General features: G+C 71.0%; 38 protein-coding genes and 2 tRNA genes. 27 read left to right on the forward strand and 13 right to left on the reverse strand.

Annotation, left to right across the window (positions count from 1 at the left end; translation table 11 throughout):
• Positions 1 to 31 precede the first annotated feature (31 nt).
• Both FE256_RS07420 and FE256_RS07425 read left to right on the forward strand, forming a co-directional pair.
• Positions 32 to 799 carry a fumarylacetoacetate hydrolase family protein gene (locus FE256_RS07420; protein WP_138174286.1) on the forward strand — a complete coding sequence of 256 codons (768 nt, stop codon included), beginning with the start codon at positions 32 to 34 and terminating at the stop codon, positions 797 to 799.
• Positions 792 to 2,033, forward strand: coding sequence for an MFS transporter (locus FE256_RS07425; RefSeq protein ID WP_138174288.1), 1,242 nt, complete (start codon positions 792 to 794; stop codon positions 2,031 to 2,033). Before FE256_RS07420 ends, FE256_RS07425 begins: the two co-directional genes overlap by 8 nt.
• Here FE256_RS07425 and FE256_RS07430 read toward each other — a convergent pair.
• Entirely contained in the window at positions 2,017 to 3,084 is a 1,068-nt protein-coding gene (locus tag FE256_RS07430; RefSeq protein WP_138174290.1) for an aminotransferase class V-fold PLP-dependent enzyme, read from the reverse strand. The genes FE256_RS07425 and FE256_RS07430 overlap by 17 nt on opposite strands.
• Before the next feature lie 81 nt (positions 3,085 to 3,165).
• Here FE256_RS07430 and FE256_RS07435 point away from each other — a divergent pair, with 81 nt between their 5' ends.
• From FE256_RS07435 to FE256_RS07445, 3 genes are all read left to right on the forward strand, one after another.
• On the forward strand, positions 3,166 to 4,146 hold the full coding sequence (locus tag FE256_RS07435; RefSeq protein ID WP_138174292.1) for a LysR family transcriptional regulator: 981 nt from the start codon (positions 3,166 to 3,168) through the stop codon (positions 4,144 to 4,146).
• A 10-nt stretch (positions 4,147 to 4,156) separates the two neighbouring features.
• On the forward strand, positions 4,157 to 5,671 hold the full coding sequence (gltX, locus tag FE256_RS07440; protein ID WP_138174294.1) for a glutamate--tRNA ligase: 1,515 nt from the start codon (positions 4,157 to 4,159) through the stop codon (positions 5,669 to 5,671).
• A gap of 169 nt (positions 5,672 to 5,840) precedes the next feature.
• A tRNA-Gln gene (locus tag FE256_RS07445) sits at positions 5,841 to 5,912 on the forward strand.
• Between the two features lie 171 nt (positions 5,913 to 6,083).
• Here FE256_RS07445 and FE256_RS07450 read toward each other — a convergent pair.
• A complete protein-coding gene (locus FE256_RS07450) occupies positions 6,084 to 6,662 on the reverse strand; it encodes a TetR/AcrR family transcriptional regulator (RefSeq protein ID WP_138174296.1) in 579 nt (192 codons plus the stop codon).
• A gap of 108 nt (positions 6,663 to 6,770) precedes the next feature.
• Here FE256_RS07450 and FE256_RS07455 point away from each other — a divergent pair, with 108 nt between their 5' ends.
• The 3 genes from FE256_RS07455 to FE256_RS07465 all read left to right on the forward strand — a co-directional run bounded on the left by FE256_RS07455 (position 6,771) and on the right by FE256_RS07465 (position 13,063).
• The gene (locus FE256_RS07455) at positions 6,771 to 9,287 is read left to right on the forward strand and encodes an MMPL family transporter (protein WP_138174298.1); all 2,517 of its coding nucleotides are present in this window, start codon (positions 6,771 to 6,773) and stop codon (positions 9,285 to 9,287) included.
• Positions 9,288 to 9,464: 177 nt separating this feature from the next.
• The gene (locus tag FE256_RS07460) at positions 9,465 to 12,572 is read left to right on the forward strand and encodes an alpha/beta hydrolase (RefSeq protein ID WP_138174299.1); all 3,108 of its coding nucleotides are present in this window, start codon (positions 9,465 to 9,467) and stop codon (positions 12,570 to 12,572) included.
• A 77-nt stretch (positions 12,573 to 12,649) separates the two neighbouring features.
• Positions 12,650 to 13,063 carry a hypothetical protein gene (locus FE256_RS07465; RefSeq protein ID WP_138174300.1) on the forward strand — a complete coding sequence of 138 codons (414 nt, stop codon included), beginning with the start codon at positions 12,650 to 12,652 and terminating at the stop codon, positions 13,061 to 13,063.
• A gap of 34 nt (positions 13,064 to 13,097) precedes the next feature.
• On the opposite strand, the gene FE256_RS07470 is transcribed toward FE256_RS07465, so the two are convergent.
• Genes FE256_RS07470 through FE256_RS07480 form a run of 3 tightly spaced genes read right to left on the reverse strand, consistent with a single transcriptional unit; the run spans position 13,098 to position 15,963 of the window.
• Positions 13,098 to 13,871, reverse strand: a complete 774-nt coding sequence (locus FE256_RS07470; protein ID WP_138174302.1) for an ABC transporter ATP-binding protein — start codon at positions 13,869 to 13,871, stop codon at positions 13,098 to 13,100.
• Positions 13,868 to 14,878 carry a FecCD family ABC transporter permease gene (locus FE256_RS07475; RefSeq protein ID WP_138174350.1) on the reverse strand — a complete coding sequence of 337 codons (1,011 nt, stop codon included), beginning with the start codon at positions 14,876 to 14,878 and terminating at the stop codon, positions 13,868 to 13,870. Before FE256_RS07475 ends, FE256_RS07470 begins: the two co-directional genes overlap by 4 nt.
• Positions 14,879 to 14,916: 38 nt before the next feature.
• Positions 14,917 to 15,963 carry an ABC transporter substrate-binding protein gene (locus FE256_RS07480; protein ID WP_138174304.1) on the reverse strand — a complete coding sequence of 349 codons (1,047 nt, stop codon included), beginning with the start codon at positions 15,961 to 15,963 and terminating at the stop codon, positions 14,917 to 14,919.
• 188 nt (positions 15,964 to 16,151) lie between these two features.
• Between FE256_RS07480 and FE256_RS07485 the strand changes: the two genes are divergently transcribed.
• From FE256_RS07485 to FE256_RS07500, 4 genes are read left to right on the forward strand one after another with little or no spacing between them, the layout of a single operon-like run.
• On the forward strand, positions 16,152 to 16,937 hold the full coding sequence (locus FE256_RS07485) for a DeoR/GlpR family DNA-binding transcription regulator (protein ID WP_171024250.1): 786 nt from the start codon (positions 16,152 to 16,154) through the stop codon (positions 16,935 to 16,937).
• Positions 16,934 to 17,899, forward strand: coding sequence for a 1-phosphofructokinase family hexose kinase (locus FE256_RS07490; protein WP_138174306.1), 966 nt, complete (start codon positions 16,934 to 16,936; stop codon positions 17,897 to 17,899). Before FE256_RS07485 ends, FE256_RS07490 begins: the two co-directional genes overlap by 4 nt.
• 20 nt (positions 17,900 to 17,919) lie before the next feature.
• Entirely contained in the window at positions 17,920 to 19,986 is a 2,067-nt protein-coding gene (locus FE256_RS07495) for a PTS fructose transporter subunit IIABC (protein ID WP_138174308.1), read from the forward strand.
• Between the two features lie 27 nt (positions 19,987 to 20,013).
• Positions 20,014 to 20,283 carry an HPr family phosphocarrier protein gene (locus tag FE256_RS07500; RefSeq protein WP_055954014.1) on the forward strand — a complete coding sequence of 90 codons (270 nt, stop codon included), beginning with the start codon at positions 20,014 to 20,016 and terminating at the stop codon, positions 20,281 to 20,283.
• A 145-nt stretch (positions 20,284 to 20,428) separates the two neighbouring features.
• Here the strand turns inward: FE256_RS07500 and FE256_RS07505 are convergent, their stop codons facing one another.
• Positions 20,429 to 21,067, reverse strand: a complete 639-nt coding sequence (locus tag FE256_RS07505) for an MBL fold metallo-hydrolase (RefSeq protein ID WP_138174310.1) — start codon at positions 21,065 to 21,067, stop codon at positions 20,429 to 20,431.
• 206 nt (positions 21,068 to 21,273) lie between these two features.
• On the opposite strand from FE256_RS07505, the gene FE256_RS07510 reads away from it, so the two are divergent.
• Positions 21,274 to 21,349, forward strand: a tRNA-Glu gene (locus tag FE256_RS07510).
• A gap of 118 nt (positions 21,350 to 21,467) precedes the next feature.
• Here the strand turns inward: FE256_RS07510 and FE256_RS07515 are convergent.
• Both FE256_RS07515 and FE256_RS07520 read right to left on the reverse strand, forming a co-directional pair.
• Positions 21,468 to 22,523 carry a DUF4349 domain-containing protein gene (locus FE256_RS07515; RefSeq protein WP_138174312.1) on the reverse strand — a complete coding sequence of 352 codons (1,056 nt, stop codon included), beginning with the start codon at positions 22,521 to 22,523 and terminating at the stop codon, positions 21,468 to 21,470.
• Positions 22,520 to 23,074, reverse strand: coding sequence for an RNA polymerase sigma factor (locus FE256_RS07520; RefSeq protein WP_138174314.1), 555 nt, complete (start codon positions 23,072 to 23,074; stop codon positions 22,520 to 22,522). Before FE256_RS07520 ends, FE256_RS07515 begins: the two co-directional genes overlap by 4 nt.
• A gap of 154 nt (positions 23,075 to 23,228) precedes the next feature.
• Between FE256_RS07520 and FE256_RS07525 the strand changes: the two genes are divergently transcribed.
• A complete protein-coding gene (locus FE256_RS07525; protein WP_138174316.1) occupies positions 23,229 to 24,293 on the forward strand; it encodes a TerC family protein in 1,065 nt (354 codons plus the stop codon).
• Positions 24,294 to 24,323: 30 nt separating this feature from the next.
• Here the strand turns inward: FE256_RS07525 and FE256_RS07530 are convergent, their stop codons facing one another.
• Positions 24,324 to 25,637, reverse strand: coding sequence for an LLM class flavin-dependent oxidoreductase (locus FE256_RS07530; protein ID WP_138174318.1), 1,314 nt, complete (start codon positions 25,635 to 25,637; stop codon positions 24,324 to 24,326).
• A complete protein-coding gene (locus tag FE256_RS07535; protein ID WP_138174320.1) occupies positions 25,634 to 26,959 on the reverse strand; it encodes an O-acetylhomoserine aminocarboxypropyltransferase/cysteine synthase family protein in 1,326 nt (441 codons plus the stop codon). Before FE256_RS07535 ends, FE256_RS07530 begins: the two co-directional genes overlap by 4 nt.
• A gap of 233 nt (positions 26,960 to 27,192) precedes the next feature.
• On the opposite strand from FE256_RS07535, the gene leuC reads away from it, so the two are divergent.
• The 6 genes from leuC (at position 27,193) to FE256_RS07565 (ending at position 33,564) form a co-directional block, all read left to right on the forward strand.
• Complete coding sequence (leuC, locus tag FE256_RS07540) at positions 27,193 to 28,674, forward strand: 3-isopropylmalate dehydratase large subunit (protein WP_138174322.1); 1,482 nt, start codon at positions 27,193 to 27,195, stop codon at positions 28,672 to 28,674.
• Position 28,675: 1 nt separating this feature from the next.
• Entirely contained in the window at positions 28,676 to 29,272 is a 597-nt protein-coding gene (leuD, locus tag FE256_RS07545) for a 3-isopropylmalate dehydratase small subunit (RefSeq protein WP_138174324.1), read from the forward strand.
• A gap of 63 nt (positions 29,273 to 29,335) precedes the next feature.
• The gene (murA, locus tag FE256_RS07550; protein WP_138174326.1) at positions 29,336 to 30,709 is read left to right on the forward strand and encodes a UDP-N-acetylglucosamine 1-carboxyvinyltransferase; all 1,374 of its coding nucleotides are present in this window, start codon (positions 29,336 to 29,338) and stop codon (positions 30,707 to 30,709) included.
• Between the two features lie 3 nt (positions 30,710 to 30,712).
• Positions 30,713 to 31,453, forward strand: coding sequence for a lysophospholipid acyltransferase family protein (locus FE256_RS07555; RefSeq protein WP_138174328.1), 741 nt, complete (start codon positions 30,713 to 30,715; stop codon positions 31,451 to 31,453).
• Positions 31,443 to 32,579 (forward strand): NAD(P)H-dependent glycerol-3-phosphate dehydrogenase, encoded by a 1,137-nt coding sequence (locus FE256_RS07560; protein WP_138174330.1) that lies wholly within the window; start codon positions 31,443 to 31,445, stop codon positions 32,577 to 32,579. The genes FE256_RS07555 and FE256_RS07560 overlap by 11 nt, the downstream gene beginning before the upstream one ends.
• Positions 32,479 to 33,564, forward strand: a complete 1,086-nt coding sequence (locus FE256_RS07565; protein ID WP_138174332.1) for a D-alanine--D-alanine ligase family protein — start codon at positions 32,479 to 32,481, stop codon at positions 33,562 to 33,564. The genes FE256_RS07560 and FE256_RS07565 overlap by 101 nt, the downstream gene beginning before the upstream one ends.
• Positions 33,565 to 33,579: 15 nt before the next feature.
• Here FE256_RS07565 and FE256_RS07570 read toward each other — a convergent pair whose 3' ends face one another.
• Entirely contained in the window at positions 33,580 to 34,086 is a 507-nt protein-coding gene (locus FE256_RS07570) for a DUF3515 family protein (RefSeq protein WP_138174334.1), read from the reverse strand.
• Between the two features lie 25 nt (positions 34,087 to 34,111).
• Here FE256_RS07570 and thiL point away from each other — a divergent pair, with 25 nt between their 5' ends.
• Positions 34,112 to 35,104, forward strand: a complete 993-nt coding sequence (thiL, locus tag FE256_RS07575; RefSeq protein WP_138174336.1) for a thiamine-phosphate kinase — start codon at positions 34,112 to 34,114, stop codon at positions 35,102 to 35,104.
• Positions 35,105 to 35,117: 13 nt separating this feature from the next.
• Here thiL and FE256_RS07580 read toward each other — a convergent pair whose 3' ends face one another.
• Entirely contained in the window at positions 35,118 to 35,681 is a 564-nt protein-coding gene (locus FE256_RS07580) for an RsmD family RNA methyltransferase (RefSeq protein ID WP_138174338.1), read from the reverse strand.
• Between the two features lie 49 nt (positions 35,682 to 35,730).
• On the opposite strand from FE256_RS07580, the gene FE256_RS07585 reads away from it, so the two are divergent.
• The 6 genes from FE256_RS07585 (at position 35,731) to mutM (ending at position 40,833) form a co-directional block, all read left to right on the forward strand.
• On the forward strand, positions 35,731 to 37,893 hold the full coding sequence (locus FE256_RS07585; protein ID WP_138174340.1) for an ATP-dependent DNA helicase RecG: 2,163 nt from the start codon (positions 35,731 to 35,733) through the stop codon (positions 37,891 to 37,893).
• A 16-nt stretch (positions 37,894 to 37,909) separates the two neighbouring features.
• Positions 37,910 to 38,407: a pantetheine-phosphate adenylyltransferase gene (coaD, locus tag FE256_RS07590; protein WP_138174342.1), complete on the forward strand. Its 498-nt coding sequence runs from the start codon at positions 37,910 to 37,912 to the stop codon at positions 38,405 to 38,407.
• Positions 38,408 to 38,552: 145 nt separating this feature from the next.
• A complete protein-coding gene (locus tag FE256_RS07595; RefSeq protein ID WP_138174354.1) occupies positions 38,553 to 39,047 on the forward strand; it encodes a YceD family protein in 495 nt (164 codons plus the stop codon).
• A 2-nt stretch (positions 39,048 to 39,049) separates the two neighbouring features.
• Positions 39,050 to 39,259 (forward strand): 50S ribosomal protein L32, encoded by a 210-nt coding sequence (gene rpmF, locus FE256_RS07600; protein WP_013586329.1) that lies wholly within the window; start codon positions 39,050 to 39,052, stop codon positions 39,257 to 39,259.
• A 10-nt stretch (positions 39,260 to 39,269) separates the two neighbouring features.
• Positions 39,270 to 39,950, forward strand: coding sequence for a ribonuclease III (gene rnc, locus FE256_RS07605; RefSeq protein ID WP_138174344.1), 681 nt, complete (start codon positions 39,270 to 39,272; stop codon positions 39,948 to 39,950).
• Positions 39,943 to 40,833 carry a bifunctional DNA-formamidopyrimidine glycosylase/DNA-(apurinic or apyrimidinic site) lyase gene (mutM, locus tag FE256_RS07610; RefSeq protein WP_138174346.1) on the forward strand — a complete coding sequence of 297 codons (891 nt, stop codon included), beginning with the start codon at positions 39,943 to 39,945 and terminating at the stop codon, positions 40,831 to 40,833. Before rnc ends, mutM begins: the two co-directional genes overlap by 8 nt.
• Positions 40,834 to 40,930: 97 nt before the next feature.
• Here the strand turns inward: mutM and FE256_RS07615 are convergent.
• Positions 40,931 to 42,053 (reverse strand): GNAT family N-acetyltransferase (locus tag FE256_RS07615; protein ID WP_252370937.1); only part of this gene is annotated, 1,123 nt, incomplete at its 5' end.

Raw genomic sequence — 42,053 nt, forward strand, 5'->3', positions numbered from 1 at the left:
CCATGGGGGAGGCCGCCGATAGGCTGACGGGGTGAAGATCGCTCGGTTCAGCCACCAGGAAACGCTCCGCTACGGGATCATCGACGACGGCGAACTGGTCGTCCTCGAGGGCGATCCGCTGTTCGCGGGTTTCGACACGACGGGGGAGCGGATCCCGCTGACCGAAGTGACGCTGCTCGCGCCCGTGATCCCGCGCTCGAAGGTCGTCTGCATCGGCAAGAACTATCACGACCACGCGGCCGAGATGGGCGGCGAGGCACCGGCCGAGCCGCTCATGTTCCTCAAGCCGAACACGTCGGTGATCGGTCCCGACGACGTGATCGTGCGGCCCACCGCCGTGAGCTCCCGCACCGACTATGAGGGCGAGGTCGCGGTCGTGATCGGGCGTATCGCCAAGAACGTCCCGGCCGAGCGCTCTCTCGACTACGTCTTCGGCTACACCGTCGCGAACGACGTGACCGCCCGCGACCTCCAGAGCCGCGACGGGCAGTGGACCCGCGCGAAGGGCTTCGACACGTTCTGCCCGGTCGGGCCGGTCATCGAGACCGATCTGGACACGGATGCCGCCGTCATCACGACGCGCGTCAACGGCGAGGTGCGGCAGAACGGGCCCATGTCCGACATGATCCATTCGGTGCCCGACCTGATCGCGTACGCCTCCGCGGTGTTCACGCTGCTGCCGGGCGATCTGATCCTCACCGGAACGCCCGCGGGCATCGGGCCGTTCGAGGCGGGCGACACCGTCGAGGTCGAGGTCAGCGGGATCGGAGTGCTGCGCAACACCGTGCGCGATGCCTGACACGAGCCCCGACGTGGATGCCGCGGTCGACATCGCGGCCGTCCAGCGTCGCACCGTGCGGGTACTGGCCTCGGGCCAGGTCCTCAGCGGGGTGGCGTTCGGGTCGACGCTGTCGCTCGGTGCGCTGCTCGCGGCGGACCTGTCGGGGCACGACGCCCTGTCGGGCTTCGCCACGGCGGCGGTCACGCTGGGGGCGGCGCTGACGGCGATCCCGTTGGCGCGTCTGGCCTCCGTCCGCGGCCGCCGCTTCGCGCTGAGCGCGGGGAACATCGCCGCGCTCGTCGGCATCGCGATCGTGGTGCTGGCCGCTTCGACGCGCCTGTTCCCGGTACTGCTCGTCGGCATCGCCCTCATCGGTGCGGGCAACGCCGGCACGCTGCAGGCGCGGTTCGCCGCGACCGACCTCGCGAGCACCCGTCGCCGGGGCCGAGACCTCGCAACGGTCGTGTGGGCGACGACGGTGGGCGGGGTCGTGGGGCCGCTGCTGCTCGCGCCGGGAGAAGTGCTCGGGGCGGGCATCGGGATGCCGCGGCTCACGGGGGCGTACCTCTTCTCGTTCGCAGCCCAGGCGTGCGCCCTGGCGCTGTACGTGCTCGTGCTGAGGCCGGACCCGCTGCTGCTGGCGCAGCGTCAGGCGCGCGACAGCTCGCGGTCGGTCGAGGATTCCGTCGTCGATCGGCCCCGGCTCGCGCGGTACGCGATGCTCGCGGTGGCGGCCTCGCACGTCACGATGGCGTCGGTGATGGCGATGACGCCCGTCCACCTCTCGCACATCGTCGCCCCGGATGCCGTGACCCTCGCGGTCGGGGTCACGATCGCGCTGCACGTGTTCGGCATGTACGGCCTGTCGCCGATCTTCGGCATCCTGGCCGACCGCGTGGGCCGCATTCCGATCGTGCTCCTCGGTCAGGTGCTGCTCGCGGCGGCTCTGGCGGTGGCGGCGACCCTGTCGTGGTCGCAGGCCGGCGTGCTCGTCGCTCTCGTGCTCCTCGGGCTCGGCTGGAGCGCGGCCACCGTCGCCGGGTCGGCGCTGCTGACCGAGGCGACCCCGGTGGCCGGACGGCCGCGTCGTCAGGGGCGCAGTGACACGCTGATGACCGCGTGCGCGGCGGTCGGCTCGGTCGCGGCCGGGCTCATCCTCGGGGTGGCAGGGTACGGCGGCCTGGCCCTGTGGGCGCTCGTGCCGGTCGCGGCGGTGTGTCTCGGGGCGGTGTGGGTCAGAGCGCGAGGCTGACCGGAGCGGTCCGCTCCACCCGGAGTGCGCGGAGTGCGCGGTCGACGTCGTCTTCGTCGTTGAAGACGTGGAACGCGACGCGGGCGCGTCCGGCCCGTCCGGAGGCGATGATCCCGGATGCCGTGAGTCGCGCGAGCGCGCAGCCCTCGGCATCCGGCCAGGTGACGATCGCGGAGGGGCGATCGGGGTCGGCGAGGTCGAGGCCCGCGCGGAACCGCGCGGCGAGCCCCGTGGCATGCGCGTGGACGGCGGCAGCGTCGGCGGTGGCGAACATCTCCAGCACGGGGGCGGCGCCGACGAACGCCTGCCACGCGGGCGACACGTCGAAGCGCCGGGCGTCGGGCGCCAGTCGCGCCTCCGCGCCGTAGCACGAGGCCCACGGGTCGTCGCCGGAGTACCACCCGGCCTGCACGGGCCTCAGCCCCGCCGCGAACGAGGGCGAGAGAGTGAGAAAGGCGACGCCGCGCGGCGCGCACAGCCACTTGTAGGCGTGACAGACGGTGGCGTCGAACAGGGTGGCATCCACGGGGAGCCATCCCGCGGCCTGAGTGAGGTCGCACAGCGTGCGGGTGCCCGTGCGCGCGGCGGCCGCGGCGATGGCCATCGCGTCGGCGACCTCGCCCGTCGCGGACTGCACGAGCGAGAACGCGACGAGCCACGTGTCCGCGGTGATCTCGTCGGCGAGACGGGCGAGCGGGACGGTGCGCAGGCGGATGCCGCGGATCGTGTGCGCGAACGGGGCGACGAGCGAGGCGAAGTCGCCCTCCGGGCACAGCACCTCGGCGCCCTCGGGCACCGACGCGGCGATGAGCGAGACGGCGACGGAGGTCTGCGCGGCGATCGCGACCTGCGACACCGGCGCGCGGACCAGCTGCGCGTAGGAGCGGCGCGCGTCTTCGACGGCGCGGGTGGCGGCTGCCACGTCGGGGCGACCGGATGCCGCGGCCGCGAGGTCGGACGAGAGAGCCGCCACGGTCGCGCGGGACGGGAGGCCGATGGTGCAGGCCGCGAGGTAGTCGCGACCGCCGGCGAAGTGCGGGGCGAGCGTCATGGATCCAGGATGCCGACCCTTCCACGCATTCCACTACGGCAGGTATTGCATGAGAAACATTCGATCTGGTTATGTGTTCGCATGACCGACGCGCCCATCGACGACGGCCTCGACGCCCACGCCCTGCGCGTGGTGAAAGCGATCGCCGACACCGGGTCCATCACCGCTGCCGCGCGCGCCCTGGGGTACAGCCAGCCCGCGGTGAGCCAGCAACTGCGGCGCCTCGAGCGTCGGGCCGGCCTGCCGATCGTCGAGCGCGTCGGCCGCGGCGTGCGGTTGACCGAGGCGGGGCGGATGCTCTCCCGACACGCGGCCACCGTGACGACGGCCCTGGATGCCGCGGCCGGCGACCTCGCGGAGCTCCGCGGTCTGCGCGCGGGGCGCGTACGGATCGCGGCCTTCCCTTCGGCGTCCTCCACGGTCGTGCCGCGGGTGATCGCGGCGGTCTCGGCGCGCCGACCGGGGGTGTCGATCAGCTTCGTCGAGGCGGAGCCGCCCGACGCCATCGCCGCCGTGCGCGAGGACCGCGCCGACATCGCGCTCACCTACAGCTACCCGGGCGACCGGGGCGAGCACTCGGACTCCGCGGCGAGCGGGCTCTCGGTGCGGACGGTGGGGGGCGACGACACCGTGCTGGTCGTGCCGATCGAGCACCCCGCCGCGGACGGCGGTCCGATCGACCTGTCGCAGCTGGCGGGGGAGCGGTGGATCGCCGGGTGCCCCCAGTGTCGTGGCCACCTGCTCGAGGCCTGCGGGCGCGCGGGGTTCCTCCCCGACATCGCGTTCGAGACCGACAACTACATCGCCGTCGAGAACCTCGTGGCCCAGGGGGTCGGCGTCGCGATCTTGCCGCGCATGGCCGTGGCATCCCTCCCGCTCGTCGCCGGGATAGCGGCGCCGCGCCTGCCTGCCGCCGAGGCTCGCACGCTGCACGTCGTGACCGCGCGCGGTGCGGAACGCGTGCCCGCCGTCGGGGCCGCGCTGCAGGTCATGGACGAGATGCTCGCCGAGTACCGGCATCCGGTCGCTCGCACCCCCGGATCGGCGCGCGCCCGCGAGTAGGATCGAGGGGATGTCTGCCACGCCCGATCCCCGCACCACGACCGCCACCGGCGCCGACGTTCGCGTCCGGTTCTGCCCCTCACCGACAGGGCTGCCGCACGTCGGTCTGATCCGCACGGTGCTGTTCAACTGGGCGTACGCCCGGCACAACGGTGGCAAGCTCGTCTTCCGCATCGAAGACACCGACGCCGCGCGCGACAGCGAAGAGAGCTACCAGCAGCTCCTCGAGGCGCTGCGCTGGATGAACATCGACTGGGACGAGGGTGTCGAGGTCGGCGGACCGCACGCGCCGTACCGGCAGTCGCAGCGTCACGAGATCTACCGCGAGGTGCTCGACAAGCTCGTCGCCGCCGGCGCCGTGTACGAGAGCTACTCGACCGCCGAAGAGATCGACGCGCGCAACGAGGCCAACGGCCGCGCCAAGCAGCTCGGCTACGACAACTTCGACCGCGACCTGACCGACGAGCAGAAGGCCGCCTTCCGCGCCGAGGGTCGCGAGCCCGCGTGGCGCGTGCGCGTGCCCGACGAAGATCTGACGTTCGTCGACCTCATCCGCGGCGAGGTCACCTTCCCGGCGGGGTCGTTCCCCGACTTCGTGATCGTGCGGGCCGGCGGCATCCCGCTCTACACGTTCGTGAACCCCGTCGACGACGCCCTCATGGGCATCACCCACGTCATCCGCGGCGAGGACCTCATGCCGTCGACGGCGCGTCAGCTCGCGCTGTACCGCGCCCTGCTGGATGCCGGTGTGACGACGTACATCCCGCGCTTCGGCCACATGCCGCTCGTGCTCGGCGAGACCGGCAACAAGAAGCTTTCCAAGCGCGACCCGCAGGCCGACCTGTTCCTGCAGCGCGAGAAGGGCTTCATCCACGAGGGGCTGCTCAACTACCTCTCGCTGCTCGGCTGGTCGCTCTCGCACGACCGCGACGTGTTCTCGCTCGACGAGATGATCGCGGCGTTCGACATCGCCGACGTGAACCCCAACCCGGCCCGCTTCGACCAGAAGAAGGCCGAGGCGATCAACGGCGACCACATTCGAATGCTGGACGCCGACGACTTCGCGGCGCGGATCGTCCCGTACCTCGCCGGTGCCGGTCTGATCGCCGAAGAGCCGAGCGAGGAGCACCGGGCGATCATCGCCGCCGCGGCGCCTCTCGTGCAGGAGCGTGTGCAACTGCTGGGTGAGGTTCCCGGGATGCTCGGATTCCTCTTCGTCTCCGACGTGGAGTACGCCGAGGACGCGCTGAAGGGCCTGCCCGCCAACGCGGGCGAGGTGCTCGTCGCCTCCGTCGGCGCGCTCGAACTCGTGCCCGAGGGGGAGTTCACCGCCGCTGCCGTGCAGGAAGCGCTCTCGCGCGCTCTCGTCGAGGAGCTGGGGCTCAAGCCCCGCGTGGCCTACGGTCCGCCCCGCGTCGCCCTGACGGGTCGCCGGGTGTCGCCGCCGCTGTTCGAGTCGATGGAGCTCCTCGGCAAGGCCGAGACCCTCCGCCGCCTCGACGCCCTCGTGCAGCACCTGGGCTGAGGCTCTTCCTCAGCGACGCAAGCGCGCGGATGCCGGTGTCGGCATCCGCGCGTTCTCGTTCCGGATGCCGGGAAGCCGACGCCGCGACGCGCGCGGGGCGGCGTCGGTTTGGCGCACGGCCTCGCGTCACGTAAGCTTGATCCTCGGCACGAGCTTCGGTTCAGCGCCTTGGGGTATGGTGTAATTGGCAACACGGCGGTTTCTGGTTCCGTTGTTCTTGGTTCGAGTCCAGGTACCCCAGCAAGTAAGACCCTCGGTTCTCGAGGGTCTTTTTTGTTTGCGGTGCCCTGGTCGAGGAGGCCACCGCTCCGCGGGAGATCAGTGGGGTCGGCAGGCGCCACTGCGGCGGGGCGCAGGGGGATCCGACGCGCGGTCGGGTCACTCGCCTGAGGCACACTCGACCCCAGTCCGGTCAGGACTGCGGGCCGAGAACGGCGTCGAGCAGCCGCTCGGCGTCGCCGGGCTCGATGGGGGCGCGGCTCAGCGCCCGCAGCAGCACTGCGCCGATGAGCGCCTCCGTGATCTGCTCGACGGGCGCGCCCTCGGGCAGGTTGGGTGTCGTTCCGATCGCCCGCTCGAGACGCCCCGAGATCGATTCCGATCCCGCCAGGCTGTCGCGTAGCCGTCGTCCGATTTCGGCATGCTCCGCGGCCGCCGCGATCAGCGATCGCAGGATCATCTCGCCCTGAGGAGACTCGAGGAGCGCGAAGACCTCGGCGAGCCAGTCGGTCAGGTCGCGGCGGATGTCGCCGGTATCGGGGAGCACGAGTCGGCCGGCCAGCAGCTTGCCTTCCAGCAGGCACTCGGCGATGACGGCGCCCTTCGAGGGCCACCAGCGGTAGATGGTCTGCTTGCCGACACCGGCCCGGCCGGCGATGCCCTCCATCGTCAGATGGTCGTAACCGCGCTCGGCCAGCAGGCCGGCGGCGGCGTCGAGGATCGCGTGGCGCGCGGCTTCGCTACGGACGGGGCCGCTGCGGGGAAGCGTCATGAGGGCTCCTCAGAGTAGACGAGACGGTCCGTGTTATCTTAGCCGAGCCGATCGATGCGGAGGAGGCCCCATCGATGGGGCACGCCTCCGCGAATCCGAAGGAGAGTCGTGGCCGAACTGTTGCATCGCCTGGGGTCGTTTGCCGCTCGACGGGCGTGGACCGTGATCGTGAGCTGGGTCGCGATCCTCGGCATCGCTGTCGGCGGCTTCCTCGTGGGGTTTGCCGGTCTGAGTTCCAGCTTCGACATCCCCGGGACGGCCTCGGGCGACGTCATCGCCGAGCTCGAGGAACAGCTGCCCGACTTCAGTGGCGCCTCGGGCACCGTCGTCTTCCACACCGAGAACGGCGCCGCGTTCACCGAGGACCAGCGCAGCGACATCACCGAGCTCGCCGAATCTGCCCGCGACCTTCCCGATGTGTCCGGCGTGATCGATCCCTTCGCGACCGCCCAACAGCTGGCCGACCGCCGACAGCAGATCGAGGACGGACGGACGCAACTCGCGGATGCGCGGGCGCGGGCGGAGTCGGGAGCCGAACAGCTGGATGCCGGGCAGGCGCAGCTGGATGCCGGCCAGGCGCAGCTCGACGCGACGCGCTCCCAGCTCGAGGCGCAGGGACTGCCGGCCACGGCGCTCGACGCCCAGCAGAGCCAGCTCGATGCGCAGCAGGCGGTCATCGACGACCAGCGTCAACAGCTCGCGGAGGGCCTCGCCACGATCGAGGCTAACGAAGCCGAGCTCGAACAGGGGGCCGAACCGCTGTCGTTCGCGGACGGCATCCGCGTCGTCTCGGAGGATGGCGCTACCGCGATCGTCAACGTGCGGTTCTCCGAGCCGCGCCTGGAGCTCGCGCAAACGTCGAAGGACGCGGTGGTCGAGCACTTCGAGGCCGAGCCGATCGAGGGCGTCGAGGTCGCCTTCTCCACCGACATCTCGCAGGGCGTTCCCGAGATCCTCGGTGTCGGTGAGGCAGTCGGTGTGGCCGTGGCCGCCATCGTCCTCATCGTGGTGCTGGGCTCGATTCTCGCCGCCGCGTTCCCGATCGTGACCGCGCTGGTCGGTGTCGCGATCGGGGCCCTGGCGACGCTGTCGTTCTCGGGTGTCGTCCAGATGGCCTCGGTGACCCCGATCCTCGGCGTGATGCTCGGGCTCGCCGTCGGCATCGACTACTCGCTCTTCATCATCTATCGGCACCGGCGGCAGCTGCTCGACGGTGCCGATCTCCACGAGTCGATCGGACTGGCCAACGGCACCGCCGGCAACGCGGTCGTGTTCGCGGGCGCCACGGTCATCGTCGCGCTCCTGGCGCTCAACATCACGGGCGTTCCCTTCCTGGGAGTCATGGGAACGGCGGGCGCGGTCAGCGTCGCGGTCGCCGTGTTGATCGCCGTCTCGCTCACGCCCGCGCTGTTGGGGCTCGCGAAGCACCGCATTCTGAGCAAGCGCGCCATCGCGCGTGCCCGCGCCGCCGAACCGGATGCCGGGGCCCAGCGATCGCGCTCCGTCCGTCCGATGTCGACCCTGCGCGCCGTGCTCACCGTCGTCATCGCCACCGCCGCGCTGCTCGCTGTGGCGATCCCGTCGCTGTCGATGCGCCTCGGCTTGCCCGATGGTGGGTCGGAGGCCACCGACTCGTCCGGCTATCGGGCCTACACCCTGACGGCAGAGTCCTTCGGCGCCGGGGCGAACGGGCCGCTGCTCGTGACGGCGTCGCTGCCGGCCGGGCTCGACGACGATGCCGCACTCGATGCCCAGCTGAGCGTTGCGCGCGTGCTCGTCGCTCAGGAGGACGTCGTCGCGGTCGCGCCCGTGGCGCTCTCAGACGACAACCGGCTCACCGCGTTCCAGGTGATCCCCGCCGAGGGTCCGAGCAGCGCCTCGACAGAGGAACTCGTGCGCGACCTGCGTGATCTCCCGCCCGTCGACGGCGATATCGTCCTCGGCGTCGCCGGGCAGGCGGCCATCAACATCGATATCTCAGAGGGGCTCGCGGATGTGCTCCCGCTCTACCTCCTCGTCGTCGTCGGCCTGTCGTTCTTGATCATGGTCATGGTGTTCCGGTCGCTCCTGGTCCCGCTGATCGCGACCGCCGGATTCGTGCTCTCGCTCTTCGCCACGTACGGGGCGGTGACTGCCGTGTTCCAGTGGGGATGGTTCGGGGAACTCTTCGGCGTGCACAACCCGGGCCCGATCCTGAGCTTCCTGCCGGTCATCCTCGTCGGCATCCTGTTCGGCCTCGCGATGGACTACCAGCTCTTCCTCGCCTCCGGGATGCGTGAGGCCTGGGCGCACGGCGCGCCGGCTCGGCTCGCCGTCGTGCAGGGGTTCCGCGCCGGTCGCACGGTCGTGATCGCCGCGGCGCTCATCATGGTCGCGGTCTTCTCGGGCTTCATCACCTCCGAGTCGGTCATCATCAAGTCGATCGGCCTCGGACTCGCGCTCGGGGTGCTCTTCGATGCCTTCGTCGTGCGGATGCTGCTGATGCCCGCGCTCATGCACCTGCTCGGCCGCGCGGCGTGGTGGCTGCCGCGCTGGCTCGATCGCATCGTGCCGAACGTCGATGTGGAAGGCGCGGCGCTTGAGCGCCGGCATCCGGTCCATCACGTCGACGTCCGGGGGGAGTGAGCCCGCGAGGGTAGCGCGCGTAACCGGAGTCGTGGTGAGGGCGACCCCAGAGCGCCGGTGACGGTCGGAAATACTCGCGCTCCCTCGCTCCGGTCTGCTTGAATGCGGGGATCACGTGACCTGGGGGATCGTCGTGTCCCCGGGGTCGATCGCCCGACCGACCCCGGAGTCGCACCGATGCACATTCTTCCTCGGCGCCGGCACATCGCCGTCGCCTCGCTCCTCGCGCTGCTCATCACCGGGGCGGTAGCCGCCCCCGCCTCGGCCCAGAGCCCCGACGATGTCGTCGTCGCATCGGGGCCGGCGTGGACCGTCGAGCGCGCCGCCGGCGGGCACACCGTCACCCTTCGTCTGGAGGAGCCGCTCCCGATCGTGAGCGACGCGCCCACGATCATCGTCGACGGGGAACCGATCGGGATCGCGCGGACCGAGGACGGCGGACGCACCCTCACGGTGACGACGTTCGACGACCGCGTCGCCACGGCCCAAGAGGTCGAGAAGGGCTGGGCGTCGGGATCGGGCCCGAAGGCGGGAGAGGACGGGGCAGACGACTCCGGCCAGCGGCGCGCCCCCGACCCCGAGAACGACATGCTCAAGCGGCAGCTCGACGCGCTCGCTCCCGCCGACCCCGTCATCGATCCCGCGGAGCCCGGTCCGTACACGGTGACCGAGGCGGAGTACGACTTCGGTGACGCGGCGATCGACCTCGCGGGCTACCGCGACGCCCGTGGCGAGATGGTGGGCAAGATCTACCTGAGTTCCGCATCCGGCCCCCGGCCGGTCGTCGTGCTCGAACACGGCCGGCATGCCACGTGCGGTGACGCCGTGTCGGGTGAATCGACCGCGGACTGGCCCTGCCCGAGCGCCCAGATGCAGATCCGGTCCTACCTCGGATACGAGGGCACGGGCCGTGCCCTCGCCTCGCACGGTTATAACGTCGTGTCGATCTCGGCCAACGCCATCAACGCCACCGATTCGGAGTTCACCCTCGACCAGGGCGCGCAGGCGCGCGGCCGTCTGGTGCTGGACACTCTCGAGATGCTCGACCGACTCGCGCGTGGGGCGGAGGTCTCGTACGAGGATCGCCCGGAGGGTCAGGATGCCGTGACCCGCACGTTCGACGATGCCCTGGAGCGCGCCACCTCACGCGCCGATCAGCCGGCCCCGCCTTCGGGCGTGACCGCGGCCGATCTCGACGGCCGGTTCGATCTGGACCGCGTGGGCCTCATGGGCCACTCGCGGGGCGGCGAAGGCGTCGTTTCCGCCGCCCAGCTGAACGCCGCGGCCGATGACCGCTACGGCATCCTGGCCGTGCTCCCGTTGGCCCCGACCGATTTCGCCCGCCGCACCCTCTCCGACGTGACGACCCTGGCCGTGCTGCCGTACTGCGACGGCGACGTGTCCGACCAGCAGGGGCAGAAGTACATCGACGACTCCCGCCGCGCGTTCGGCGACGACGTCCTGCGGTCGGCGATGTGGGTCATGGGTGCCAACCACAATTTCTTCAGCTCGGTATGGACGCCGGGGGAGTATCCGGTGGGCGGAGCCGATGACTGGAACCCCGAGGACACGACCTCGAGCTGCGCGACCGTCGACAGCACGCGCCTCAGCGCCGCGGAGCAGTACCAGGTCGGGGTGTCGTACATGACGGGCTTCTTCCGCCTCACGCTCGGGGGCGAGGAGCGGTTCCGTCCCCTGTTCGACGGGTCCGTCGCTCCGTCGACCACCCTCACGCCCTTCGCCGACGTGCGGGTGATGGCCACCCAGCCGCGCTCGGACACCGACCTGATCACGGACTTCGCGGGCAAGGGCGCCCGTGTGTCCGTCGAAGGCGCAGCTGTGGCGACGCCCTGCGAAGGTTCCATGCCGACGGCATCCGAACCCTCCTGCTCCTCCCACTGGGGTGGTGCGGTGCCGCACTGGAACCCCGCTTTCCTCGCGCCGTTCGTGCCGCTGTTCCCCGCGACCCGCCTGGAGTGGACCGAGGCGTCCGGCGCGAGCCTGCACGTATCCCTCGCCGCCGAGCAGCGCGACGTGCGCGACCGCGTGCAGCTGACGCTGAAGGCCGCGCCAGGCGATGACGTCGCGATGGGGACGGAATTCTCCGTGAAGCTCGTCGACGGATCCGGTGCCGAATTCTCCGTCAGCGCCTCGTCGCTCAATCCGTACGCGGTCAATCGTCTGCCCGGCGGTGCCATCGGACTCGACAAGGTCGTGCTGCAGCAGATCACCCTCCCGCTCGACCGGGTCGTGGACATCGACCTCTCCGACGTGCGAGAGGTGGTGCTGGAGCCGGGAGTCGGCGCCGACGCGTCGGCATCCGGGTCCCTTCTGCTGTCAGACCTTGCTTTCGACTCCCCGTCGGCCGGCGACCCCGATCCCGTGGCGCGCCCGGCGGTCAGCGTCGCCGAGACCCGCGTGGAGGAGGGATCCGAGCCGCGTACCGCGGCCATTGCGGTGTGGCTGGACAGGGCCTGGGACGAGCCGGTGAGCGCGTTCGTCAGCACGAACCCGGGGTCGGGTGGCGAGGCGCCCCCGGCGGGTCTCGGGGGTGAGCGCTTCACCTTCGCACCGGGCCAGACGTGTCTCCCCGTCCCTGTGCTCATCGTCGGCAACACGGATCCCTCCGCAGCGGGGGTGTCGGTCGCGGGAACCGCGGCGACGACGGGCCGGGGAGCGGTGTCGGGGTCGGGGGACTTCGCTGACATCGTGGTGCGTGAGGACGACGGCGTTCAGGGTGACGACGCCGCCCCCGTGCCGGCCTTCGGCGTGCAGGGTGACGTGTGCGCCGAACTCGCCGCCGCCCGGACGCCCGGGACGCTGGAGGTCTCGGATGCCGAGCCCCGCCGTGGTGACACGCTTCGGCTGACCGCGACCGGCTTCCGCGTCGGGGAAGCGGTCCTCGCGCAGATCGCCGGGGCGGCACTGCCGTGGGTGATCGCGGACGCGGACGGTACCGCGGTCATCGAGACGACGATCGCCGCGGACGCCGCACTGGGCGCGACGTCGGTGCGCGCGGAGGGCGCCGGCTCGGCACGCGTGCAGCAGGCGAGCGTGCGCATCGGCGCGTCGGTGCCGACCCCGACCCCGACCCCGACCACTTCGCCGGCACCCAGCCCGTCCGTGACGACGCCCCCGGTCGTCGCTGACAGTCGGGCCGGTGGAACGCTCGCGCGGTCCGGCGTGGACGGGGCGCTGTGGCTCGCGGTGGCTCTGGGAGCGGCGCTGACGGCCGCCGCCGGCGGCGCCGTGACCGTCGAGGCACGCCGCCGACGCGGGCGCTGAGGGGGCGGCGTACCGGACGCCCCGCTCGTCGAGCGATAGCATCCGATCGAAGACATGCGTCTCGAGAAGCGGTCCTGATGAAGCGTTCGTCCGTGCTCGCCGTCCTCGCCGCCGTGGTGCTCCTTTCGGCCGGGTGCGCCCCGGCCGGGACGCCGTCCACCACCGGCGGCGGCTCGGCGCCCAGCTCGGCCACCGCGGGGGGCCTGCAGGCCCTGCCGCCGACGATCCTGTCGCCGGGAGAACTCGACGGCACCGATGTGTCTGTCGTCGTCGGCACCGCTCTGGTGATCGCGGTCGAGGACGGAACCGAGGATCAGTGGCGGGGCACCACCGCTGATCCCGCGATCGCGGAGTTCTCGGCCGGCGGATCCGACGAAGGGGCGACGTTCCGGCCCGGTTTCGAGGCTCGCGCCATCGGCTCCACCGAAGCGACGCTCACCGCCCCCGACGGCGGCGAGATCCAGTTCACCATCTCGGTCGTCGCTCCCTGATCCACCGCGGCGGCCACCGCTCGCGCCGCACGCTTCAGGATGCCAACGGCCCCTCGAACACGATCGTCGCACGCTCCGCGGCCTCGTCGCGCAGGACGCGTGCGCGCACACCGTAGACCTCGGCGATCAAATCCGGGGTGAGGACCTCATCCGGGTGCCCGCCGGCCACGACGGCACCGCGTTTGAGGACGACGATGTGGTCGCAGTAGGTCGCGGCGAGATTGAGATCGTGCAGCGCGATGATGCTCGTGACCGGGAGCGCGGCGACCAGCGCGAGGATGTCGAGCTGGTGCCGGATGTCGAGGTGGTTCGTCGGTTCGTCCAGGAGCAGCTCGCGGGGTTCCTGCGCGAGCGCTCGAGCGATCTGCGCACGCTGACGCTCACCGCCGGAAAGCGTGTGCCAGAGCCGGTCCGCTTTGTCGGCGAGCCCGACGCGCGCGAGGGCGCCGTCGATGGCGGCCTCGTCCTCCGGGCTCGACCCACCCCAGATCGGGCGGTGGGGTGTGCGCCCGAGGCGCACCACGTCGCGCACGACGATGTCGGTGTCGGTCTCGGCGTGCTGCGTGACGACCGCGACCGCCCGGGCGACCTCGCGGCGTCCGCGTGTGCGCAGCGGTGCTCCGTCGAGAAGCACGTCGCCCGTATCGGGACGCGCCGCGCCCTGCAGCAGGCGCAGCAGCGAGGACTTGCCCGACCCGTTCGGCCCGAGCAGTCCCACCGTGCTGCCGGGGGCGGGCCGGAGCGAGACCCCGTCCACGACGAGCGCCCCGCCGCGGGTCCAGTGCACGTTGCGCGTCTCGAGGGTCATGCGCGCTTCCTCCGGCGGACGAGGAGCGCCACGAACACGGGCACCCCGATGATGGCGGTGCCGACGCCGACCGGCAGGGGAGTGGGGGCGAAGAGGGTGCGGGTGGCGGCATCCACCCACACCATGAACACGGCGCCCACGACGAGGGACACCGGCAGCACGCGGACGTGCCGCTGTCCGACCAGCAGTCGCACCGCGTGCGGTACGACGAGCCCGACGAAGCCCACCGCGCCGACCACGCTGACCAGCGTCGCGGTCATGAGCGCGGTGACGACCAGGAGGCCGATGCGGGTGCGGGCGACGGGGATGCCGAGCGAGGACGCCACGTCGTCGCCGAAGGCGAAGGCGTCCAACGCTCGGGCGGCGAGGAGGCACACCACCGCACCGGCCGCGACGACCGCGGCGCACAGCGCGACGTTGTCCCACCGCATGCCCTCGAGCGATCCGAGGAGCCAGAACATCACGCCTCGCGTCTCGTCGGAGTCCGCGACCGCGAACACCACCAGCGACGTCAGCGCCGAGAAGAACTGGGTGCTGGCGACGCCCGCGAGCACGACGCCGGAGGTTCCGCCCGAGGTGAACCGGGCCAACAGGAGCACGAGCCCGAAAGCGAGAAGCGCTCCGACGAACGCGCCGCCGGACAGGCCCAGGATGCCGCCGCCCACCCCGAGCACACCGATCACGACCGCGCCGGTAGAGGCGCCGGAGGACACGCCCAGTACGAACGGCTCCGCGAGCGGGTTGCGCAGGAGCGACTGCATGACGACGCCGCACAGCGAAAGGCCCGCGCCCGTGCACGCGGCGACGAGCGCCCGGGGAAGCCGCTCCTCCCAGACGATCGCGTCCTTGGCCGCGCGCACGGGGATGTCCGCGAGACCGAGGTGGTTCAGCACCACGTCGCGGACGTTGACGAGCGAGACATCGGCGGGACCGAGCGTGATCGCGACGCCGAGCGAGAGCACGAGGGCGACCGCCCCGCCGAGGGTGAGGAGAAGACCCAGCGGCATCCGCGCGCGTGCGCGCACCGGAGCCGCGACCGCGGCGCTCAGAGCGTGCTCCGGTTCTCGTCCCACCACGCGCGGATCTTCTCGAGTCCGTCGACGAAGCGGATCGAGGGGTTCATCTCAGCGCCGTGCAGCGCCAGGAAGCGCTTCTCGCGGACGGCCGTCATGGTCGAGGTCAAGGGATCGCCCTCGAGGAAGGCGATCTTGTCGTCGAGGCGGTCGCCGGGGAACCGGTCGCGCTGCAGGTCGCCGAGCACCAGGACGTCGGGGTCGGCGGCGACGACGCTTTCCCAGCCCACCGCACGCCAGTCGTCGTTCTGATCCGAGAACACGCCGGTCATGTCGGCGCTCTTGGCCAGCAGCGCGGCGGAGCCGAGGCCGCCCGCCATGTAGGGCGTCTTGGTGTCGGCGAACCAGAAGGCCACCGATCGCCCGCCGAAGTCGACGCCGTCCGTCGCCGCCGCCGCGCGTTCCTTCAGCGAGGCGATGAGCTTCTCGCCGCGCGCCGACACGTCGAAGATCGCGGCGAGGTCGCGGATCTCGCCGTACAGGACGTCTTCGGTCAGGGCGATCGTGCGCGTGCCGCCGCCGTTGATGCTCACCGCGCCCTCGCAGTCGGTGGGGGAGAGGTAGCTCTGGACGCCGGTCTCTTCGAAGCGATCGCGTGTGGCGACGCCGCCCTGGGCGAAGTGGCGACCGAACGAGGCGGTGACGAAGTCGGGATCCACGCCGAGGACGACCTCGTACGAGGGGGCGTTGTCCGCCAGGCGGGGCACGCGCGCGTTGGCGTCGGAGAGGGAGTCCAGGACGGGATCCGTCCAGGATGCCGTGCCCACCATGCGGTCGGCGAGACCGAGCGAGAGCAGGATCTCGGTGGAGTTCTGGTCGAGCGAGACGACACGCTCGGGTGCGGCGTCGACCGTGATCTCGCGCCCGCAGTTCTCGAGCGTCAGCGGGTAGGTGGTCGTCCCGTCGCCGCCGGCGGCGGCGGTCGTCTCGGGAACCGGCTCGGACGCGCCGCAGCCGGTGAGGGCGACGACGGTCGCGAGCAGAGCAGCGGGCAGAGCAAAGGCGCGGGTGTGTGGCATCCGGAATCTCCGTGGGGGCGATGGGCCGGAGCGGCGCATCGATGTTGGTAAGGCTTACCTCACTGTTTCTGGTTCTCTGCCCGAAGGTCAAATCGAAACGCCGCGCGGGGGTGGCAGCTGAGCGACGAACCACTGTTGCTTCATGTGGTTTCGTGTTGTAACGTGTGGGAATCTTCGAAGGGGATCCCGTGTACGCAATGGAGCGCCAGCAGCTCATCGAGCGCGAACTGCGCGAGATCGGACGCGTCAGCGTCGTCGACCTCGCTCGTCGCTTCGACGTCACCACCGAGACCGTTCGTCGCGACCTCGACCGCCTCGAGCGGACGGGCGCTCTGCGGCGCGTCCACGGCGGCGCCGTCGGTGTCGACCGCGCCAGCACGACCGAGGCCTCCCTGTCCGAGCGCCGTCTGCGCCAGGGTGAGGCGAAGCGCGCGATCGGTGTCGAGGCCGCCCGGCTGCTCACCCCCGGGTTCCGTGGCTCGATCTTCATCGACGCGGGCACGACCCCGGCCGCCGTCGCTGCCGAACTGCCCCAGGTCCTCAGTGGGGGCGCCGGTGGCGTCGAGATCGTCACGCACTCGCTCGAAGCAGCGCACCTGCTCGCCGGCGACGATCGCGTCTCGCTCACGGTGATCGGCGGGAAGGTCCGCGGAGTCACCGCCGCAGCCGTCGGCGCGCACACGGTGCGCTCGATCGGCGAGCTCCGGCCGGACATCGCCTTCATCGGAACCAACGGCCTGAGCGCCGGCTTCGGACTCAGCACCCCGGACCCCGAGGAAGCCGCAGTCAAGACCGCGATCATCCACGCGGCCCGGCGCGTGGTCGTCGTGGCCGATACCGCCAAATTCGGAGAGGAACTGCTCGTGCGCTTCGCCCGCCTCGATGAGATCGACGTGCTCGTCACCGACGGCACCCCTCCCGACGTCCTCGCGCAGGCCCTGGCCGACGCCGACGCCGAGGTGCGTGTCGCATGATCGTCACCCTGACCGCCAACCCGTCGGCCGACCGGGCCGTGCTCCTGCCCGGCCCGCTCGTCCCGGGTGAGGTCCAGCGCGCCGACTCCTCCCGCGAGGATGCCGGGGGCAAGGGTGTCAACGTCGCCCGCGTCGTCTCCGCCGCGGGTGCGCCTGCGCGCGCCGTCGTTCCCGTCAACGACCACGACCCGTACCGACTGCTGCTCGACGACACCGGCGTGGCGCTCGACATCGTGCCCGTCGCGGGCCGCGCCCGCGCGAACCTGACGATCACCGACCCGCTCGGCGAGACGACGAAGCTCAACCTCCCCGGCGCCCAGCTGTCGGCGGACGAGGCGGCCGCGCTCACCGCCGGCGTCGTCTGCGCGGCCGAGGGCGCGACGTGGCTCGTGCTGGCCGGTTCGCTCCCGCCCGGTGTGCCCGAGACGTTCTACGCCGACCTCATCTCCGCGGTGCGCGCGCGCTGGGGCTCCGTCGCCCCGCGGATCGCCGTGGATGCGTCGGGCCCGGCCCTGGCCGCGGTCGTCGCCACCGCGCGCCCCGACCTCATCAAGCCGAACCACGAAGAGCTCGCCGAACTGGTCGGCGAGGACGCGGCGGTCGACGACGACGTGATCGGCGCGGCGACGCGCCGGGCGGCCGCTCTCGTCCCCGAGCGGGTGGCATCCGCTCTCGTCACACTCGGTGCCGATGGCGCGCTCCTCTTCGACGCCGATGGCGCGTGGCGGGGACGCGCCCCCAAGATCCAGGTCGCGAGCACGGTCGGCGCGGGCGACAGCTCGCTCGCCGGCTACCTGCTCGCCGACCTCGAAGGGGCGACCGCCCCCGACCGTCTCGCCCGCAGCATCGCGTACGGCGCAGCTGCGGCGACCCTGCCGGGGACGCAGGCCCCGACACCGGCGGATCTGCCCTCGGGCCCGATCGCCGTGACCGCTTTCTCCACCTCCACCGCAACATCCTGACCACGAAAGGTCACAAGACAATGTCCGAGATCATCACACCGGAGCTCGTCAGCCTCGACGCGCCCCTGGGGGCCGACAAGCAGTCGGTCATCCGTGCTCTGGCCGAGCGCGTCGTCGCGCAGGGCCGCGCGACCAGTGCGCAGGAGCTCTTCGACGACGCCTGGGCCCGCGAACAGAAGGACGAGACCGGACTCCCCGGCGGCATCGGCATCCCGCACGCGCGCAGCGCCTCGGTCACCGAGCCGACGCTCGCCTTCGCCCGTCTGACGCCCGGCGTCGACTTCGGTGCTCCCGACGGGCCCGCCGACATCGTGTTCCTCATCGCGGCGCCCGCCGGAGCCGACGAGGCGCACCTGGCGGTGCTGTCGCAGCTCGCCCGCAGCCTCATGAAGCCCGAGTTCACAGCGGGACTCCGCTCCGCCGTGAGCCCCGCCGACGCGGTGCGCATCATCACGGATGCCGTGACCCCCGCGCCCGCTCCGGCCGAGGCCCCCGCGCCCGCTCCCGCCGCGGCGACCCGCGCCGAGGCCCGCACGGCCACCGCGACGAAGACGACGAAGATCGTCGCCGTCACCGCGTGCGCCACCGGCATCGCGCACACGTTCATGGCCGCCGATGCGCTCACCGCCGCGGGCCTCGAGGCCGACGGCGTCGAGCTCGTCGTCGAGCCGCAGGGGTCGAGCGGCTACAAGGCCCTGCCGCAGAGCGTCATCGACGACGCCGACGCCGTGATCTTCGCCGTCGACGTCGACGTCCGCGAGCCCCAGCGCTTCGCGGGCAAGCCCGTCGTGCGCGCCGGTGTGAAGCGCGGCATCGAGCAGCCGAAGCAGCTCATCGCCGAGGCCGTCGCGGCGTCGCAGAACCCGAACGCCGCGCGCGTGCAGGGCGGTGCCGCCGGTGCCTCGGCGTCGGACGCCCCCGTCGCCCAGCAGTCCGTGGGTCGCCGCATCCAGCGCTGGCTCCTCACCGGTGTCAGCTACATGATCCCGTTCGTCGCCGGTGGCGGTCTGCTCATCGCCCTGGGCTTCCTGCTCGGCGGTTACCAGGTCACGCAGAACGCGGCCAACGTCATCATCCAGAACTCGCTGTGGGACCTCCCGACCGAGGGCATCACCTCGCCGCTCGGACCGGTGGGTCAGTACCTCGGTTCGGTCGCCTTCATGATCGGTGCGACGTCGATGGGCTTCATCGTCGCCGTGCTCGCGGGCTTCATCGCGTACGCGATCGCCGACCGTCCCGGTATCGCCCCCGGCTTCGTCGCCGGTGCCGTCGCCGTGCTCATGAACGCCGGCTTCATCGGCGGCATCATCGGCGGTCTTCTCGCCGGTTTCATCGCGTGGTGGCTCGGCCGCTTCGACGCACCCCGCTGGTTGCGCGGACTGATGCCCGTCGTCATCGTGCCGTTCCTCGGCTCGATCTTCGCCTCGGGCTTGATGATCCTCTTCCTCGGCCGCCCGATCGCCGCCCTCATGGCGGCGCTCACCGAGGGCCTCACCTCGCTCGCGGCGTCGAGCGCCGGTGCCATCGTGCTCGGTGTCATCCTCGGCCTCATGATGTGCTTCGACCTCGGTGGACCCGTCAACAAGGTCGCGTACGTCTTCGCGACGACGGGCCTGGCCGCGGCGACCCAGACCAACACCGCGCCGTACCTGATCATGGCCGCCGTCATGGCCGCGGGCATGGTGCCGCCGCTCGCGATGGCCCTGGCATCCACGGTCCTGGCCCGGGGCAAGTTCACGCCGGTCGAGCGCGAGAACGGTGCGGCCGCGTGGCTGCTCGGCGCCTCCTTCATCTCCGAGGGCGCGATCCCGTTCGCCGCGGCCGACCCGCTGCGCGTCATCCCCGCCTCGATGGTGGGCGGCGCGATCACGGGAGGCCTCAGCATGCTGTTCGCCGTGCAGTCGTACGCGCCGCACGGCGGGGTGTTCGTCTTCTTCGCGATCAACCCGTTCTGGGGTTTTGCCCTCGCAATCGCGGCGGGTACGGTCGTGACGGCGCTGCTCGTCGTCGCTCTCAAGCGCATCGGTCGCCGCACCCAGGACTCCGCCGTCACCGAGGCCGCTCCGGCCGCCTCCGTCGCCGCCTAAGCCCCCATCGGTTCGAAAGGAATCACCATGGCAGAACGTCAGGCCACCATCGCCAGCAGCTCCGGACTCCACGCCCGTCCCGCGAAGCTGTTCGTGCAGGCCGTGCAGGAGAAGAAGATCCCCGTCACCATCTCGGCCGACGGCGGCGCCGACCTCAACGCCGGCAGCATCCTCTCGCTCATGGGTCTCGGCGCCGGTCACGGCACCGTCGTGACGCTGAAGGCCGAGGGCGAGGGCGCCGAGCAGGCGCTCGACGAGCTCGTCGCCCTGCTGGAGACGGACCTCGACGCGCAGTAAGCCTCTCTGCACGAAACACCGGATGCCACGGCCCCAGGGGTCATGGCATCCGGTGTTTCCGTGTGCGGGCGGCACAACTCCTGCAGGAACCCGGCCGCGCGGGTGTCGTGGGCAGCAGACGCCGGTTCTGCCGGAGTTGTGCGGCTCAGACCTCGGTCGAGTCGCCGGGCTGCAGATCGACGAAGGTCCCGCCGTTCTGCTCGACGGCCCAGGTAAGGCGGGCGTTGCCCATCTGCTTTCCGGCGACGGAGAGGGTCATGTCGTGGGTGGCGAAGGCGCGCGCGGGCTTGACCGCGAGCACGAAGTCCATCGCCTCGGAGATCTTGAGCCACGGCGCGCCGACGGGAGCGGCGAGGAGCGCGACCTCGGTGTGCTTCGGAACGGCGTACGAATCGCCCGGGTAGTACAGCGCGTCGTTGACGAGCACGCCGACGTTGTCGACGACGGGGATCGACTCGTGGATGACCTCATGGCGGCCGCCGAAGAACTTCAGGTGGAACGGGGCGAGGTCCAGGGTGTCGCCGGGGTTCACCGCCGCGATCTCGAAGCCGGCGGCGGCCTTCTGCACGCCTTCCGGGCCGTAGATCGGCACGCCCGGGTGCGCCTTCTGCAGGCGGGTGAGGTGCTCGGGCGTCCAGTGGTCGGGGTGCTCGTGCGTGATGACGACGCCGACGAGGCCCGTGAGGTCCTCGAGCGGCGAAGTGAAGCTGCCGGGGTCGATGACGAGGGTGTGGCCCGCCTCGGCGACGACGAGGGCGGCGTGTTCGTGTTTGGTGACCTGCATGCCGTCGAGTCAACTCCGCGGCGGGGGAGGCTGCAACCGCTGGACGGGGAGCGATCCGGATGCCAGGGGATGAACGTCTTGCGTCCGCCCTTCCCTTCGGGCCGGTCCCGCGATACGGTGGGCCGGACACGCCCGGGCTGCGAGTCATTCGCGGCCCGATTTGTCGTGCGCCGCATCCGTAGTGCATACTTGAACGGTTGCGACGCGGCCCCATCGTATAGCGGCCTAGTACGCCGCCCTCTCACGGCGGTAACGCGGGTTCGAATCCCGCTGGGGTCACCAACATGAGAAAGAGCCTCGACCGAATGGTCGGGGCTCTTTCGTTGCGTCGGCACGCCCGCGCACGGGGCGCGAACGGAATCGGATGCCGTGAACGTGGCATCCGATCGCGTCGAGGCGATTACCCCTCGTTGCTCGCGCGTCGCCGGCGGATCAGCCGCCGCACGCCCCACACGATCACGAAAGCCACCGCGCCCACGGCGATCCACGGCAGCAGGAACCCGAGTCCGATCACGGTTCCGTTGAGTGTTGCGACGAGGCCGTTCCACCCGGCCACGAGCCCGTCGCCGAAGCCGGCGGGGTCGGCGGCCACCGTCTGCGAGCGCTCGGTCAGCTGAACGCTGAGCGACGACATCGCCACTTGCGATTCGATGGAGTTCAGCACCTGCCGGTCGGAGTCGAGCTGCGCCTGCCGCTCCGCGAGCGCGGATTCGGCGGCGATGAGGTCGGACACCGACCCGGCCTGCGCCATGAGCTCGGTGAGACGGGCGACGGATGCCTCGCCGGCGGCGACGCGAGCCCGGAGGTCGACCGTCTGCTCGGTGACGTCGGAGCGGTTCACGCTCGTCGCCGTCACATCGCCCACGGCGGAGAGGCCGTCCATCACCGAGGCGAGCGCATCGGCGGGGACCCGGACCGTGATCCACGCCGACGACGCGGTCGGCTGCGACATCCCGCCGTCGAGCGGGACGACGCCGATGCCCCCGCCCAGCTGCGACGACTCCACGTATCCACCGGCCGAGGTGGCGGCATCCGAGATCTTCGCGATCGCGGCGGTGACGTCGTCCACCGCGACCGTGCTCGATCCGGTGGCGACGATGTCGCGCGACGCCGATCCATCGACGCCGGATGCGGCCGACGCGTCGCCAGAGATCGCGGCACCGCTCATGTCGCGGAGGCCTTCCGCCGATTCGCCGGTGCTCAGACCGGGGACGGCCGCGCCTCCCGCTTCGCTCACGCCCACGACGGACGAGCCGCCGGTGCTCGTCGGCGACGTCAGGGCCGGGCCGACGACGGCGGCCACGACGACGACGGCCGCTGCGGCGCCGACGCCCGTCCACACGGCGCGGCGGCGGCGCCGACGTGCGGTCCGCTCGTCGGCGATCCGGGCGAAGACGGCGGTCTCGATGGCATCCACCCGGTCGTCGCGGAGCGGGGGGAGGGTGGGCGTGGTCATGGGGTCTCCGTCTCCATCGCGGTGGCGCGCACCCGGGAACGGATGCGGGAGAGGCGGTTGCGCACGGTGCCGTGGGACACCCCCAGGGACTCCGCCGCCGCTTGATAGCCGTAGCCTTCGGCGGCGCAGAGTCGGAAGATCTCCCGGTCGAGCTCGCCGAGACCTTCGACGGCGGCGAGGATCGCTCCGACCGTCTCGGCCTCGACGACCTGCTTCTCGACGTCGACGATCGCGGGGATGCTCTCGTCGAGCTCGGCGGTCGCTCCGTGTCGACGCCGCGACCGCAGCCGGTTCTGCGCCTGCAATCGGCACACCGTCGCGAGCCACGGCAGCAGGGACGCGCCCTCGAGTCGAAGCTGCGGGATCTTCCGCCAGGCGACGACGAACGTCTCCTGCACGACATCCTCCGCGTCGTTCTCGTCGTGGACGAGCCCGAAGGCGATCCAGTACACCGGCCGCGCGTAGGCGCGATAGAGCGCCCGGAACGCCACCTCCGACCCACCGGCGGCGCGCGCGACCAGCGCCCTGTCGTCGATCACGTCGTCGGTCATGGCATCCGTTCTTCCTGTCGGGCACCCGTGTGAGCACTCTCTCACTCAGAGGTGTCCGCGCGCGCCGGATCGTCTCACGCCGATCGTCGGCCGGGATGCCGGGCGCCCGGGCCGGCGGATAGACTTCAGCGTTTCCCCCGACGAAAGGCCCGCCATGGAGCTGCAGCTGGATCCGGTGTTCCAGACCGTCACCCTCGTGGTGCTGGTGTTGATCCTGGCCGCGGATCTGCTCATCATCCTCGCGCGACCCCACATCCCCTCGCCGAAGGAATCGACGCTCTGGGTGGTGTTCTACGTCGTGCTGGCGCTGGCCTTCGCGGGCGTCCTGGCGATCGCGGCCGGGGGAGAGGTCGCGGGTCAGTTCGTCGCGGGCTGGCTCACCGAATACAGCCTGTCGATCGACAACCTCTTCGTCTTCGTCCTGATCATGGGCCAGTTCGCGGTACCGCGCCGGTATCAGCAGGAAGTGCTGATGGTGGGCATCATCATCGCCCTGATCCTGCGCGGCGCGTTCATCCTCGTCGGGGCCACGATCATCGAGAACTTCAGCCCGATCTTCTATCTCTTCGGCGCGTTCCTTATCTACACGGCGATCCGGCAGGCGTTCCCCGGCGATGACCACGACGACGACACCCAGAAAGAGAACCTCGTCGTCCGGATGCTGCGCCGGGTGCTGCCGATCAGTGACACCTACGACGGCAAGAAGGTCCTCACGCGGGTGGGCGGCAAGCGCATCTTCACGCCGATGATCATCGTCTTCGCGGCGATCGGTGTCACCGACCTGTTGTTCGCCATCGACTCGATCCCGGCGATCTTCGGCATCACGCAGAGCCCGTTCATCGTGTTCACGGCAAACCTCTTCGCCCTCATGGGCCTGCGCCAGCTGTACTTCCTGCTCGGCGACCTGCTCGAGCGTCTGCGGTTCCTGCACTACGGCATCGCGTTCATCCTCGCGTTCATCGGCGTGAAGCTCGTGCTGCACGCGATGCACGTGAACGAGCTGCCGTTCCTCAACGGCGGCGAGCCGATCGAGTGGGCGCCCGAGATCTCGACGTGGGTCTCGCTCGCGGTGATCGTGCTGTCGATGGCGGTCGCCACGATCGCGAGCCTCGTCGTTTCGCGTCGCGAACCCGCCGCGGCCGGCCCGCGGGATGCGGCCGCGCGGGTCGCCGACGAGAAGGGCACGCCTCCGACGGTGGAGCAGCCGGACCGCGACTGAGGTTCTGTGCGCGGAGCGCGGCGTCGCCGGTCAGAACGCGTGCAGGTTGCCGCGCAGGCCGCCCTCGACGTATTCCTCGCGCAGGATGCCGCGGCGCCGCAGGATCGGCACGAGGTCGTCGAGCACTCGGTGCACGGTGACGGGGTGCAGATCGCCCCACAGCAGCACTCCGTCGTTGCCCCAGTCGCCGAGCTGCTCGATGCGGTCCGCGAACTCGTCGGCCGTGCCGACGAAACCGGACCCGTCGCTCAGTCGCCCCAGGCGGGCGTGCGCGGCGAGGATCGCGCGGAGCGGCGCGTCGGGCTCGTGCGCCCCGACCAGTCGTCGGATGCTGCCCTCGGACACGTGCTCGCCGAAGATCGCCCGGTCCAGCGGGGCGTCGAGGTCCAGCCCGGTGAGGTCGGTTTCGAGGTCGCTGGACTGCTTGCGGGCGATGGCCGACAGCGCGGCCTCGTCGGGGTGAGCGGATGCCGCGACGAGCCGGTCGGCTTCCTCCGCCGACGACACGAGCACCGGCTGGATGGCGAAGAGGATCTTGATGTCGTGGGGCGAACGTCCGGCGGCTTCGGCGGCGGCGTGGATGCGTCCGCGATAGGCGCGGATGCTCTGCTCGTCGAGGGGCGCGAGCGCCAACTGGACGTCGGAGTTCGCGCCGGCGAACGCCAGTCCGCGGCCGGAGCCACCGGGCGAGACGATCGCGGGCTCGCCGTCGGTGAACGGCACCGCGTTCAGCGGGCCGTCGAAGCCGAAGTACTCGCCGCGGTGCTGCGCCGCGGCGAGGCGCGTGCCGTCGGCGTACACGCCGGACTCCTCGTCCTCGACGAGCGCGCCCTCACCCCAGCTGCGCCAGAGCGTCCGCAGCCCGTCGAGCCATTCCTCGGCGCGGTCGTACGCGGCGTCGTGGCCGAGCTGCGGTGCCGTGGAGAAGTGTCGCGCGCTGCCGGTGTCGGTCACGACGTTGAGTCCGAGGCGGTGGCCGCTCAAGTGCTGGAGCGTGGCGAACTGCCGGGCGGCGGTGTACGGGAGGTACGCGGCCGGGTTGACCGTCGGCACGACGCCGAGGTGCCGGGTCGCCGCGAAGAGGTAGGGGGCCAGCAGAAGCGGATCGTGCTTGGGGCCACCGAAGGCGTGCCGGACGCGGAGATCGATCGTCTCGGCGCTGCCGAGCGACGGCGCGTCCTCGATGATGAGCAGGTCGAACCCGGCCTGCTCGAGCGTGCGCGCGGAGTCCTGGTACAGACCGGGTTCGGTCCAGCGGTGGTTCCACCGCAAGTACGGGTGCCCCCAGCCGTGCGGGCCGAATCCGCGAGCGAGGAACCACCCGAAGTGCTGCAGACGGCTCACAGGACCACGACCTCTCGCACGTCGCCGGCTCGGGTCGCCGAGACGATCCCGTCCAGGGCCTGCGCGAGGTCGGCGAGGATGTCGTCGATGTCCTCGATGCCGATCGAGAGGCGGATCGTCCCCGGGAAGACTCCGGCCCGCTCGCGTTCGGCCACGGTGCGGCCCGCGTGGCTGGTGCTCTGGGGGTGCAGGACGAGCGAGCGCACGTCGCCGAGGTGGGTCATGTGCGTGATCAGACGCACCGATTGCACGACGTGCCGCGCCGCCTCGAGCCCGCCGCGGAGGGTCACGGTGAACACCGAGCCGCTCCCGCGCGTGAGGTAGCGCCGCCCCAGCTCGTGATGCGGGTGGGAGGGGAGCCCGACGTAGTCGACGCGCTCGACCTCGGGACGCCCCTCGAGCCACCGGGCGACCGCGAGCGCGTTGGCGGACTGCCGCTCGACGCGCAGGCTCAGCGTCTCGACGCCCTGGCCGATGAGGAAGGCGTTCAGCGGCGACGGCGATGGGCCGAAGCGCGGGGCGACGCTCTCACGGAAGTACGCTCCGCGCGCCCGGGGCCCGTGCTTCTCGGCATAGCTCGCGCCGCCGAGGCGGTCGGCGCCGACGAGGTGGGGGAACACGTGCCCGGACGCCGCGGCGTCGAAGCGTCCGTCGTCGACGATGACGCCGCCGAGTACCGCGCCCTGCCCGGCGAGGAACTTGCTCGCCGAATGCACCACGACGGCCGCGCCGTGCTCGATCGGCCGCAGCAGGTACGGCGTCGTGAAGGTGCTGTCGACGACGAGCGGGATGCCGTGCTCCGCGCCGACCGCAGCGACGGCGGCGACGTCGAGGACGTGATTGCGGGCATTGGAGAGCGTCTCGGCGAACAGCGCCTTCGTGCGCGGGGTGATCGCGGCTCGCCACGCGTCGAGGTCGTCGGTGTCGACGAAGGTCGTCTCGATCCCCAGACGCGCGAGGTTGTCCAGGAGCAGTCCGCGCGTGCCTTCGTAGATGTGCTCCGAGACGACGAGGTGGTCGCCCGCTCCTGCGAGGCCGAGGAGCGCGACGGTGACGGCCGCCTGGCCGCTCGAGACGAGGATCGCCTGGTCTCCGCCTTCGAGCGAAGCGAGGCGTTCTTCGACGGCCTGCACGGTGGGGTTGCCCGTACGGGTGTACCCGAAGCCGCTGCCCGTGGAGAAGTGGGCTGCCGACTCGTCGAGATCCGAGAACGTGAAGCCCGCCGTGAGGTAGATGGGCGTGGCCCGGGGCGATGCGGGGGCGGCGGACGAGCCCACGTGCACCTGACGGGTCGAGAAACCGGTGTCTTCCTGTGCGCCCATGCGGGACTCTCCTTCCAACGGCGGTGGCGACAGGCTCGCACGGCGACCCGGCCGCCACCCAAACGTGCGGCGCCGTGTTACGCGGAGGGGCGTGCTCGGCCCGGTGGTATCGTGGCGACGTGCGGATCGCCGGCCTCCTCCTTAGCGGCCGCGACGAGACCTTGTTCTAGGCCTTTCTCGTCGCGGAGTTCGTCGCGGGCCTCACATCCCATCCGAGGAGAAACGCAAGTCTCATGAGCACGACATCGATCGACGGCATCCACATTCCCGATCGCCCGCGGACCCTGGCCGAGAAGGTCTGGGACGACCACCTGGTCGTCAAGGGCGAGGACGGTCAGCCCGATCTCATCTACATCGACCTCCACTTGGTCCACGAGGTGACGAGCCCGCAGGCGTTCGACGGCCTGCGCGCCGAGGGCCGCCCGGTCCGCCGCCTCGATCTCACGATCGCGACCGAGGACCACAACACCCCGACGCTCGACATCGACAAGCCGATCGCCGACCTCACCAGCCGGACGCAGATCGAGACGCTGCGCCGCAACGCCGCCGAGTTCGACGTCCGCATCCACTCGCTGGGCGACAAGGAGCAGGGGATCGTCCACGTCGTCGGCCCGCAGCTGGGGCTGACGATGCCCGGCATCACCGTCGTCTGCGGCGACAGCCACACCTCGACGCACGGCGCGTTCGGGGCCATGGCCTTCGGTATCGGCACGAGCGAGGTCGAGCACGTCCTGGCGACCCAGACGCTGCCCCTCAAGCCCTTCAAGACGATGGCGATCACCGTCGAGGGAGAGCTGAAGCCCGGCGTCACCGCGAAGGACATCATCCTCGCGATCATCGCCAAGATCGGCGCGAACGGCGGCCAGGGCTACGTCCTGGAGTTCCGCGGCAGCGCGATCCGCTCCCTCTCGATGGAGGGGCGCATGACGATGTGCAACATGTCGATCGAAGCCGGTGCTCGCGCCGGCATGATCGCCCCCGACGAGACGACCTTCGCCTACGTCAAGGACAAGCCGCACGCCCCGCAGGGTCAGGACTGGGAGGACGCCGTCGCCTACTGGCGCACGCTCCCCAGCGACGAGGGCGCCGTCTACGACGCCGAGGTGTTCCTGGATGCCGCCGAGCTCGAGCCCTTCGTCACGTGGGGCACGAACCCCGGTCAGGGCGTTTCGCTCTCGGACGTCGTGCCGACCCCCGCCGACATCATCGACGCGAACGAGCGTGCGGCGGCCGAGCGGGCGCTGGAGTACATGGACCTGCAGGCCGGGACCCCGATGAAGGACATCCCCGTGGATGCCGTCTTCATGGGCTCCTGCACGAACAGCCGCATCGAAGACCTGCGGGCGTTCGCGTCCGTCATCCAGGGCCGCACGAAGGCGGAGAACGTCCGTGTCATGGTCGTGCCCGGCTCGGCGCGCGTGCGCCTGGAAGCCGAGGCGGAGGGTCTGGACAAGGTGTTCACCGCGTTCGGGGCCGAGTGGCGCTTCGCGGGCTGCTCGATGTGCCTGGGCATGAACCCCGACCAGCTCGCACCGGGCGAGCGGTGCGCGTCGACGTCGAACCGCAACTTCGAGGGGCGCCAGGGCAAGGGCGGACGCACCCACCTGGTCTCGCCGCTCGTGGCAGCGGCGACCGCGGTGCGCGGGACCCTCTCGAGCCCCGCCGACCTCGATCCGCTGCCCGCGGAGACCGTTTCGACCGGGGCGGAGGCCTGACATGGAGAAGTTCCACACGCACACCGGGATCGTCGCGCCGCTGAAGCGGTCCGCCGTCGACACCGACCAGATCATCCCCGCCGTGTACCTCAAGCGCGTCACCAAGACCGGTTTCGAGGACGCGCTGTTCGCCAACTGGCGCCAGGATCCCGCGTTCGTGCTGAACCAGGACGCCTACCGCTCGGCATCCGTGCTCGTCGCCGGCCCCGACTTCGGCACCGGCTCCAGCCGCGAACACGCCGTGTGGGCCCTGCGCGACTACGGGTTCCGCGTCGTGCTGAGCCCGAAGTTCGCGGACATCTTCCGCGGCAACTCCGGCAAGCAGGGGCTCGTCACGGGCGTGATCTCGGAAGACGACGTCGAGCGGCTCTGGTCGGCGGCCGAGGCGCAGCCGGGCGTCGAGATGACGGTCGACCTCGAGGCCAAGACCGCCACGCTCGGCGACCTCCGAGTCTCGTTCGAGATCGACGATTACACTAGGTGGCGGCTTCTCGAAGGGCTCGACGACATCGGGCTCACTCTGCGTGACGAAGACAAGATCGCGCAGTTCGAGGCGCGCCGCGAGGCATGGCGGCCGCGGACCCTTCCGGTCCGCTAAGCCCGGCCGGTCCGATCGGGCCGTTCCGCCGCCCCTCGTCCACGAAGTGAGGTCCACCCCCCTATGAGCACACTCGTCACCGATTCCGGAGACCAGATCCCCGGACAGCCGGACTGGGAAGCGGCCGAGACCCTCGTGATCCGCGGCGGACGCCCGTTGCGCGGGACGGTCGAGGTCAAGGGGGCCAAGAACCTCGTCACGAAGGCGATGGTGGCGGCGCTCCTCGGCGACACCACCAGCACGCTGCGCGACGTCCCGATGATCAGCGACGTCAAGGTCGTGCGCTCGCTCCTCGAGGTGCACGGCGTCACCGTGACCGAAGGGGACGAAGAGGGAACGCTCCACCTCGACCCCTCGGGCGCGGTCGCCGCGCACTTCGAAGAGATCGACGCCCACGCCGGCGCGTCGCGCATCCCGATCCTCTTCTGCGGACCGCTCCTGCACCTCCTCGGTGAGGCGCTCATCCCCGACCTCGGCGGATGCCGCATCGGCGACCGTCCGATCAACTTCCACATGGATGCGCTCCGCGCGTTCGGTGCCGTCGTCGACAAGAGCTACGAGGGCATCCGCATCACCGCCCCGAACGGGCTGCACGGCGCCAACATCACGCTGCCGTACCCGAGCGTGGGCGCGACCGAGCAGGTCCTGCTCACCGCGGTGCGCGCGAAGGGCGTCACGGAGCTTCGCAACGCCGCGATCGAGCCCGAGATCATGGATCTCATCGCGGTGCTGCAGAAGATGGGCGCGATCATCTCGTACGAGCCCAACCGCGTCATCTTCATCGAGGGTGTCGACCGTCTCGACGGCTACGACCACCGCGCGATCTTCGACCGCAACGAGGCCGCTTCGTGGGCCTGTGCGGCCCTGGCCACCGACGGTGAGATCTTCGCCAAGGGCGCGCGCCAGCAGGACATGCTGACGTTCCTCAACGTCTTCCGCAAGGCCGGCGGCTGGTTCGACGTGCGCGAGGACGGCATCCTGTTCCGCCGTGGCGGCGACCTCAAGCCCGTCATGGTCGAGACCGACGTGCACCCCGGCTTCATGACCGACTGGCAGCAGCCGCTCATCGTCGCCCTGACGCAGGCCCACGGCGTCTCGACCGTGCACGAGACGGTGTACGAGAACCGCCTCGGCTTCACCCAGGCGCTCAACAAGATGGGGGCCGACATCGTCGTGCACCCGACGGGCCTGGACAGCGCCGACCGGCGCGTGCCGCGACGCGACCTCGAGCAGGCCGCCGTGATCACCGGCCCGACGCCCCTGCACGGCGCCGACGTCGAGGTGCCCGACCTGCGCGGAGGCTACAGCTACGTCATCGCGGCTCTGGCTGCCGAGGGCGAGTCGACGGTGCGCAACATCGGCATCATCCGCCGTGGATACGAGAAGTTCCTCGAGAAGCTGACCGCTCTCGACGCTGACTTCGACGTCGTGGGCTGACCCGTGGCGGTCTCTCCGGAGAAGAGCCGGCCGAGCGCCTTCTGGCCTCTCGCCGCGATCGTGGTGCCGCTGGTGGGCCTGTTCGCGCGGATCGAGATGCGCGGCGTCGAGAACCTTCCGCGCGACGGCGCGTACGTGCTCGCCCCCAACCACAATTCGGAGTTCGACCCGCTCGTGGTCGCGGTGGCCGTGTGGCGCGCCGGACGCGCGCCGCGCTTCCTCGCAAAAGAGAGTCTGTTCCGCGTGCCGGTGCTCGGGGCCGCGCTCCGCGCGACGGGCATGGTCCCGGTGCCCCGGGCCTCGACGAGCGCCAACCAGTCGATCACGGCCGCTCAAGAGATCGCCCGCGACGGCCGCGGCGTGATCGTCTACCCCGAGGGGACGCTCACCCGCGACCCGGAGCTGTGGCCCATGCGCGGCAAGACCGGTGCGGTCCGCCTCGCCCTCGGCGGCGACCTGCCGTTGATCCCGATGGCGCAGTGGGGCGTGCAGGAGATCCTTCCGCGCTACGGCAAGCTGCGCTTCCCGCGCCGCTCGCGCGTGATCGTCGAGTTCGGCCCGGCGATCGATCTGTCCGAGCATCTGGCCACTCCCTCGCAGCCGGCGACCCTGACGCGCGCCACCGATACGCTCATGGCGCGCATCGCCGAGATGCTGTCGGGACTGCGCGGTCTTCCCGCACCGGCTGAGCGCTGGAACCCGTCGCAGCACGGGCAGAACGAAACGGGGCGCCTTGAGTCGTAAGAGCGAGGCCCCCGGGCCCAAGGTCGCCGTCATCGGTGCGGGCAGCTGGGGCACGACCTTCGGCAAGATCCTCGCCGACGGCGGGGCGTCCGTCGTGATGTGGGCCCGTCGGCCCGAGTTGGCCGCCGAGATCACCGAGTCCAAGCGCAACAGCCGGTACCTGTCCGGGATCAACCTCCCGCGCACGATGACCGCGACCACGAGCCTCGCGGAAGCCCTCGACGGCGCGGAGCAGGTGTACCTGTCGATCCCGAGCCAGGCGCTGCGCGAGAACCTCGCTGCCGTGAAGCCGCTCGTCTCGCACACCGACGCGCCGATCGTGTCGTTGATGAAGGGCGTCGAGAAGTCGTCCGGGCTGCGGATGAGCCAGGTCATCGAACAGGTGCTCCTGTGCGACCCGAGCCGCGTCGCGGTGGCATCCGGCCCGAACCTCGCGCTCGAGATCGCGCGCGAGCAGCCGACGGCCGCCGTCATCAGCTCCTTGAGCCCCGAGACGGCCGAGGCCGTGGCCCGGCGCGCGCGCAACCGCTACTTCCGGTCCTTCGTGAACACCGACGTCATCGGTACCGAATTCGGCGGTGTGCTGAAGAACCTGATCGCGGTCGCGATCGGCATCGTCGACGGCGTCGGGTACGGCGAGAACACCAAGGCCTCGATCATCACGCGCGGACTGGTCGAGATGACGGACTTCGCGGTGGCACAGGGCGCCCAGCCCGAGACGCTGCAGGGGCTCGCGGGCCTCGGCGACCTCATCGCCACGTGCCAGTCGCCGCTCAGCCGCAACAACACCGCCGGGCGCCTGCTCGGCCAGGGCTACGGCTATCAGGACGTGGTCAAGCAGATGCAGCAGACCGCCGAGGGCTTGGCATCCGTCGCCCCGGTTCTGCAGCTCGCGCGCGAGGTCGGCGTCGACATGCCGATCGTGCGCCAGGTGAAGATGGTGCTCGACGGCACCATGGATCCGCGCGACATCGCGCCCCATCTCACGACCGACGACGACCAGCCGCAGGGCGAGAGGACGCAGAATGACCAGACCGGCGGTGGTGGTGCTCTTCGGCGGGCGCTCCAGCGAGCATTCGATCAGTTCCGCCACGGCGGGAGGGGTGCTGCGGGCGATCGATCGTGAGCGCTTCCGCGTGATCCCGGTCGGGATCACGCGTGACGGTGCGTTCGTCCTCGAAGACGACGACCCCGACAAGTTCGCGCTCATCCCCGACGCCCTCCCCGAGGTCGTCGACAACGGCAGCCGCGTGCGTCTGCCGGAGTCGGTGCTCTCACGCGAGTGGACCGTGACGGATGCCGCGGGCGAGCGCTCCCTCGGCGAGGTCGACGTCGTCCTGCCGATCCTGCATGGCCGCTTCGGCGAGGACGGCACGGTCCAGGGACTCCTCGAGCTCCTCGGCATCCCGTACGCCGGCGGCGGCGTGCTCATGTCGGCGATCGGCATGAACAAGCACGTGACCAAGCGCGTGCTGCGTTCGGCCGGCGTGCCGGTGGTGCCGTGGGTCGCCGTGACGCGCGCGGATCTCACGCGCGATCGCGACCTGTGGGAGCGGCGCATCCGCGCGCTCGACCTGCCGGTGTTCGTCAAGCCGAACGAAGCGGGCTCGAGCGTCGGCGTGACGAAGGTCTCTCGCTGGGAAGATCTGGATGCCGCCCTCGAGACGGCGTTCGCCGAGGACCGTCTGGTCCTGGTCGAGCAGGCCATCGTGGGCCGCGAGCTGGAGTGCGGCGTGCTGCCCGGCCGCGACGGCGGACCGGTGCGCGTGAGCGTGGCCGGCGAGATCGTCGTCACGGGTCGGGAGTTCTACGACTTCGAGGCGAAGTACCTCGACGCCCCCGGTGTCGACCTCGTGTGCCCCGCCGACCTGCGCGACGGTGAGCTCGCCGAGATGCAGCGGATCGCGGCGCAGGCGTTCGAGGCGCTCGGCGGCGAGGGACTCGCGCGGGTCGACTTCTTCTACACGGGGACGGAGTTCTACGTCAACGAGGTCAACACGATGCCGGGGTTCACCCCGATCTCGATGTTCCCCACGTGCTGGATCGCCTCGGGGCTGTCCTACCCCGATCTGATCAGCGACCTCCTCGACGCCGCCCTCGGTCGAGACTGACGCGCCCCGAGAGGCTTACGGTGCGGGCGTCGGCGTCGGCGTCTGCAGGTCGGATGCCGAACTGCACACCGATCCGGTCGCGGGCAGGTAGTCGCGGATGAGTGGCGCGAGGGCCTGAGCGATGTCGGCGCTGCTCGCCTCGGCGTAATCGAGGTAGATCTGCACGGCGGGCTCCCGCCCGAACGTCGTGAGCGTGTACCGGTTCTGGTCGGCCTGCGACTCGTCGACGAGCCAATCCACGCCGTCGAACGGGCGGCAGGGGAGCGTCGAGGGTCCGGGTGCCTCGAGCCCGCACGTGAGGAGGATGCTCGCCGGATCGCCCCAGGCCCCGGTCGCCTGCGCGTCGGTCCAGCGGCGCTCCTGGCCCGAGATGCTCTGGGGCAGGCGCGAGATGATCTCGGCGCACGCGGGGTCGTTCGCGCCCTTGGCCGGCTGCATCGCGACCGTCGTGCTGCACGCGGCGAGTCCCGGCAGCAGAGCGAGAACGGCGATCAGCGCGAGGGAGCGAAAGGAGCGGGGCACCCCTCCAGGCTAATAGCGTGGGGAGGTGACCGACGCCGAGACCACCGTGGGAGAACTGTCCGAGGGGCAGGTGCTCCGCGGCATCCTGGACCGCCTTCCCGCTTCGACCGCGCTCATCGGGCCGGGCGACGACGCCGCGGTGCTCGCGATGCCCGACGGGCGGGTCGTCGCCACGACCGACACGCTCGTGCACGGTCCGGACTTCCGACTGGCCTGGTCGTCGGCGTTCGACCTGGGGTACAAGTCGGCGGCGGTGAATCTCGCCGACGTCGCGGCGATGGGTGCGCGACCGGTCGCGCTGCTCGTCGCGCTGGCGATGCCCGATGACACGCCGGTGACGTTCGTCCGGGGTCTGGCGGACGGGCTGGCAGCGGCGTGCACCGACCTCGCGCCGGGCTGCGCGGTCGAGGGCGGGGACCTCACGGTCTCGGACACCCTGACCATCGCGGTCACGGCCCTCGGGAGCCTCGACTCTCGCGCTCCGGTGCGCCGGTCGGGTGCCCGGCCCGGCGACGCCGTGCACGTGATCGGCGAGCTGGGGGTGGCCGCACGGGGGCTCGACGTCCTGTTCTCGCGTTTCACGGATGCCGCGGGCGCCCCGGTGCCCATCACCGAGGCGGCACGCGCCGCCCTCGATGCCACCGAGGCGCACGCCCTCGATCGCCAGTTGCGTCCGCGTCCGCCGATCGCCGATGCGCTGCGGGCCGCGGACGCCGGGGCGACGGCGATGATGGACGTCTCGGACGGACTCGCCCTGGATGCCACGCGCCTCGCCGACGCGTCGGGAGTGACGATCGCGTTCGCCTCTGCGGTGCTCGGCGATGATCCTGCGCGAGCCCTGGGCGGGGGAGAGGACCACGGCTTCCTCGTGACGTTCCCCGCGGAGGCGTCCGGTCCGGGGCTCCGGGTCGGAACGGTGCGGGAGCGCGGCGAGGCCCCGGTGCTCGTGGACGAGCGCCCCTGGACGGGCCGCGCGGGGTGGGATCCGTACCGCGACTGGGACGCCGGGCGCGGCTGATCTCCCGCCCGCATCAGGCGGGCGGGCGCCCCCACCACAGGGTCGTGTCGCCGTACGTGCGATCGCGCTCGGGCTCCAGCCCCGCGGTCGTCCACGCGGGGGCGGGGGAGCGCTTCGCGCGCTCCACGATCACGGCGGCCTCCGCGCTCAACCGGGGAGCGAGAGCCGCGAGGACACGGGTGATCTCGTCATCGGTCACGTCGTAGGGCGGGTCGATGAAGACGAGGTCCCACTCCGCGGCCGAGCTCTCGAGGTAGGTCGACGCGTTGGCGCGGTGCACACGGGCGGGGGCGGTCACTCCCGCGCTGCGCAGACGGTCGGCGTTCTTGCGGATGAGAGCGGCGGCGGGGGCGGAGAGCTCGACCAGATCGGCGGACGCCGCGCCGCGGCTGAGGCTCTCGAGGCCGAGGGCGCCCGAGCCTGCGTACAGGTCGAGCACGCGGGCCCTCGCGACGAGGTCCGCGGAGTCGAGCGCGCCGAAGAGCGACTCGCGCACGCGGTCGCTGGTGGGACGTGTTCCCTTCGCAGGGACGTCGAGGACCGTGCCGCCGGCGCGGCCGGAGATGATGCGGGTCACTGTCTCACCCTACAAACACGCTGTCCGAGGGGGTGCCTAGACTCGGAGCATGCCCGGACTCTCTCTGTCGTCGCGACTCGACGGGGCCGTGGGCGGCAAGACCGCCGCGGCGTTCGAGCGGGCGTTCGGCATGAAGACCGTGGGTGAGCTGCTCGAGCACTACCCGCGTCGTTATGCCCGACGCGGAGAGCTGACGCCGATCGCGCTTCTCCCGCTCGGTGAGCCCGTGACGATCGTGGCCGAGGTCGTCAGCGCCACCGAGCGTCGCATGCAGAACCGTCGCGGGTCGCTGCTCGAGGTGATCATCAGCGACGGTGACGGCCGTCTCTCGCTGACGTTCTTCAACCAGTCCTGGCGGCTGAAAGACCTGACGCCCGGGCGCCGGGGCATCTTCTCGGGCAAGGTGGGCGAGTACCGGCGGCAGACGCAACTGACGCACCCCGACTACGAGCTGTTCGACGAACTCGCCGAAGCGCGCGCCGAGGCCGAGGTCAACGCCAAGCGCCCCATCCCGATCTACCCCGCCACCAGCAGCGTGCCCAGCACCCTGGTGCAGAAGACCATCTCGCTCGTGCTCGACGCGCTCGGCGACGTCGACGATCCGCTGCCCGAATCGGTGCGCACCGCGCGCGGGCTGCTGGGCGCTCGGGCGGCGCTCGAACACATCCACCGCCCGTACCACGACGACGAGATCCCTCCCGCCGTCGAGACCCTGCGCATGCAAGAGGCGTTCGTGCTGCAGACCGCGCTGCTGCAGCAGCGGCAGTTCGTCCGGGCGCTGTCGGCGGCGAAACGCCCCTCTGCCCCCGGCGGCCTGCTCGAACGCTTCGACGCGATCCTGCCGTTCGCCCTCACCCCCGATCAAGAGAGCGTCGGGGCACGGATCGCCGACGACCTCGTCGGGGACTGGCCCATGAACCGTCTGGTGCAGGGCGAGGTGGGCTCGGGCAAGACCCTCGTCGCCCTGCGGGCGATGCTGCAGGTGGCCGAGTCGGGCGGTCAATCGGCTCTCATCGCCCCGACCGAGGTGCTCGCCGCGCAGCACCTGCGTTCGATCGCGCGGATGCTGGGTCCCGAGCTCGCGCCCGAGCTCATGCCGACGATGCTCACGGGCCAGCTGCCCGCGGCCGAGCGGCGCCGGGCCGCACTGCGCGTCGCGTCGGGTCAATCGCGGATCGTCGTGGGCACGCACGCGTTGCTGAGCGCCACGACCACGTTCGCCGACCTGGGTTTCGTCGTCGTCGACGAGCAGCACCGGTTCGGCGTCGACCAGCGCGAGGCCCTCCGCGCCAAGGGCGACTCTCCGCACACTCTCGTCCTCACGGCCACGCCCATCCCGCGCACCGTCGCCATGACGGTGTTCGGCGATCTCGACGTGTCGACGATCCGCACGATGCCCGCTGGTCGCGCCGGCATCCAGACGTTCGTCGCACCGCTGGCAGAGAAGCCGGGCTTGTTCGCGCGGGTGTGGGATCGGGTCGCCGAAGAGGTCGCGCAGTCGCGCCAGGCGTTCGTGGTGTGCGCGGCGATCGACGCCGAGAAGCTCACCTCCGACGAGGTGGGCGACGAGCCGGCCGAGGGGGCCGCCGACACCCGCACGCGCTGGGGCGTGGTGCAGGTGGCCGCGCTGCTCGAGACGCTTCCGTCGTTCACCGACATCCGCGTCGAGATCCTGCACGGCAAGATGCACGCCGACGAGAAAGATGCGGCGATGCAGGCGTTCGCGCGCGGCGACATCGACGTGCTCGTCGCGACCACCGTGATCGAGGTCGGCGTCGACGTGCCCAACGCGTCGACGATGGTGATCCTCGAGGCCGATCGCTTCGGCGTCTCGCAACTGCACCAGTTGCGCGGTCGCGTCGGTCGCGGTGGGCTCCCCGGTCTGTGCCTGCTCGTGACCGAGGCCGCCCCCGGCTCGTCGTCGCGCTCGCGCGTCGAAGCGGTCGCGCGCACGCTCGACGGCTTCGAACTCGCCGAGGTCGACCTCGAGCTGCGGGGGGAGGGCGATGTGCTCGGGGATGCGCAGTCCGGCGTCCGGTCCTCGCTACGTCTGCTGCGCGTCGTCACGGATGCCGAGCTCATCACCGATGCCCGCGCCGCCGCCGAGAAGATCCTCGCCGACGATCCCGCGCTGTTGCGGCACCCGGGGCTCGCCGCCGCACTGGAGCGTCGGGTGGGTGTCGAGGAGCGCGCGGCCCTGGCCAAGTCGTGATCGCTAGGGTGGAGTCATGACCCCGCGGATCGCTGTGGTGCCCGGATCGTTCGACCCCCCGACGTTGGGGCATCTCGACGTCATCCGTCGGGCCGCCGAACTGTTCGATCAATTGCACGTGCTCGTGGTGCACAACCCCGGCAAAGAGGCGATGCTGCCGATCGCGCAGCGTCAGGCACTGCTGGAGCAGTCCATCGCCGACGCGCAGATCGAGGGTGACGTCATCGTCGCGTCGTGGAGCATGGGGCTCCTGGTCGACTACGCCACCGACGTGGGCGCGCGCGTGCTCGTCAAAGGCATCCGGTCCCAGGTCGACGTCGCGTACGAGACGCCCATGGCGATCGTCAACCGCGACCTCGCCCACGTCGAGACGGTGTTCTTGCTGCCCGATCCGTCGCACGCGCTGGTGTCCAGCTCGCTCGTGCGCCAGGTGGCGTCGCTCGGGGGCGACGTCTCGCCGTACGTGCCCCGCGCGGTCGCCCGCTTCCTCGACACCGGCGCCCGCGGGCTCTGACACCCGCGCCCGCTCGACCACCCGCGTCCGTTCGGCCGCACGGCCCGCGCCCAGGGGCACGCGGGTAGCATGGTCGACCGTGAGAACTCACCGTCCCGGCCCCTTCCAGCTCCCCGTGCGCGACATCGAGCGCCACCCCGGTGAGATGCGCGAGCACGAGCTCGACATCCCGACGCCCGAGAAGTGGGGCGAGGGTCTGCTGTCGATCGCCGCGGCCGAAGTGCTCGAGATCGACGTGCGTCTGGAGTCCGTCCACGAGGGCATCCTGGTCTCGGGAACGGTCGACACCACGGCCACCGGCGTGTGCGGTCGGTGCCTCATCGACATCACCGAGCCTGTCGAAGTCGAGTTCCAGGAACTTTTCGCGTATCCTGGGGAGGAAGCGAACGACTTCGAAGTTCAAGACGACCACGTGGATCTTGAAAATCTGGTCCGGGATGCCATCGTCCTCTCGCTTCCGTTCCAGCCGGTGTGTCAGCCGGATTGCCTCGGGCTCGACCCGGTCACGGGTGAGAAGCTGACGGAGAGCGCCGGCGACACGGAGCAGACGCCCGCCGATCCTCGGTGGGCAGCGCTCCAGCAGTACACCCCAGACGACGGCGATGCGCTCCGCGCCGCCCCCAAGACAGAGAAGAGCTAGTCATGGCAGGTAACCCCCCGAAGCGGAAGGTCTCCCGCTCGAACACCCGCTCGCGTCGTGCGCAGTGGAAGGCCGAAGCCCCCGCGCTGGTCAAGACCATCGAGAACGGCAAGGTCGTCTACAGCCGCCCCCACCAGGCGAAGGTCGTCACCGACTCGCAGGGCACCGAGCTCTTCCTCGAGTACAAGGGCCGCAAGGTCGCCGACGTCTGATCAACGTCCGGTGACGCAAAGAGCTGCGCTCATCGAGAAGCTCGGGGTCGACATCGACCCCGAGCTTCTTTCTCTTGCGCTGACCCATCGCTCGTTCGCGTACGAGAACGGCGCCATCCCGCACAACGAGCGCCTCGAGTTCCTCGGCGATTCCGTGCTCGGGCAGGCCGTGACCGTGCGTCTGTACACGGGGCATCCCGACCTGGACGAGGGCAGCCTCGCGAAGCGCCGCGCCAGTGTCGTGTCGACCGTCGCGCTGGCCGAAGTCGCCCGCGGCATCGGTCTGGGCGACCACGTCCGCCTCGGTCGGGGAGAGATCCTCACCGGCGGCCGTGACAAGGACTCGATCCTCGCCGACACGATGGAGGCCGTGATCGGGGCGACCTACCTGTCCGCCGGCGCCGAGGCTGCCACGTCCCTGGTGCTGCGACTCGTCGAGCCGCTGTTGGCCGATCCCGACCGCTACGGCGCGGCGATGGATCCGAAGACGAGCCTGCAAGAGATCGCCGCCCGGCTGAGCCTGCACGCTCCGGTCTACGCCGTCGAGGCGACCGGCCCCGATCACGACCGCCGTTTCACCGCGACCGTCACGACAGGAGACGTCGTCACGCACGGGACGGGTTCCAGCAAGAAGCAGGCAGAGATGGCCGCGGCGCTCACCGCGTGGCGCGAGCTCAACGCCCGTGCCTGAGCTTCCCGAGGTCGAGGTCGTCCGCGCCGGTCTCGAACCCGCGGTCACCGGCGCTCTCGTCGCCTCGGTGGACGTGCTCGACGAACGCGCGCTCACGCGCCATGCCGGCACCGCCGCGCACTTCGAGGCCGAGCTCACCGGCCGCCGCATCGACGCCGCCGTCCGTCGCGGCAAGTTCCTGTGGATGCCGCTGGGTTCCGACGACGCGATCGTGACGCATCTCGGCATGAGCGGGCAGATGCTGCTGCGCCTTCCCGGCGCTCCCGCCGAACGCCATGAGCGCGTCCGGATCGAGCTGGAGCATCCCGAGCACGGGCCGCTGTCGGTGGTGTTCGCCGATCAACGCACGTTCGGTTCGCTCGCGCTCGACGAGCTCGTAGACACCCCGGATGCCGCTGCGGGCGGCCGCGGTTCGGTGCTCCCGCGCGTTCCGACGCAGGTCGCCCATATCGCCCGTGACCCGCTCGACCCCGCGTTCGACGACGCACGATTCCGCGCGCGCCTCGGGCGCACGTCGTCGGGGATCAAACGCGTGCTCCTCGATCAGACCGTGGCGAGCGGCATCGGCAACATCTACGCCGACGAGTCGCTGTGGGCTGCGCGCATCCACCCCGAGACCGCGGCATCCGATCTCCCGACCCGCTCGGTGAACCGACTGCTCGCCGAGGTGCGGGCGGTGCTCGAGAAGGCTCTGGCCGAGGGCGGGACGAGCTTCGACGCGCAGTACGTCAACGTGAACGGGCAGGCCGGCTACTTCGCTCATTCGCTGAACGCCTACGGCCGCACGGGGCAGCCGTGTGCGCGCTGCGGCCGCCCGATCGTGCGCGTGAGCTTCATGAACCGCTCGTCCCACTTCTGCCCCCGCTGCCAGCGCGTGCGCTGACCGCCGTCGTGCCCGGCGCCGGCGGCGAGACCGCATCCGGTCGACGAACCCCCTGCAGACTGCGCGGGAATTGTCAGGCGGATGCAGTCTCGGCGGTTCAGGCCTCGGCCAGCACCTTCTGCCATGCGCCCTCGTACGAGATCGGGGTGAACCCGATCGCTTCGTTGATGGACAGCATCGGCCGATTCTCCTCGGCGTTCCACGTCATCACGCGCGGCGACTCGGGCACAGCCTCTCTCCACGAAAGCAGACCCGCGCACTTCACGAGCATGCCGAGGCGATGCCCGCGGTGGGCGGCGACGACCAAGGTGTCCTCCTGGCCCGTCACGGCGGTGCGGTCCTTACCGATGACGAGTTCGTTGAACGCCGCGAGCTCGCCGGTGTCGACGTGCTGGGCGACCGTCACGAGCAGGTGTCGGTCGGCCTCGTTGTACTGACGTTCCCAGTCGGCGACGCGAGCGGCATCCCATTTCTCCTCATCGTGATCAAGACCCGCGGACGGGGCGTCGGTGATCATGCGCGCCTTCATCGCGGCGAAGGCGTCGACGAACTCGGTCGGGGTCGGCAGGCTCCACTGGATGACGCGATAACCGATCGCGGCGGCCTCGGCGTCGGCCAGAAGCTCGCGCAGATGCGGTTCCGACCCCGCGAGGTCGAGGCGGCTCTGGCGCACGATCTGCTCGAGCGTGTACCCCGCCGCGAGGTAGAACTGCGCCGCACGGTCGAGCGGGATTCGCCCGAAGCCGGTCGGCGCGTCCATCGACGGACCGTCGGCGGCGGGGTGCTCGGCCCACGACTGCAGGATGGTGCGGCCGTGCTCGCGAGCCGTCCGCTCGATGAGGTCGTGGCCCGCGCGGCCGATCCCGCGGCCCCACGCGCTGCGGAGCAGCTCGATGAGCCAGAAGCCGGTGCGCGCGCCGTCCTCCTGCGGAAGGTCGAGGCCGACGCGGCCCACGACCTCGCCGTCGAGGATGGCGAGCCACACCAGGCGCACCTGCGCGGCGGTCGGACGGTAGACGGGCAGCAGCTCGTCGGCGGGCATCGCGTGGTCGTCGTGGCCGGAGATCTCGGCGTACACGAGGTTGCGCACGCGCGCCATCTCGCGGAAGTCGTCCGCGTCGGCGGCGTCGATGGATGCCGGGATGTGGAGGGGGCGCAGCTCGAGGCCGGCCGGAAGGGTGGTCATGTCGGGCCTTTCGGGAAGGAGAAAAGGGCGGGGA

It is taken from the genome of Microbacterium sp. 5K110 (assembly GCF_005774735.1).
In the GTDB taxonomy this organism is placed as follows: domain Bacteria; phylum Actinomycetota; class Actinomycetes; order Actinomycetales; family Microbacteriaceae; genus Microbacterium.

What these genes read in the sequence shown, in the direction of transcription:
- rpmF (WP_013586329.1), top strand. Translation starts at nt 39,050, where the DNA reads ATGGCAGGTAACCCCCCGAAGCGGAAGGTCTCCCGCTCGAACACCCGC.
- FE256_RS07565 (WP_138174332.1), top strand. Translation starts at nt 32,479, where the DNA reads ATGACCAGACCGGCGGTGGTGGTGCTCTTCGGCGGGCGCTCCAGCGAG.
- FE256_RS07435 (WP_138174292.1), top strand. Translation starts at nt 3,166, where the DNA reads ATGACCGACGCGCCCATCGACGACGGCCTCGACGCCCACGCCCTGCGC.
- gltX (WP_138174294.1), top strand. Translation starts at nt 4,157, where the DNA reads ATGTCTGCCACGCCCGATCCCCGCACCACGACCGCCACCGGCGCCGAC.
- FE256_RS07475 (WP_138174350.1), bottom strand. Translation starts at nt 14,878, where the DNA reads ATGCCGCTGGGTCTTCTCCTCACCCTCGGCGGGGCGGTCGCCCTCGTG.
- FE256_RS07450 (WP_138174296.1), bottom strand. Translation starts at nt 6,662, where the DNA reads ATGACGCTTCCCCGCAGCGGCCCCGTCCGTAGCGAAGCCGCGCGCCAC.
- FE256_RS07430 (WP_138174290.1), bottom strand. Translation starts at nt 3,084, where the DNA reads ATGACGCTCGCCCCGCACTTCGCCGGCGGTCGCGACTACCTCGCGGCC.
- leuC (WP_138174322.1), top strand. Translation starts at nt 27,193, where the DNA reads ATGAGCACGACATCGATCGACGGCATCCACATTCCCGATCGCCCGCGG.
- FE256_RS07525 (WP_138174316.1), top strand. Translation starts at nt 23,229, where the DNA reads ATGGAGCTGCAGCTGGATCCGGTGTTCCAGACCGTCACCCTCGTGGTG.
- FE256_RS07535 (WP_138174320.1), bottom strand. Translation starts at nt 26,959, where the DNA reads ATGGGCGCACAGGAAGACACCGGTTTCTCGACCCGTCAGGTGCACGTG.
- leuD (WP_138174324.1), top strand. Translation starts at nt 28,676, where the DNA reads ATGGAGAAGTTCCACACGCACACCGGGATCGTCGCGCCGCTGAAGCGG.
- murA (WP_138174326.1), top strand. Translation starts at nt 29,336, where the DNA reads ATGAGCACACTCGTCACCGATTCCGGAGACCAGATCCCCGGACAGCCG.
- FE256_RS07490 (WP_138174306.1), top strand. Translation starts at nt 16,934, where the DNA reads ATGATCGTCACCCTGACCGCCAACCCGTCGGCCGACCGGGCCGTGCTC.
- FE256_RS07425 (WP_138174288.1), top strand. Translation starts at nt 792, where the DNA reads ATGCCTGACACGAGCCCCGACGTGGATGCCGCGGTCGACATCGCGGCC.
- coaD (WP_138174342.1), top strand. Translation starts at nt 37,910, where the DNA reads ATGACCCCGCGGATCGCTGTGGTGCCCGGATCGTTCGACCCCCCGACG.
- FE256_RS07465 (WP_138174300.1), top strand. Translation starts at nt 12,650, where the DNA reads ATGAAGCGTTCGTCCGTGCTCGCCGTCCTCGCCGCCGTGGTGCTCCTT.
- FE256_RS07500 (WP_055954014.1), top strand. Translation starts at nt 20,014, where the DNA reads ATGGCAGAACGTCAGGCCACCATCGCCAGCAGCTCCGGACTCCACGCC.
- FE256_RS07595 (WP_138174354.1), top strand. Translation starts at nt 38,553, where the DNA reads ATGCGCGAGCACGAGCTCGACATCCCGACGCCCGAGAAGTGGGGCGAG.
- FE256_RS07480 (WP_138174304.1), bottom strand. Translation starts at nt 15,963, where the DNA reads ATGCCACACACCCGCGCCTTTGCTCTGCCCGCTGCTCTGCTCGCGACC.
- FE256_RS07505 (WP_138174310.1), bottom strand. Translation starts at nt 21,067, where the DNA reads ATGCAGGTCACCAAACACGAACACGCCGCCCTCGTCGTCGCCGAGGCG.
- FE256_RS07460 (WP_138174299.1), top strand. Translation starts at nt 9,465, where the DNA reads ATGCACATTCTTCCTCGGCGCCGGCACATCGCCGTCGCCTCGCTCCTC.
- FE256_RS07470 (WP_138174302.1), bottom strand. Translation starts at nt 13,871, where the DNA reads ATGACCCTCGAGACGCGCAACGTGCACTGGACCCGCGGCGGGGCGCTC.
- FE256_RS07495 (WP_138174308.1), top strand. Translation starts at nt 17,920, where the DNA reads ATGTCCGAGATCATCACACCGGAGCTCGTCAGCCTCGACGCGCCCCTG.
- FE256_RS07515 (WP_138174312.1), bottom strand. Translation starts at nt 22,523, where the DNA reads ATGACCACGCCCACCCTCCCCCCGCTCCGCGACGACCGGGTGGATGCC.
- FE256_RS07520 (WP_138174314.1), bottom strand. Translation starts at nt 23,074, where the DNA reads ATGACCGACGACGTGATCGACGACAGGGCGCTGGTCGCGCGCGCCGCC.
- FE256_RS07585 (WP_138174340.1), top strand. Translation starts at nt 35,731, where the DNA reads ATGCCCGGACTCTCTCTGTCGTCGCGACTCGACGGGGCCGTGGGCGGC.